Below are 54565 nucleotides of genomic sequence, written 5' to 3' on the forward strand. Positions count from 1 at the left end.
GGAGGATCCCGATCTCGCACCGGTGTTGGGTGTCCGCGAGGTCGGCGGCATGGTCGAGCAGCTCACCGCCCGACAGCTCGTCAACCTCCACCACATCCATGTGGTCACTCTGGCATGACCCACCGACAGACCGACCGCCCACAACCCCTTCTCCACAAGGGATCCGGTCACGAACAGGTCACGATCACGAGAGCGTCAGATCGGTCGCACGATGATGCGCGCGCCCGGGGTCTCGTCCGGCGCCGTGTGTCGCTTGCTCGCCAGGATCCGCTCGACGCGTACGTCGTCAGCCTCGACGCGGACACCGGTCCGCTGCCTTTCACCGAGAACGCCCTCGAGCGCGTCGATGGTCGACTTGATCAGGTTGTCGAGGTCTGGCTCGTTGCGGCCGAGTTGGTCGGGCGCCAGCCGGAAGTCGAGCTCTATGAAGACGCGCGGGTTCGCGGAAACCACCTGCCCAGAGAGCGCGACGCGCACCGCGTCCTTCCAGCGTCGCTCGTTCTCGGAGCCGCCGTAGCCGGTCGGACGACCGATGACTTCCGTCGTGATGCCGTCCGCCGCCACGGCGCGCTTGACCAAGCGCACCGCGTGCGTCGGCGGAGGCGGGGCGACGATGTAGCCCTCGGCCAGTGAGCCGTACGCCTGGAGCGCCCCCGACCGGTACTGCCACCGCCGTGCACCGCTCGTCGGTGGCCTCGGGGTAGAACACGGTCGCGGTGCCGAAGGACTGGGTGAAGTGCTGGACCCGGTCGGGGTGCTTGTGGAGCAGGAAGCCGAGGTCCCGTGCGGGGACGTGGGTGGTCGAGACGGTGAGCAGCACGCGGACAGTCTGCCTGCCAGGTTTCCCGCGCGCCGTCGGTTATCGGCAGCTGATTCCCAGGCAGTCCCCTGGCCGGGATGGCTCATCGACACCGGGGTCACGTGGTCCTTACGGTGTGGCCGTCCCTGGGGTTCCCGTCCGGGGGCGCGCGCCCCGCGGTCCTTTCGACGTGCCCGGACCGCGGGGCGCGCGAGTGCGTTCGGGCGAGCTCCTCGGACTCCGGACTAGGATCCGGTCATGGCGGGGTCGGTGAGGGTGACGCCCCGGCAGGACGTCAGGTTCTGCCGCTCTGTCGACGACGTCACGATCGCCTACGCCGTCCACGGCTCCGGGCCGCCGCTGGTCATCGACTCCTGCTGGCTCAGCCACCTGCAGTACGACTGGGAGAGCCCGGTCTGGCGGCACTACCTCACCGAGCTCGGGAAGATCGCCACCGTCATCCGGTTCGACGAGCGCGGCCACGGTCTGTCCGACCGCGACGTCACCGACCACTCCCTGGAGCTGCGGCTCGCCGACCTGGAGGCGGTCGTCGACGACGTGGGGGTCGAGCGCTTCGCGCTCCTCGCGATGGCACAGGGCGGTCCCGTCACCATCGAGTACGCCGCGCGTCACCCCGAGCGGGTCGCCCGGCTGATCTTCTACGGCAGCTACGCCGGGGTCGACTCGGTCCGGACCTCCAAGCAGGACCGCCTGCTCGACGAGACGTTCACCAACCTGATCCGCGTGGGGTGGGAGCAGCCGACCCCGGAGTTCCGCCGGGTCTTCACCTACCAGATGATCCCCGGCGCCACCGAGGAGCAGATGGGGTGGCTCGACGAGCTGCAACGGCGAGCCGTCAGCGCCGAGGTCGCCGTCGAGGCACGGCGGCAGCGTGGCCGGGCGAACGCCGCGCACCTGCTCGGCGCGCTCGACGTACCGACGCTGGTGCTGGCCTCGCTCGGTGACCGGATGAACCCGTTCATCTACTCGCGCTACCTGGCCAGCGAGATCCCCGGAGCCCGCCTGGTCGCCCTGGAGAGCGAGAACCACATCGTGCTCGAGGACGAGCTCGCCTGGCCGGTGTTCCTGCGCGAGGTCACCGACTTCCTGGCCGAGGACGAGGCCGCAGTCCCGTCGTTGCCCGGGGGGCGCGACCTCCGCGAGGTCCTCTCCGGGCGGGAGGTCGAGGTGCTCGCCCTCGCCGCCCAGGGGTACGACAACGCCGCCATCGCCGCCGAGCTCACGCTCAGTGTCCGCACGGTCGAGCGGCACCTCCAGAACACCTACGAGAAGCTCGGTCTCCGCGGCAAGTCCGCTCGCGCCGGCGCCGTCAGCCGCCTCCTCGCCGCCGGGTGAACTACCCAGTCGTACGCCGCGCGCCGTAGGCGATAGATGGGTGGATGTACCGATGTGACCCCCTCATCGCTCCTTCTAGCGTCTCGGATCGAGAGCGAGACCAACCGAGGGGGAACCTTGACCACCACGCAGCACAACACCGACACCGCCGACGCCGACACCGCCCTGAAGGCGCGCCATCGGGCGATGTGGGCGCTCGGCGACTACCACGCCGTCGCGACGGAGATCATCCCGGACCTGGGCCCGGTGCTCGTCGAGGCCGCACACCTGGGGCCGGGCGATCACGTGCTCGACGTCGCCGCCGGCTCCGGCAATGTCGCGATCCCGGCCGCCGCCGCCGGGGCGCACGTGATCGCGAGCGACCTCACGCCCGAGCTGCTCGACCAGGGTCGCGCCGACGCCGAGGCGGCCGGAGTGAACCTCGAGTGGCACGTGGGCGACGCCGAGCACCTGCCCTTCGAGGACAACAGCTTCGACGCCGTCACCTCCTGCGTCGGCGTGATGTTCGCACCGCACCACCAGCAGGCCGCCGACGAGCTGGTCCGGGTCTGCCGGCCGGGCGGCCGGATCGCGCTGATCGCGTGGACCCCGGCCGGGTTCATCGGGCAGCTGTTCGCCACCATGAAGCCGTTCGTGGCACCGCCGCCGCCCGGAGCCCAGCCCCCGCCGCTGTGGGGCGACCTCGCGCACGTGCGCGAGCTGCTCGGCAACCGGGTGACCGACCTCCAGGCGAGCCAGCAGCTGCTGCACGCCGAGAGCATGGCCGACCCGGTGGCGTTCCGGGAGTACTTCAAGACCAACTACGGCCCGACGATCGCGGCGTACCGCGGTCTGGCGGACGACCCCGCTCGCACGGCGGAGCTCGACCAGGCCCTGGTCGACCTCGTCGAGCGGTTCCGGACGCCGGACGGCGGGATCGGCTGGGAGTACCTCCTGCTCGTCGCCACCGTGGTCTGACCGCTCGGCACCATTCCGACACGCCGCATCAGGTCCGACGATCTCGTCGCCGCCCACGATCCAATGGTCATGGCCCGGCGACGTATGAGATCGCCGGGCCTGATGCGTCTTCAGGCCCGTGAGTAGATCTCGATCGCAGTGAGCAGTGCGACCTTGACCTCGGGATCTGCGAACGACGCGCGCACGGCCGTGGCCGCCAGGTCGGCGACGCCGGACGCGTCGAGGTCGAGCAGGCGGGCCGCGATCTGGTACTCCTGGTTGAGGCTGGTGCCGAACATCGACGGGTCGTCGGAGTTCACCGTGATCATCACGCCGGCGTCGCGGAACGCCCGGATCGGGTGCTCGTCCAGGTTCGCCACCGCCTTCGTCGCGACGTTGGACGAGGGGCAGACCTCCAGCGGCACCCCGCTCCTGGCGAGGTAGTCGAGGAGCTGGGGATCCAGGGCGGCCGAGGTGCCGTGCCCGATCCGTTCGGCGCCCAGCAGGCGCAGCGCGTCCCAGACGGTCTCCGGGCCCGTCGTCTCGCCCGCGTGCGGCACGCTGTGCAGGCCGACTCGCCGAGCCGCGTCGAAGTGCGGCTTGAACTGTGCGCGGGCGACCCCGATCTCCGGACCACCGAGCCCGAAGCCGACGAGGGCGTCGACACGGTGGTTGGTCGCGAACGACAGGGTCGCGTCGGCTGCGGGCATCCCGCTCTCGCCGGGGATGTCGTAGATCCAGCGCAGGACGATGCCGAAGTCGCGCTCGGCCGCGATCCGGGCATCCTCGATCGCCTCGGTGTACGCCTCGATCGGTATCCCGTGGTCAGGGTCGTCGGGCAGCACCGAGGTGTACGGCGTGCAGGTCAGCTCGGCGTACCGGACCTGCTGGCTCTCGGCCAGCTCCCGGGCCACCTCGTAGGTCAGGTAGCGGATGTCGTCGTCGGTGCGGATCAGCGAGACGACAGCAAGGTAGACGTCGACGAAGTGCGCGAAGTCCCGGAACTCGAAGAAGCGGCGCAGCTCGTCGGTGTCGACCGGGACGACGCCGGGGTGACGCATCGCGAGCTCCGAGACGATGGCGGGTGAGGCCGACCCGACATGGTGGACGTGGAGCTCGGCCTTGGGCAGTCCAGCGATGAACGACGACAGATCCACGGCCCGAGTCTGTCAGCCGCTCAGCCAGTAGATCGAACCGACCACGGCCGCCGGCAGGAACGCGAGCAGCAGCCACGGCGTCAGCACCGACTTCTGGTTGATCAACCGGACGCCGGCCATCGCCATCAGTCCGACGACGCAGGAGATGCCGAGCAGCCCAGGTCGTGCCCCCGCTCGGTCCACCGTCCCGGACAGGATCGCCATCCCGGTGGCGAACAGGGTGCAGACCGTCAGCACCAGCGCGGACGCCACCCAGCGTTGGACCCGCTCGACCTGCACCGTGAGCCCCCGGGTTCACTTGAGAGCGGCGAGGACGGCCTGGGTGGCGACCGCGGGGCTGGGCGGGCTCCCACCCTGGAGCTTGCCGTTGATGTAGATCGTCGGGGTCCCGTTGACGTGGTCCCTCGACATCTGGTCGGTCGCGTTGAGCACCCACTGGTGGTACACGTTCCCGTTGATCAGCGGCGTGACCTGCGCCTTGTTCGCGCCCGCCTGAACCGCCCAGTCGATCAGGGTCGAGTCCGGGACTCCGGCGCTCCCCTCCGCCGGCTGGTTGGCGTAGGCGAGGGTGTGGAACTTCAAGAAGGCGTCCGGGCCGGCGGTGCTGAGCACGGCCATGGCCGCGTTCAGGGCTCGGCTCGAGTAGTTCGTCGTCGAGGAGCGGTCGAGGAAGGCGACCATGTGGTAGTCCACCTTGGCCCTGCCGTCGGCAATGGCTTCCTGGACCTGCGAGCCGGCCACCTGCTCGAACGACTTGCAGATCGGGCACTGCAGGTCCTCGTAGAGCTTGATCGTGGTCGGCGCCGAGCTCTTCCCGATCACCACGTTGTAGGTGCCGGTCAGGTTGTTCGGGGTGCCGCCGGGGTCGATGGCCTCACCGGTCTTGTCCTTGTTGCTCTGCACCACGACCATCACGACCGCGATGATCGCGATCGCGACCACAACGGCCCCGACGACGAGCAGGTTCCGCAGGCGCTCTCGGCGCTGCTGCTCCCGCATCAGCGCCTGGGCGCGCTCAGACTTCGACTGCTGACTTGTCTTGTTCGCCATCGGCGAGCCTCTCGTGGTGCGGAAAAAGCAGGTTGTCCAGGGCAAGGCGGGTCCGTGGCCACACGATCAACCACGCGCAGCAGATCAGCAGCCCGACGTCGCGCGCGATGTCGATGGCGTACTGACGTTGCGGGTTCGCGGGAACACCGTGGCTGCCGAAGCAGCCGCAGTTGATCTCCAGGCCGCGCGCCCAGGCCGCGGAGATGCCGATGATGAACGCGATGAAGAACAGCGCGGCCAGGATCGCGAACGCGCGGGTGAGCAGCCCGAGGAGCAGCGCGGCACCGATGACCAGCTCCACGGTCGGAAGGGCGTGGCCGACGGTGGGCACGATCGACTCGGGGAGGATCTGGAACGCCCGGACCTGACGGACGTTCCCGGCGGGGTCGGGGAACTTCGACAGTGCGGCGACGATGTTGACGACGCCGACGATCAGGCGCGCGAGTACGCCGACCCATTGCCTCACGATGGTCCAGCCTACGAAATGGTCCTGAGTGAAGGCTGAGCGACTCACCCGCCGATTCGGCCGCTTCTGGGTAGGGTCATCTGCTGTGAACGACCGCCTTGTCTGGATCGACTGCGAGATGACGGGGCTGGACTATGTCTCCGACGCGCTGATCGAGATCGCGTGTGTCGTCACCGACTTCGACCTGAACCCCCTCGGCGAGGGCGTCGACCTGGTCATCAAGCCACCCGCCGAGGCCGTCGAGCAGATGGACGACTTCGTCCGTTCCATGCACGAGAAGTCCGGTCTGCTCACCCAGCTCGACAGCGGGATCACGTTGGAGGAGGCCGAGCAGCAGGTCCTCGCCTACGTGCGCGAGCACTGCGCCGACGGCACTCGGCCGCCCCTCGCCGGCAACACGGTCGCCACCGACCGCGCGTTCATCGCGCGCGACATGAAGGACCTCGACGCGTTCCTCCACTACCGGATCGTCGACGTGTCGTCGATCAAGGAGCTGTCGCGGCGGTGGTACCCGCGGGTGTACTTCGCCTCTCCGGCCAAGCGCGGGAACCATCGCGCCCTGGCCGACATCCTCGAGAGCATCGAGGAGCTGCGGTACTACCGAGCCGCGATCTTCGTGCCTGCACCGGGCCCCGAGAGCGCCGAGGCGAAGGCGCTCGCCGACGAGCACGGCGGCTCTCTCACCGGTCTCGCGGCCGACCGCCCCGATACCGGATCGGCGCCGTAGGTGCCCTACAATTCCTCACTGGCCCCGGCACAGCATCGACGCCGTCCGGGGCTCCATGGTGGGTGTAGCTCAGCTGGTAGAGCACCTGGTTGTGGTCCAGGTGGTCGCGGGTTCAAGTCCCGTCACTCACCCCATGTCTGGACGCCGGGGATCTCGGCGTTGGAGTAGTGCGGGTTGGTGAAGGGGAAGTCGCTGGTCACCCAGCGACCGAGCGCGTCGTACACCCGCGGGTAGAAGCCCTCGGCGTACGCATCCGGGGTGACCCACCAGCTGACGTCGACGTCGTGCTCCGCCAGCTCCGCGGACAGCGGCGTTCGAGCACCCACCGGATAGAGATAGCAACACCCGAGGTAGCGGCCGGCGTCGTCGGTGAGGACGAACGTGAACGACTTGCCGTCGCGGAACTCGCACTCGTGCCAGACCAGGTCGACGTAGTTGAAGTCCTCGGTGACGGGTTCGGTGGGCCAGCCACCGCCTCGGGTACGCCGGATGAGCTCGAGGCCGGCGTTGATCCCGGCTACGTCGTCCCGCAGATCGGCCCGGGTGATCGCATGCGCCCGGACACCCTCGTGGGCCAGCTCGGTGGGAGCCTCGAAGTCGTCGGGCAGCGGGAGTCGCCTGATCAGGTTGCGATAGTCCATCGGTCTCTCCTCCTCTCGACCGTAGCCGAGGAGGACGAGACACGAGCGTCAGCCGGGGATGTGGCCGAAGTTGCCCTTCTGGAAGTCCTCGTAGGCCTGGAGCACCTCGGACTTGGTGTTCATCACGAACGGGCCGGCCCAGGCGATCGACTGACCGATCGGCTTGCCGCCGACGACGATCACGTCCAGCTGGGGCGAGCGGCTCTCTTGGGTGCCATCCGCGGCGATCGTCAGGAAGTCGCCGGCGCCGAGCACCGCGGACTGGCCGGTGTGGATCGGCCGCGCGTCGGTGCCGACCGAGCCGTGGCCGTTGAGCACGTAGACCAGGGCGTTGAAGTCCTGGTTCCACGGCAGGTCGAACCGCGCCCCGGGCTCGATCGTCGCGTGCACGAGTGCCATCGGGGTGTGCGTCGAACCGGGGCCGGCCTGCGACCCCACGGTGCCGGCGATGACGCGGACCAGCGCCCCCGCGTCGTACGACGTGAGCAGCGCGACCTGGTTGGACCGGATGTCCTGGTACTTCGGCGCGACCATCTTCTCGTCGCGCGGGAGGTTCACCCAGAGCTGGATGCCGTGGAACAGCCCACCGGACTGCACCAACCACTCGGGCGGGGTCTCGATGTGGAGGATGCCGGAGCCGGCGGTCATCCACTGGGTGTCGCCGTTGGTGATCGAGCCGCCACCGCCGTGGGAGTCCTGGTGGTCGAAGACGCCGTCGATCATGTAGGTAACGGTCTCGAAGCCGCGGTGCGGGTGCCAGGGCGTGCCCTTGGGCTCACCGGGCGCGTACTCCACCTCACCCATCTGGTCCATCATCACGAAGGGGTCGAGCAGGCTGAGGTCGATGCCCGCGAACGCACGGCGTACCGGGAAGCCCTCTCCCTCGAAGCCCTGCGGCGCGGTCGTCACCTGCCAGACCGGGCGCGGCTGGTCGCCCAGACCGGGCTCCGGCAGACGGCTGAGGGTGGTCAGGTCGTCGACGGTCACTGCGGGCATCGGGCCCACCTCCATGCTTCTGGCACCTGTCTGGCGCTGTGCCCGGACCAACGGTAGTTGAATCTTGAATATTCCGCACCGCCCCCACCCGCCGGCCTCGCGAGGAGCTCGAAGCCGATTGGGAGGGTACGTCGCGCGCTGGTAACCTTGACCGCGCTTCCACGGCACGCGCCATTAGCTCAATTGGCAGAGCAGCTGACTCTTAATCAGCGGGTTCGGGGTTCGAGTCCCTGATGGCGTACTCATCGGCCAGACGGCTACCTCCTGGCGTCGGCGCGGGCGGCACGACCGCCGGCCACATGACCCGATGAGGCGACGCGCCGATCCAGCCATCCACCGCCTCACGCGCGACTTGCCGACCCCCAGCAATCCCTGCGGCTTCAAGTCAGCCGATCACACACCCGGACTCCGGAAGCAGAGTGCTGCATCGTGAAACCAGGTATGAGTCCCAGCCAGTCGCCACCGGGCGGGCTGGCCATTCAGCACGAAAGGCCGAGCCGATGAACACTCCAACCATCCGACACACGCCGGTCGCGACCAGTGTTCTGGAGCGAGTCCGCAGCGACTCCGCCTACGGCGCATTCGTGCTGCTGTACATCGGGTATGTCGTGCTCCCGTTGTGGATGGGAATCGACAAGTACGCCAAGGTTCTCACCGACGACTGGCCCGGCTACCTGGCTCCGTGGATCGTAGACCTGCTCCCGTTCTCCGCGCAGACCGCGATGTACGTCGTCGGAGCGGTGGAGATCCTGGCGGCTGTGCTGGTCGCGATCAAGCCGCGTTATGCCAGTTTCGTCGTTGCGGCTTGGCTCGCCGGCATCATCATCAACCTGCTGACCTACTCCGGCTTCTACGACGTGGCACTGCGCGACTTCGGACTGCTGATCGGCGCCCTCGCGTTGGCCGCCCTCGCGGCACGCTACGACTCGCCGTGGACCCGGCGCAGCCGCTCGCGCGCGGCCATCTGAGGACTTCAGTGGATGAGACCGTCCCGAGATTCGTCGGCTGCAGCCTTCGACCAGGGAGATGGCCTGATGCATGAACGGGACGCCAGAGCCCTGCCGGCTGAGCAGACGCAGCCTGCCTCGCTCGTGGACATGTGCCGCGCGATCCGCGACCGTCGAGTCAGCTCGGTCGAACTGGTGACGGAGGCAATTCGCTCGCTCCAGGATTGGCAATCGATCACCAACGCTGCCAGTCAGCTCTTCGCGGAGGAGGCATTGCGCGCCGCTCGCGCCCTTCCGGACCGGCCCGCTGGTCCACTGCATGGCATACCAGTGCTGGTCAAGGAACTCTTCGATGTGGCCGGGCACGAGACCACCGGTTGCAGCGAGGCCTTCCGTGGCAACGTCGCATCAGAGGACGCGTACATCGTGACGCAACTGCGCGCGGCCGGCGCGATCATCGTCGGCAAGGCCAACATGCACGAGTTGGCGGCGAGCGGGACGAACCACATCTCCGCCTGCGGCGCGACCCGTAACCCGTGGGCACCGGACCGGATGACCGGAGGATCGAGCGGAGGCTCAGCTGCTGCAGTGGCGACGAGGAGCGTCCCGTTCGCGCTTGGTACCGACACCGCCGGCTCGATCAGGGTCCCCTCCTCGTTTTGCGGGACGGTGGGCCTCAAGCCCACGCACGGCCGACTGCCGATGGCCGGATCGATGCCCCTGTCCCCCAGCCTGGGGTGCATCGGCCCGATGGCCGCGTCGGTCGAGGATGTCGCATGGGGCTATGCCGCGCTCGCGAACGAGCAGAATCAGTTGGCGACGCCGACGGCGGCGTCCGTCCACGGGCTAAGAATCGGCAGGGTCCGGAATGGCTACTTCTCCGCGCTCATCCACCCTGTGATTCGCGATGCTCTGGACCACGTCGGCGAAGTCCTCACCTCCGCAGGAGCGACACTCGTGGACACAGACCTTCCGGAGATGGAGGGCGCGCTGCACACCTGGGGCAATATCGCCTGGCCGGAGTTCGCGGTCGCATACCCCGACCTGGAGCTCGACCGGGTCGGTCAACAGATCGTCGGGCACTATCGTTACGGGCAGCAACTCGGTCCAAGAGACCGATGTCAGGCCAGGGAGCACGCAACCCGGATCCGCGCAACGTTCGCGACGGCCCTGCACGACGTCGACGCATTGCTTCTGCCGGCCACGGCCTACCCTGCCCCCCGGTTCGACGACGACGAGATCACCGTGGGTACGGCGGAGACCCTGAACGTATATCGTGGCGGACCCGTCTGGTTCACCTGCCCGATCGACATCGCCATGCTGCCGGCGCTCTCTCTGCCCGCCGGCTTCGATCCCCAGGGGTTACCCCTCGGCGTCCAGCTTGTCGGAGACTTCGCGGCGGAGTGGACGCTGCTGCGCCTCGGACTGGCATACCAGGAACGCACCACCCATCATCTGGCGATCCCGACTCGCCCCCTCCCGTCTGACGCCGGAGGCCGCCCCGATAGCTGAGACCTGCGACCTGGTCGGCGAGAACAGGGCTTGGCTTTAGGTCGTCTGGGCCCGCACCAGGTCAACGGGACGCCCGTCGCGCTGCCACTTCGCGGTACTGCACGGGCTAGCGGTTGCATCCTTGGATAGCGCGTCCAACTGGTCAGCCGCTCCAGTGACGGCGGTGGCTGCCTGGCATCGCCAGGATGATGAAGTGCTTGGCCTTCCAGGGAAGTCGCCGATAGATCGGCACGAAGAAGTGCTTCCAGAAGAGCACCTGTGGCGTCCGAGGCCCGACCGTGGGCGGCCGGCCGAGATACTGACGGGCCAAATTCGCCTGGACGTCTTCGAGCAGATACTTCTGGGAATTCGTTCGGAGCCACAAGAAGAAGCCGGTCATGACTGTCCCGCAGCCACGAGGCCGTTCTGCGCCGCCAGCGCCATGGGCTCGTTGAGCGCGCCCATGGCCGGTGAGTAGACGTTCTCCATCCAGGCGATGTCATGCAATGTCAGACCCTTGCGAGCTGCCATCGCGAGGAAGTCGCACCGTTCCTTCACTCCCTCGCCGCCAACGATCTGGGCGCCGATCAGCTTGAGCGAGCCCGGTTCGGCAAGGAGCTTCACACGGATCTTCTTGAAGTCCGGGTAGTAGCGGGCACGGGAGATGCCTTCCGCGACCCCCAACACGAATGGGAGCCCGAGCGCGCCAGCCAGCGCCTCGCCGAAGGACACGCCACCGATCATCCAGTTGCCACCGACCAGCCCCCACGGCACGTAGACCGGCGAGTAGCGCCGCAACTTTCCGGCCGCGCCGCTGCCGGCAACCTTCCCTTGGGCGTAGGCATGGCTACCCGACAGGCCTTGGACCGGCACCCCAGTGGTCCCCTGAGGAACCTCGACGCAGTCACCAGCGGCAAACACCCCGGGTGCGGAGGTCTGCATGTGATCGTCCACGATGATCCCACCGGTCGAGCCGAGCTTGATCCCCGCCTGCGCGGCCAGACGGTTGTTGGGGAGCTTCTTCGCGCCGATCACGACCATGTCGACAGGGATGTCACCGTCGGACGTCACGACGGCGTGAACTCGCTCCGTGCCCAGGAAGGCCTTGACCTCCGTGTTCAGATGCATGTGGACGCCGAGCTCGCGCCACGAGTCCTCGACCGGAGCCATGATGTCGGGGTCGGCGATCTCTGCCATGGCCCACGGGTGGGGGTCGACCAGATGTGTCTCAATGCCCCGATGCGCCAGCGCTGTCGCCATCTCGACACCGATCGGCTGGGCTCCCGCTATCACCGCGCGTTCGACGCTGTCGAGGGCCTCGTCCCAGCGTTGCGCCGCGCGTATGTCTCTCACGTAGTACAGGCCATTGAGATCGGCACCCGGGATGTCTGGTCGCTCGTACTCGAAGCCGGTGCCGAGGACAAGCCGGTCGAACCGGACGGCGGGCTGGCCGGGCACTTCCACGGTTCTGTCTTCGAGACTGATCGCGCTCACTACCGTCTCGTAGTGGATCTCGAACCCCTGCGCCTCGTAGTGGTCTTTACCCAGCAGGATCAGCCGGTCGAACGAGTCGATCTCCTTTCCATGCACGTACGGAATACCGCACGGGCTGTAGGCGACGTCCTGCAGCTCGGTGAAGACCACGACACGAGCGTCCGGGTCCACCTGCTTCGCGGCGCCAGCGGCGCCCATTCCGGCAGCGCTTCCGCCGATGACCACGATCGTGCTCGTCATCGCCCGTCCCTTCCTTGCACATCGGCCCCGCATCAACGTGGTGGCCGGGCCCGATACCGAAGCCAGACCGGTCACGCCTCTCCACAGTGTGTGTCCTGGCGCTACCAAGTACTATACGACACTTTTGTTCACTATTAAACACGGCCCTGACGACTCGCAGCGGGCCGAGACGTCGCCTTGGAACTCCAGGTAGAAGGAGAGCGTTGGGGCCGATCCACTCCGCGCTCTGCACCGCCCGTGCGTCTTGCCGAGCGGCAGCAACCTCCGCGGGTCCAACTCGGCCGATCAGGCACCGAGACGCCGCAGGCACCGTGCTGCATCGTGAGAGTGACATGGGTCCCAGCTGTCACCGCAGGTGCCGGGCCGGCTGGCCGCCTCGCACCGAAAGGCCGATGCCATGACCATCCGAGACAAGCCGCCGACGACCGCACGTGCGGCACTCGGGAGCAGGGTCACACCCCGTGGCGCGATCCGATGAAGGTGTACCGGGCCATGTGGTGGGCCGCCGTGGCCGGGATCCTCCTGCTCGGCCTGGGTGTCGGCCTGCGCTTGCCCCCGCCGGCGTTGCTGGCTGTGTTCCTCGGCTCCGGCGGCCTCTGTGCCGTCGCGATCCTCTGCCTCGCCTGTCGCCACGGCAGTCACACGGCCAGTCGCCGCATGCGGATCGTCGCGACCAGCGCTGTGCTCGGGGGCGCCACAGCGGTCAGCCTCGTCGGCTTCTGGGACCTTCTGGGTGCCGGCGTGCTCGCGTTGGTTCTCTTCTTCTCGCTCTGCTCCCCGGCTGCGCTACGTGCCTGTCGGCGTGGGTGGCGCTCGGTTCACCGTTCATCGGCAGCGCGTCTGGAGACGTTGGCCCTGACCGATGAACAGCTGTCCGGGGGCTGGCAGACGAGCTCCAGGGCCTTGCGTCGACGTACCTCGCCGGCACAGAAGGTGGCCGTCGTCGAAGAGCGGCAGACCTATCTGGAGGAGTTCGAACGACGGAACCCGAGTGGGTTCGCAGCCTGGCTCACGTCTGGTTCTGGAGTTTCGGACGACCTGATGCCCTACCTGGGCAAAGCCGGTGTCGAGCACGCCACGATCAACTGGGACGAGCTGACCCGGGGGCGAGATTGATACGCACGCGGTCTTGCCCGCGAAGGACCACCACCCATAGCGATACGCGAGGAGTTGCGTCATGTCCAGCAGCCAGAGACTCTCCATCCAGAAGGTCGACCCGTCGGCATACGAGGCGGTGCGTGGTCTGGAGCAGTACGTCCGAGCCGGGGACCTCGAGCCGGGACTTCTGGAGCTGGTCAGGATAAGAGCCTCGCAGCTCAATGGATGCGCCTATTGCCTCGACATGCACAACCGTGACGCCCGCGCGGCGGGCGAGAGCCAGCGCCGCCTTGACGTCCTCTCGGCGTGGCGGGAGGTGCCGGATCTGTTCAGTGAGCGGGAGGTGGCGGCGCTTGCGCTCACCGAAGCGGTCACCCGTATGTCCGAGGAGGGAGTCTCCGACCGATTGTGGGAGGACGTCGCCCGGCACTACGACGAGAAGCAGGTCGTTCGTCTGCTGGTAGCCATCGCCACCATCAATGTGTGGAACCGCCTCGCCGTGAGCGTCCACCAGGACCTGGCGGAGAGAGCCTAGTCGGGTCGGTGCGTTCGGGTCCGATCGGCGACCCGAGCCGCGGCGACGACGCCGACCGCCAGTGCGGTACCCGAGGTGTGGCCGACGTGAGTGAGATCGACGAGGGTGTCGTCCATTTGGCGGCTGGAGCCAGGAGGCGTTGGTCGCTCACAAGGGTTTCGAGGGGCCCCGCGCCCAGCACCACAGCAGAGCGCTCCTCGCCGCGGATCAGGTCCCGCACGGTGGTCGGGCTGGTCGCGAGGAGCTGGGGTCCCGGCACTGTGATCTCCGGCTCAGCCGACGCTGATGACGAGCTCGGGGCTGTGCCGCAACGTGTTCGAGACATAGCAGACTCGCTCGGCCTCGGAAAGGAGTCCCTGGAGTACCGCACGAGGGGTGCTGGAGCTGATCGAGGCCGCGATGCGCTCGAACTCGAGCCCGTGGTAGGTGCCGACGACGCTCACGTCCAGGTCTGGTAGTTCGACGCCACGCCTCCTGGCGACGAACGCCACGGAAAGGGCGATGCACGAGGCGACCGATGCCAGCAGCAGGTCGGTCGGCGCAGGGCCGGTGCCGGTGCCACCATGGGTCTCGGGCTCGTCGACGACGATCTCGAACCCGTCGATGTCGGTGACAGCCCGCATCCCGCCGCTCCAACGGGTGCGCACGGTGCGATCGTTCATGGCCCGCGCCTGATCAGCCGGAGACGTCGGATGCCAGGGCCCTGAGGGCTGCGCGAAAACACTCGACGGGAGCCGTGGCCACGCCAGCGCCGATCTGGCCGACGCCGGAGCTCGCGTGCAGAATTCCGGTCGTGACCTTGGGCGTCGTGTCCAGCTCGACCACGCGCCGTACGTCGACCCCGAGGGGCGTTCCCCGGTAGTTCCGGGTGGGGAGCTTGAACCGAGTGCTCTCCGCGGCGCAGATCGACGCCATCCGTTCGGTCATCTTGGCCGCGTCAGCCATCCCGCCCGGGAGAAAGCCGGCGACTGCCGGCGAGCCGGCAGCGGCCGCGCCTCCGAGGCCCACCAGCTCGAGGATCGCGCTGTCCCCGATGTCGGGGGCACTGGTCTCAGGACCGTAGTCGGGGTAGTACATCGCCTCCTCGACGGCCGGTGCTGCGCCGATGAAGACCTCGTCCGAGCCGCCGAGCCGAATACCGTACGACGTTCCGTTGCGGCACATCATCGTGACGATGCTCGAGCCATCGACCTGTTCGGCCCACAGCGCCGTCGACTTCGCGGCTGCCATGGCCAGGTTGAGGAAGAACAGGTGGTTCCCGGACAGGTACTGCGCCATCGGGACCCGTCCTGCGTCCGGAAGGGCCGCGAGCTGTGGCAGCAGGTTGCGGATCATCAACGTAGTCGTGCCCTGCGTACGCATGTGCACGTCGTCGCCGATCTGGACGCCCTGGGCGGCCAGGGCGAAGATGTCGATCGGGCCGGACGAGTCCAGGACCTGGCGCAGCATCGGGCCTGCGACGTCGTGCAGGAACTGCAACCTGGCGATGGCCGCCGGGGTCTCACGGCCGAACCACGCGGTCTCCCCCGGTCCCTGGTTGATCGGCGCGAAGGCCCGTGTCCCGCCGTCCCGGTTGTCGACCGCGAACACCGGTGCCGACGGGCCGATCGCGCTTGCCATCGGCATCACGGTGTCGTACCGGTACGCAGGCTGGAGTCGCACCTTGCCGTCGGAGAGGATCCGGTCCGCCTGCTCGATGGTCTCCGCCCAGCCTTCGGCGACGGTTGCGGCCCGCATCGAGCGTCGCAGCGGATCGCAGACCTGTGCCCATTCGATCTCTGGTCCGCAGTGCAGCAGCGTCCGGCCGGACACCTCCGGGATGAGGGACTCGGCCGAGGCGATGTCCACCAGGAGTGGGACGCTCTGGTCGAGGCGACGCACCGCTTCGGCGTTGGCCTTGTCGATGGCGGCGGCCCGCCGCCCGTAGAGCTGTTCCAGGTCGTCGACGAGGTCGAGCTGTCCGTCGGCCGGGATACGCCAGTCCACGTGTTGCACCGAGGTCGCCTGATCCCTGACGGCCTCGGCGAACAGCGAAAGGCCCATGTTCACCACCGATACCTCGTCCGGCAGCACGGTGACGCGGGTTGACTCAGTCATCAGTAGCCTCCACTTCTCGGGCGGTGAGCCTGGCCTGGTCGAGCAACCGGTGCTCGGCCTCGTCGAGCACCTGCCGTCGCCGCTGCACACCCGCAGCGAGATCGTCGGCCTTCTGCTCACACCGGCCGATCATCGACTCGACCGCCGTCGGGGCAGCCCCGCCGGTGCCCTTCCGACTCTCGATGATCGAGCGAGGATCGAGCGTCGACGTCAGGTCCATGGCCGCGAGTCCCCAAGGCTCTCCCGTCTCGGCGATCGCAGCCTCGTCGAGCATGGCTCCGGTGATGTGCCGGCCGGGTACGCCGTGCCGGCTTGCTTCGCGCACGGTCCGGCCCACCACGTTGTAGGAGCTTCGGTAGTCGACGCCGCACTGTTGGACGATGAACTCACTGAGGTCGGTCGCCTGTGTATAGCCCTCGTCGAGCCCGTGGGCCATCCGCCCGACGTTGACCTCCAGGGTGCGGACGACGCCGGTCATCAGCCGGGTGACCCGGATGGCGAGGTCCAGCGCCCGCGGCACCTCGCCGTAGGCAAAGATCAGGTTGTCGCTGCGCGCGGACGGACTCTTGGCGACGGCGAGGAAGCCGGTCACGCGGCCGATCAGCACCCCCGAGGCCCCGCGCACGATCGATAACGAGTACGGGTTGCGCTTCTGTGGCATCAATATGCTCGACCGGGTGTAGGCGTCCGCGAGGTCGACGAAGTCGAACTCGGTGCTGGACCAGATCTCGAGGTCCTCGGCGAGCTTGCTCTGCGTGGACAGCAAGCTGGACGCGCTGGCCAGCACGTGGATGAGTCCGTCGATCTGCCACATCGCATCTCGGGTGTGCTCGATGACCTCGGCGAAGCCCAACGCAGCGGCAACGAAGGTCCGGTCGTCGAGCAGTCGAGTTCCGTTGACGCAGCCGGCACCCGCGGGACTCCGGTTGATGTCGTCGAACTCGTCCAGCAGCCGGTGCGCGTCGCGCATGGCGGGGTAGGCGAACGACAGCACGTAGTGGCCGAACGTCGACGGCTGGGCCTGTTGCAGGTAGGTCTGGTCGGGCATGAGGGTGTCCACGTGACGGGCCGCCAGGGCCGTGGTCTCGCGGGCGAACCTCACCACTTCGTCGACCAGCGTGAGGAGCTGGTCTCGAACGTAGAGTCGTAACGCGATCCGGGCCGCCTCGCGCCGGGGTCGGCCGGCATGCAGCCACCCCGCCGTCTTGCCGAGGCGCTGGACGAAGAAGCGCTCCCGGGAGTTGTAGGGCTCACCGAACGCGGGGTCATAGGGGAAGTCCTCGACGGCCACCTGCTGCACCTCGAGCAGCAGGCGCAACAGGTCGCGGGCCGCCGCCGCCGGAACGATCTCGCGTCGCAGCAGGTCCAGCACGTGCGCGATATCGGCGAGGTTGAGGCCGTCGTGGAGGAAGGGCGCGTCGGCGTTCTCCAGGGCGAAACCGCTGTCGATCAGCTCTTGGGCGGGGCCGGCCTGAGGCGGGCCGCTGCGCCTCATCGATGGCGTCACGACGCTGCTCCCGTCAGGGCTGTGAGTGCGGCGGCCACTCCCCCGGTGTGCCAGAACACCGCCGGCGTCTCGGCACCCGCGGTCAACAGAGTCCGGAGCAGGGTCATCGCCTTGGCTCCGTAGTAGTCATCCAGCAACAGGCCCTCATGGGCCAGCGCCAGGCGCGCGCTGATCCGATCCTCGGCCGAAGCCACGCCGAAGCCGGCACCCCGGCAGTCGCGGACGTCGACATGGTCGGCGGTGGGTTCCTCGAGACCCAGAGCGGCGGCACCGGCGCGAGAGAGTCGGAGGATCCGGTCTGTCATGCCCTGGGCCGGCCGACTGACACTGGCGCCGACCAGTCGCCACCGGAGACCGCACCCGACCTGCCCGGCAACAAGCCCGGCCTGCGTACCGCCGGAGCCGGTGGCCACCACGACCGTCCGCGGAGCGACTTCGTGGGCGCGACACTGCTCGGCCAGCTCTCGCGCTGCATTGGCGTAGCCGAGTACCCCGGTTGTGGTCGCCCCGCCGCGTGGCACCGCGTAGGGTCGCCGCCCCTCCGCGCGAAGGCTCCTCGCATGCTCCACGACAGCGTCATCGAGCAGGTCGCGCGTCTCGACCACATCGAAGACCAGGTGGGCACCCGCGACGCGCGCCAGCTCGACGTTCGGTGACGGAGGCGAAGGCATCTCGCCCGGGAACAGAAGGTGACAGTCCAGGCCGACCACCCGCGCCGCCATCGCCGCAGCCGCACAGAAGTTCGAGGACGGGCTGCCGGCCGCGACGAAGACGTCGGCCTCTTCGGCGAGAGCCGCGCCGAGCAGGAACTCCAGGGGCCGCGCCTTGTTGCCGGAGATCCCGAAGCCGGTCAGGTCGTCACGTTTGAGGAAGATCGGACCGGCGCCGAGCGCGGTCTCGAGACGCCGGGCACGCACCAATGGAGTCGGCAGCAGCGCGAGCTCGACTCGAGGGAGGGTCATGTCCATGTGCTCTGCTCCACCGACCGCGCGCGCCGAGCTCGGGCGATGACGTCGTCGACCATCCTGCCGGCATCGCCGGGCTCCCAGGACGTCCACTGCTCGCGGTCCTGCTCGGTGACCACACCCTCGGCGACCAACACGTCGAACACCTCGTGGACGTCGCGACTACCCGGCGCGAGGACGTCGTGCATGAGCCGCTGCGCGGCATAGCGTCCCTGTCTCCTGGTCAGCCGGGCGAGCATCTGCTCGGACGCCGCCTGGTCGCCGAGACTGTCGAGGTTGGTCCGCATCGCCTCTGCCTCCACGACCAGACCGGACAGCAGGCGCAGGGTCGTCCCGAGCGCGACTCCGGACAGGAGACACACCTCGGGGAGCGCGACCCACTCGGCCTTCCAGGCACGCCCGTCGCGTTCGTGTCCACCGTCCATTCCCTCGAAGAGCACCGCCACGTTGGCCCGGACCAGGCGCCCCAGGGTGTCCAGGTGCTCGCTGCCCTCGGGATTGCGCTTGTGCGGCATGGTGATGCTGCCGACCGTGTCGCCGGTCGTCGGCTCGCGCAGCTCGCCTATTTCCGGCCGCTGCAGCTCGTAGACCTCGTTGCCGATCCGAGCCAGGGTGCCGCAGATCATCGCCAGCTGTGCCCCGAACTCCGCGAGCCGGTCCCGCGAGGTGAGCCACGAGATGCCGGGGTCGCCCAGCCCCAGCTCGGCACAGAACTCGGCCCGCAGCTCGGCACCGCGCGGCGCGAAGAACCCCAGGGTGCCCACGGCTCCGCCGAGCTGTCCGACCAGCCAGCGAGGACGTCCTTCGGACCACCGCTGAAGGTGGCGCCGGACCTCGTCGGCCCACGAGGCGGCCTTGAACCCGAACGTGATCGGAGACCCTGGTTGACCGTGCGTCCGACCGGCCATCACCGTGTCGCGATGGGTGACGGCCAGCGCGAGGAGCCTTTCCTCGATCGCGCGCAGGTCTCTCCACACCACCGATCCGACGTCACGCATGATCAGTGCGAACCACGTGTCAGTCACGTCCTGGACCGTGGCGCCGACGTACACGTGCCCCCTCGCCGACACGGGCAGGACCTGATGGAGCGCGTTGATCAATCCCAGCATCGAGTGTGAGGTACGCCGGGTCTCGACGGCCAGCAGGTCCAGGTCGAGCTCTTGGACGTGTGCATGAGCGGCGATCTGGGCGGCCGCTCCGTCGGGGATGATGCCGAGTCGCGCCTGGGCAACGGCCAGGGCGGTGATGATGTCCAGCCAGCTCTGCAACCGCGCGCGCTCGTCGAAGACCTCCGCCAGCTCGGGAGTGCCCCAGAGATGGGCGTACTGCTCGGAGTCGCTCAGGCGGGTGCCCACGACGGCTCCCATTCGTCGACCAGGGTCGTCAACGCCTCCGAGATCTGGGCCAGCGAAGCCCCCCACGGCACGATCACTCGACGGTCATCCACCTCGATGTGGCTCTCGAGCAGGCAACACTTGGCCAGGATCGCCCCGGTGCCACCCGTCCTCTTCCACGGACAGATGTCCACCTGCGGGGCACGCTCGCCGTAGAACCACTCGTGGATCTGCTCTGACCTCTCACAACCGATCAGCGTCCACTCGCGCCGGTCGGGATGTTCGTCCAGATAGTCGGTGGTCGCGCCCTCGACGGCCACACCCCCACCGCGGCACGGCAGGAGGTAGCTCTCCGACCGCCGGGACCGCGCCAGAGTGTCGAGCTCGACGACGTCTGGGACCAGCTCGATCGGCGGCAGGTGCTCGGCCAGGGCCAGCACCCGGCGTACCTGGTCGAGCAGCTTCGCCGGGTAGGGCGGCGTCACCTCGCGAACAGTGACCCGAAGCGGCGACGGGTCGATGATGAAGCTCACGTGGCCGTACCTGCCTTGCACCACCACGCCGCGCTTGTCCGGCGCGCCGCTCGCGGCCGCATGCGCGAGCGCGGTCGGGATCGCCGTGTCCACCTCTGGGTCCTCGAGGTAGACGCAGTCGGCGGGACCAACCAGGAGCTGCAGCCCGGTGATGGGTGAGAACAAGGGGTCTCCGGACACTTTGTGCACTGCGGCGACGGCCGTCTGCGAGCCGTTGCGGATGACGATGAACCGGGTTCGGCGATAGGCCTCACGGCCGATGAAGTGCCGCTCGAGCGACTCCTCATCGAGGTCGCACTCGACCGAGGTCACGGCCACGCCGCGATAGGCGCCCGGAACCACGTTGCGCGACGGGGCTCCAGCCAACTCGTTCACGCGGGCTGCCGTTGCAAGGTGAGGTCGCACGTGTCTGCGCGGAGCCCCAGGCGCAGCGTCTCGAGGGCCACCGCCTCCTGGGCCGGGATGTTCGCGAGGTTGACGTCGGGGCCGAAGGCGCGGATCAACCAGGCCTGCTGGTCCTTGTGGGGCGCCTCGAACAGGACCTTGGCAACGCCGCCGCCGCGGACCGCGGCGGTCACGACGTCCTCACGGATCGCTCCGTCCTCCTGATAGATCCCCACGGTCCCGCTCTCTCGACCTTCGGTGATGACCCAGTGGGCGCCGGCGGCGAGATCCGACGCCACCTCCCGAGTCCACTGCTCGGCGGTGAGGATCTCGTCGGGATCCTTGCTCCCCACCTCGGACAGCACGACGAATCGCTGTGCAGCCAGGCGCAGAAGGGCATGCTTGTCATCCAGACTCATGCGCGCGACCCCTCGGGAGACCTCGACGCTGTCGAATCCCACCGCGGCCGCCCACTCGAGACAGGCCTCAGCCCGCCCCTGGGACCAAGCGATTTCGAGGAGCGTTCCACCCAGGCAGGAGCGGACCCCGTGGGTCCTCAACAGCTGGAGCTTCTCGGCCAGCCCGACGTCGAGGTAGGCCGTGCCCCAGCCGAACTTCCACACATCCATATGGGGTGCGGCGGCCGTGAGCGCTGATCGAGTCGACTCAACGGTCAGCCCCTTGTCGAGCACGTGGGTCAGACCCACCGCCCTGGGCTTGGAACTCCGCGCTGGGAGGTTGAGGAACGTCGGTGCAGCCACGTTGCCTATGCTACATGTATCATTCACTTTCCGACAGGCGGGACGCACAGGCGACCTACCAGATGACGCGTGAGGGGCAGCCATGACCACCGGCATCGACGACCCGACCGAACTCGAGGAGCTGGCAGGGTTCCTGCGTTCCCACCCAGCGCTGAGGGCGAAGAACGAGATCAGGCTGGTCAGTGAAGTCCTGGGCGCCGGGAGCTGGGTCCATGGCCCGGGTGACGACGGGGCCGTCGTGGCCGCCGGACCCGGCTCGGGAATGGTCGCAGGGGCCGCCGACCAGGTCATCGCCTGCGGTGAGGCTCTGCTCCCGGCCTTCGTGGCCTCGGATCCCTACGGGGCGGGCGTCGCAGCAGTCTTGGCCAACGTCAACGACCTGGCCGCGATGGGTGCCGTCCCACTGGCCATCGTCGACACCATCGTCGGCAGTCCCGAGCTGGCACGCGAGGTCTTGCGCGGGATGAAGGAGGCCTGCGAGTGGTACGACGTGGCACTCGCCGGCGGACACCTGACCTTGCATGACGGCGCACCTGCAGTGTCCGCGTTCGGGGTCGGTCGCGCCGAGGCCGTGCTGTCCACCACGAACGTGGCCGCCGGCCAGTCACTGGTGGTCGCCGCGTGCACCATGGGGGCGATGCGTACCGACTTTCCGTTCTTCCGTTCATTCGCGGAGCGCGCCGACGAGATGGGCGACGATGTCCGCGTCCTCGCCTCCATTGCGGCCACGGGTGCCTGCGTCGCAGCCAAGGACGTCAGCATGGCCGGCCTCGTCGGTTCGCTGGCGATGCTGCTCGAGTGGAGCCGGCTCGGGGTGACGGTGGACCTGGAGCGACTCCCCCACCCGGTCGACGTTTCGATACACGCGTGGTTGACCTGCTTCCCGGCGTACGCGTTCTTGCTCTGTGCTCCCCCGGGCCGCGAGAACGAATGCATCTCGGCATTCCACGAACGCGGGCTCGAGGCCGCTGCGGTCGGCATCGTCGACGAGTCCGGGCTCGTGGCACTGCAGTCGGGAGGACGTCGGGCCGTCGTGGTCGACCTCGCCGTCACCGGGGTCACTGGCCTGGCCCGGTGACCCCGTCCTCGAGTCGTCGAACCGTCGCCAGCGCCTCGCTCCGGGGCGGTAGGTCGATGCACATGGGTTGGTGCGGGAGCCCCGCGTAGACCTCCGACTCGCCCGCTCTGACCCACCCCAGTCGCCGGAAGAACGCGACGTTGGCGGGCTGGATGTGCGCGACCATGGTCCGCCCGCCGTGAGCCCCCGCGGCAGCCACGGCGTACCTGACCAGCGGACCCCCCACCCCGTGGGTGCGGTACGCCGACAGTACGGCGAGGCGGTCGCCCTGCCATCTGCCGTCGACGAGGTCGAGCGGGAACAACCGAACAGTGCCCACGGCGATCCCGTCGCTGTAGCCCAGCACGGCGATCGTTGACTCCTCGCCGTCCCGGAAGTCCAGGTCGGACCCGGCGAACACCGCTTGCTCGTCGACGAAGACCTGGTGACGAATGGTCAGATGCTCCGTACGTTCGATCGCGGAACGCGCGGGCCGGCATGCGAGTCCGTGGCCGGCCGGCGGCACCGGGTGTCGACTCCGAGCCCGGGCAGCAGGTTCTCCGAGCCCCACCTCAGACCGCATGGGAGACCGGGATCGGACGAGGGCTGATCTGCAGGAGAGCCTGGACACTCTGAAGGCCCGAGCACGCCTGGCACCGGGCACATCCGGCCTTCGCGACATCGGCGGCCATTCCTCGCTCGCTCATGTAGCTGGCGACCTTGCGGTAGATGCGCTCGGTGTACTCCCGGGAGGGTGGCACCACGTCTTCCATGAGGCTGCCGGCCACCGGCCGGATCGGGACGACGAACGGGAAGACGCCGATGTCGATGGCCCGTCGGCAGCCCTCCACCGTGAGCTCCGGGTCCTCGCCCATGCCGAGGATCACATAGGTGGAGACCTGGCCTTCTCCGAAGCGTGCGACGGCGTACTCCCACGTGCGGAAGTACTGGTCGATACCGGTGCGGGCCTTCCCCGGGGCGACCCGCGCGAGGACGTCGGGGTCGAACGACTCGACGTGGATGCCCACGGAGTCGATGCCCAGGTCGGCGACCTCGTCGATGACCTCGAGCTTCATCGGTGGCTCGAACTGGACCTCGACCGGCAGGCCGGTGGCCTCCCGGACCGCATGGCCACAGCGCGCGACGTAACGAGCGCCGCGGTCGACGCCGTTCGAGCTACCGGTGGTGAGGGTTGCGTCGACCGCGCCGTCGAGCTCCTTGGCGGCCATCGCCACCTCGGCGAGCTGCTCCGGGCTCTTCTTGACGATCGTGCGACCGGAATCCAGCGACACCCCGATGCCACAGAACCCGCACTGGTCGTCGTTGCCCCAGTACGAGCAGGTCTGCACGACGGTGCTCGCAAACGAGTCCAGGTGCATCAGGCCGATCTTCCAGTAGGGCACCCCGTCGGCAGTGGTCAGGTCGTAGAAGCGCGGGCGTTGCTGGGTGGACGCGTCCGCGCGCCGTCGATCGCCCTCGAACACGGCGTACCCGTCGTCCTCGGCCCTCAGCACGTACGGCGAGTCGGCCGCCGCAGCGTTGTCGGTGGGGACCGTGACCGGGAACCCACCCACCCAGAGAAAACCGGAGTCCGACGGGCCGGCGCCGCCGGTGCGCCGCTCGAGCGGCACCTCGACCCTGAGTCCGCGAGCCTGCAGATCCACCACCAGGTCGGCCAGCTCCTCCGCTACCGCGGTCGGGTTCGGGGCTCGGCCCGGGTGCGAGCCGAGCGACGTCGCCCCGGAGGACCCATTACTCACGCTCATTGCACTCTCCTAATATCTACTTTCCGACATTTATCGTACTCTTTAGTAAACGTCATCTCGGACGACGATGTCAAGCGTTGGCGGGTCGCCCCCTGTGTCCGGTGCCGCCCAGCTCGCGGCACCGCACGGCCGAGGCGGCATCGACCACCGCATCGGCAGGGAGGGCATCACCGACAAGTCCCGCGCGCTCGGCGAGCTGCGGCACGAGCCTGATCAGTTCCGAGCGTTGCTCCAACACCGACGAGATGTCGGCAGTGGTGCCGCGCAGCTCCTCGGCGACCAGCCCGACGAGCGACGCGGCCAGCTCGAACCCGGCAGGGTCGGCGAGTGCCATCGGGTAAAGCCGTCCCTCGGCGGTGTGGAACCTCGCCAATGCCTCGACGGGGACCCTCTCGGCAGGACGCTCCATCTCTCACCTCCAGCAGCGGGCCGGCAGCCACGTGGCGGCTAGCGTTCACTATCGTCTATGATTGCGCAGCATACTGCATGTATGGAACCTACTGTCCACGGAAGCGAGGGTCATGGCCAGGACCGCTGTGGTGGCCGTCGGCGGCAACGCCCTCCTCGCCCAAGGTGAGAACGGCACCTACGAGCAGCAGCGCGCCAACGCCGGGGCGATGGCGGTGTCCATCTGCGCACTGCTCGATGCCGGCTGGCGGGTCGCAGTCGTGCACGGCAACGGGCCTCAGGTCGGCAATCTTGCGATCCAGCAGGAGCTGGGACGCACGGAGGTGCCGGCGATGCCGTTGTTCAGCCTCGGGGCGATGACCGAAGGACAGCTGGGGTCATTGATCGCGATCGCGCTGTACGGCGTGTGCGGGCCTCGGCACCGGATCGCGGCGCTGCTGAGCCATGTGATCGTCGATCTCGACGATCCTGCGTTCGCCCAGCCCACGAAGCCGATCGGCCCCTTCTTCTCCGAGAGGCGAGCCACAGCGTTGGCCGAGAGTCGCGGCTGGGACATCACCGAGGACGCCGGACGCGGGTTCCGTCGGGTTGTCCCGTCACCCGACCCGAAGGGATTCGTCGAGATCGAGGCGATCGGCTGTCTCCTCGACGCCGGTCATGTGGTGGTCACCGGGGGCGGTGGAGGGATCCCCGTTGGTCGTCGCGAGGGAGTCTGGGACGGCGTGGACGCTGTCATCGACAAGGACTACGCCGCGGCCGAACTCGCCCATCAGATCGGGGCCGACGCGCTCGTCCTCATCACGGCCGTCGACGCGGTCCAGCTCGACTTCGGGAAGAAGACCCAGCGCCGGCTGACGTGGATCGACACAGAGGAAGCGGAAAGGCACCTCATGGCGGGGCAGTTCCCGGCCGGGAGCATGGGACCGAAGGTGAGCGCAGCCGTTCGGTTCGTCGAGCGTGGTGGCGGCCGGGTGGCAGTGATCACGACGCCGACGCTGGTCGCAGACACTCTGAACAATCACGACCCCGCGAACGAATCGGTCGGAACCCGGATCGTCCCTGAGAACAGCCGACAAGGAGCGTTCGCATGAGCGTGGCCATCAAGCTTTTTCCCGACACGTACGTCGACTCCGTGGTGCAGCTTCGGGCGATGCGGGCGATGCGGGAGGTGGACGGCGTCGAGTGGGCGAGCGCCGCCATGGCCACACCGGCGAACGTCGAGGACCTACGGACCGAAGGCGTCGAAGCCACACAGGTGGCGGGGTCGAGCTCCAACGACTTCTTCCTGGTCGTTCGGGCCACGACGGACGCGACTGCCGTGGAGGCGTTGGCCACCGGTGAGTCCGCGGTCACGTCCTCGGATCCCCCTGGCGGCACATTCGACCAGACGGAGGTACCACACTCGTTGCGCGACGCCGTGCGAGCACAGCCGGCGTCCAACGTCGCGGTGATCTCCCTGCCCGGGGACTACGCCGCCTTGGCCGCCTACCAGGCCCTCTCCACGGACCTGCACGTCCTGTTGTTCAGCGACAACGTCCCGGTCGCCAAGGAGGTGGCGCTCAAGGACCACGCGCTCTCCCGGGGCCGGCTGTTGATGGGGCCGGGCGCCGGAACGGCCGTGCTCGGGGGCGTGGGCCTCGGATTCGCCAACGTGGTCACGCCCGGACCGGTTGGCGTGGTCGCTGCCGCGGGGACCGGCGCCCAGGAGGCCATGGCACTGCTGGACCGCTGGGGAGTGGGGGTCAGCCATGTCATCGGTGTCGGCGGACGTGACCTGTCAGCCGGAGTCGGCGGGCGTATGGCCTGCGCGGCGGTATCCGCGCTTCGCGAGGACGCGGCGACGGAGGTCATCCTCTTGGTCTCGAAACCGCCCGCGCCCGACGTGGTCACCAGGGTGCTCGCATCAGCCGGAGGGAAACCGCTCGTCGCTGCGCTGATCGGGCTGGACCCGCAATTCCCGGTTCCGGCCGGCGTCCTCTTCGCCGACACCCTCGAGACCGGGGTGACCGCGACGCTGGGCGCGTTGGGTATCGCCGCGCCCGACACGACCGCGACGATCGGCCCGACGTTGGCAGAGGTGCGGTCGAGACTGGCGCCTGGTCGCCGCCTGATCCGGGGGCTGTTCTCGGGAGGGACGCTGTGCTACGAGTCCCTGGTCATCCTGGGCCGGGTGATCGGCGAGGTTCACTCGAACACGCCGATCAACAAGGCATGGGGCTTGCCGGCTCCGGCCGACTCTCATCAGTGCCTGGACCTCGGCGAGGAGGAGTTCACGAGGGGTCGTCCGCACCCGATGATCGACCCCGAGGCGAGGCTCGAGGTGCTGGCCGCACATGCTGCGGACCCCAGCGTTGCGGCGATCATCCTCGATGTAGTCCTCGGTCATGGTTCGGACGACGACCCGGCCAGGACTCTCGCGCCGGCGTGCGAGTCCGCGATGGCCGACGGTGGTCCCCAGGTCGTCGCCTACGTCTTGGGCACCGACCAGGACCCCCAGGGCTACCAGTCACAGCGCGAACGCCTGATGCGAGCCGGGTGCATCGTGACCGAGACCGCGGCGCGAGCCTCGCTCGTCGCGGCCGCGATAGCCACCGGCGAACCGAGCCTGATGAGGAGGAGCGTGTGAGTGCCACCGACGGCCGACCCGACCAACCCCGAGTGGCTCTGGTCACCTATTCGACCAAGGCCAGGGGCGGCGTCGTGCACACCCTTTCGCTCGCGGGCGCCATGGCTGATCGAGCGGTGCCGGTGCGCATCATCGCGCTGGGCAATCCTGACCAGGACTTCTTCCGGCCGGTGCGCGCGCCGTACTCGCTGGTGCCAGCCTCCCCGCCGGCGGACACCTTGGAGAAGAGGGTCTTCAACTCCATCGACGATCTCGAGGCCGGGTTGTCGAAGGTCGCCGACGAGGTGGACATCTTCCATACCCAGGACTGCATCTCGGCGCGCGCTGCCGCGCGGGTGCGGGATGCCGGCGCTCACGTCCAGGTGGTGCGAACCGTGCACCACGTCGACGACTTCACTACCCAGGCACTGATCGACTGTCAGCGCAAGGCGATCGAGGAGCCCGACCGACTCGTGGTGGTGAGCGAGGACTGGCGCACCCGACTGCGGCAGGACAACGGCGTGGACGCGCTCGTGATCCACAACGGCGTCGACGCCGACCGCTTCGCTCCGATCAGCGCCGCAAGGTGCGCCGCCCTTCGGAAGCGGGCCGGGGTGGCAGAGCGCTTCGTGTTCTTGTCCGTGGGCGGCATCGAGCCCCGTAAGGGCAGCGTGTTCCTGATGGAGGCGATGTCGAAACTGGTGCGCGAACTCGATCCGCCCCCGGCCCTGGTGATCGTCGGCGGTCACTCGTTCCAGGACTACACGCGCTATCGCGACGACGTGCTCGCGACCCTGCCCGGCTTGGGACTCGAGCTAGGACGCGACATCATCCTGGCCGGTTCGCTCAGCGATGACGAGCTCCACGAGTGGTACCGCAGCGCGGACGCGCTGGTGTTCCCCTCCCTCAAGGAGGGCTGGGGTCTGGCGGTGCTGGAGGCGATGGCGGCCGACCTTCCCGTGGTGTCCAGCGACATCGCCGTACTGCAGGAGTACCTCACGCCCGACCAGACGGCGGTGATGACGCGGGCCGGGGATCCGGAGTCGTTGGCGGCCGGCATGCGCAAACTGGCCGCCGACCGTGGACTGCGCGAGACCTTGATCCGTGGCGGTCGTGAGCTCGTCCCGTCCTTCAGCTGGGCACGCGCCGCCGACGAGCACGCGCGGCTGTACGCCCAGATGTCCGGCTGAGGACGCCTCGGTGGAGGTGGTCGGGACCTGCACACTCATCTATCATCCGATACATTTCTGTTGTATAGTGGATATCATGGCGCCGACACGCGAGCAAGACGTACACCGCACCCTTCGGTGCCCTCACCAGCTGACCATGCCCCGCGAGAAGCACTCGGCCGTGGCGCTGCGAACCAACCTCATCAAACCAACCGCGTAACACCTCAGAGAGGAGCACCACATGGCCGACATCGTCGGTGAACGGGTCAGTGCAGGCGACGCCATCGTCGACTACGAGGACAAGGTCTTTCCGGACCATCAGGCGGAGCCGGGTCAGAAGGCGTTCGTCTTCTACCACTGCGTGCCGTTCGAGAGCTCGGCCTCGCTGGTCAACCTGCTGACTGCGACCCGGATTCTGCGTAAGGGGTTCGAGACCCACTTCGTGATGTTCGGTCCGGGGTCGCTGGCGGCAGCTGCGAGCCGCGGCTACCCCAAGGTGGGCGACGAGGGCTTCCCCGGCAACATGAACTACAACAACCTGTTGCAGCGGTACATGGACGAGGGTGGGCACGCCTACGCGTGCCGGTTCTCTGCAGCCGCCCTCTACGGCATGCGCGAGATCGACATGATGGAAGGCGTCAAGCCGATCAATCCGAAGGACATCCTCGACGCTGCCATCACGGCATGGAAGGAACGGGCCCTGGTGCTGAACACCTGGACCATGTGACCGATCCCTTCGCCTGCCTCCGACGCTCTTTGCGGGAGCCCCACCGCAGAGAGCGTCGGAGCAGACCGGGGCGTCGAACACCAGTTGCCTGTCCGCCCTCGTCGTGACCGACCCGCCCGGAGGCGCCGGTCAGGGCCAATCAGCCGGATCCGGCAAAGGCCGCTCGGGCCACCCCAGCACTCTGGCCCCGAGGACGGCTGTTTGGAGCGTGTACCGGTGCGCCGGGTCCAGTGGGTCGAACCCGGTCAGAGACTTGATCCGTTCCAGTCGGTACGTCACGGCCCGGACCGAGAGGTGGAGAGTGTTCGCCGCCGCCGTCGCGACGCACCCGCACTCGAAGTAGGTCGCCAGGGTCTGCACCAGCGGCGCGGCACCCCCACGAGCCTCGCCCAGAGGATTCAGGACCGAGTACACCAGCTCGACCAGCGCCGGCTGGTCTCGCGACAGCACGCGATAGGTCAAGAGATCCCGGGTCTCCACGATCGGCCGGTCCAGATTCATCCGGCTCGCCATGGTCAGGGCCTCGCGGGCCTCCTCATATGAGCGGGCGATCCCGTAGGCCCCGGGGTGGGCCCGTCCCACCGCCACCCGCCACGGTGAGCCTCGCCGCAGACGACTCAGCTCCCCGTGGAGGATCTTTCCGAGATCTCCGTCGGTCCCTGAGCTCCGCGAGCTGGTCGGTGCGCCTGGTGCAACCGCCAGGGCCAGCACCACGACCAAGCCCTCCTTGGTCGCCACCAGCACGTCTCGATCACCGAACCGATCCAGCACCACCCGCTCCAAGGCACTGGTCGCGGCCGCGATCGACGGGATCCGCTGTCCCGGTTGGGCAAGCGCCACCTGATGGGCACGGGTCAGGTCAAGGCCGAACGGCTCAGCTCGTTCCACGAGCTCGCTCAGATGTGCATCGCCACGCAGCAGGTCCTCGATCAGATCCCGCCGCAGTGTCTCCTCACGCCGGATCATCTCCCGACCAGCCTCGGCGTGTCCCTCCGCGAAGGACGCCACCGCATCGTCCACGACACGCAACACCGCCGCCGCAGCAGCACGCACTGCGGTGTTGTTCCGCCGGCGGATGACTGCGGGGAGTTCGCTCCAAACCCGTCGCGCCGCCGAGAGGTAGAGGTCGACTCCCTGACCGACCGACACACCCTGTTGTGCCGCGCGGTGACCTTGGTTCCGCACGGCCCTGATCTGAGCTCCCGAGGGGGACTGCCCACAGGTGGCGGCCGCGGCGAGCATCGGCAGGTACTCCCCCAAGTACTCACCCGACACACCACCGGCGTCCCGACTCGCAAGCTCCACGACCCGAACCAACCACCCCTCCCCCGCAGCCGCCGGGTCGGACCGCACCCCCGCGCCGGCGGCGTTCCTCGAATGCCTCTTCTTGATCACGCCGTGTTCCCCGCGGGCGACCGGTCCGATCAGATCGGCGTCGCCGATGATCCCCACCGGTCGCCCCTCTGTGTTCACGACGGGAAGGGACGTGACCACGTGCCGGTCCAGCAACTGGACCGCCTCCTGCGCCGCGACGTCCGGAAGGACGGTCACGGATGGGGAGGTCCTCTCTGATCTCCCGCCGGCAGTCAAGGCGAAGCCTTGGGGTAGCCACACCCAGGTCGAGGCACGCGACGCGCCGGCCTCGCGTCTTGGTCGCTCACGTCGGCCTCAGAAGTGCCCGCCCTGTCGATCGCCGGCGTCGCGTCCGAGATGCCGGTCTCCGCTCGCCACTGGCGGTGCCGGCAGCGCAAGCGGCGGACGACTGCGCGCTCGCGCGCGTAGAGCCTGAAAAGGGCGTCTGCGGTGACCTCATCGCCTCCGGGTGAGACCGGCCTGCGGCTTCGGCGGATGGCGGCCCTGATCCTGGTGAGTTCTGCCATCAGGTCGGGCACCGAGGGCGGCGGTTCGGGGGAAGGGTGGGTCATGTCCCCGGGGTCGGTGTCCGCAGATTCCAGAATGGGTGATTGACCGAGTGACATGGGTCGAGCATCCGGTCAGCGGGGGCGTTGGTCTATCCGTGCTGGACCCCATTTTCCTTGGCGGCAGGCCGGGGCGGGTGCCGTGTGCACCCGCGTCTCCTAGGGCTCGATGAGCCCGCTGCGGATCGCGTAGCGGGTCACCCCGACCCGGTCGCGCATGCCGAGCTTGCCGAGGATGTTCGCGCGGTGCCGCTCCACGGTCTTGGCGCTGATCGTGAGCAGATCGGCGATCTCGTGCGTGTTGTGGCCTTCCGCGATCAGCTTGACCACCTCGTTCTCGCGCTGGGTCAGCGGACCGCGCCCGGGCTGGTCGCCCCGCTTGAGCTGCTCGAGGTAGCGCCGCATCAGCGCGCCGAGTGCCGGGGGGTAGATGAACGGTTCGCCGCGTAGCACGGCACGGCAGGCTGCGATGATGTCGCGGTCGGCCTGCTGCTTGAGCACGTAGCCGGACGCGCCCGCGGCCACGGCTTGGAAGAAGTACTGCTCGTCGGCGTGCATCGACAACAACAGGATCGGTAGGTCCGGACGGCGGCGCGCGATCTCGCGCACTGCCTGCAGGCCTGTGAGCTTGGGCATCGCGATGTCCAGAATCACGAGGTCCACGTCGGCCGTGGTGGCCTTCTCTACCGCGTCCATGCCATCGACTGCGAAGACGGTCACGTGCAGGTCGGCTTGTCTTTCCAGCAGCGCCTTGACCCCTTCGCGCACGACGGCGAAGTCGTCGGCGACGAGGATGCGGATCGGTGACGGTGCCGGCACGCTCACCCGCCGAGGTGGCCGGTGGGGACCGTGAGTGCGACCCGCAGTCCACGGCCTGGATTCGCCTCTATGTTCAGCAGGCCTCCGATCAGCAGCGCACGTTCACGCATGCCGCGCAACCCGGGGCCATCAGCGCCGGCGTCGGGGAGCGCGTCTCCATCATCGGCGATCTGTAACACGAGCTCGGTCTCGTCGGATTGCATCCGGACGGTAATGGTGGTCGCACCGGAGTGGCGCACCGCATTGGTAAGAGCCTCCTGGGCGATGCGGTAGATGGCCAGTTCCGCCTCGTGGCCCATAGGGGGCAATCGGGGTGGCAGCATGGTCTCGATTCGCGCCGGCCCGTGGCCGCCGAGGGATTCGGTGAGCGCCGTCAAGGCGCTGACCAGACCGAGGTGGTCGAGGATCGCCGGGCGCATCCGCCATGCCAATGCCCCGATCTCGTCTATCACCGCACGGGCCTCGTCTTGGACCGCGACAATGCGGGGGCGTGCCGTCTCGGGCACCTCGTCGTGGATGGGGCCCAGATGCAGCAGTATGCCCGTCATTCGCTGCCCGATCTCGTCGTGCAGCTCTCGGCTGATGCGCTCGCGCTCGCCCTCGAGCGTCGCGACGCTACGGCGGGTGCTCGCCCGCCGCTCGGCCTCGAGTCGATCAAGCATGGTGTTGAAGCCGCCGATCAGCGCGCGCGTCTCAGCGCCGCCCATCTCCGGCAACCGGTCCCGGGGCCGCAGCAGATCCAACGTCTCCATCCGATTCACCAGTGCCACCAGCCCGGTGAAGCTGAACTTGAGCAACGCGGCGTCGGCGGCTCCCAGAACCATTGCTGCGGCGACGAGAACGATGGCCTGTCGCACCGAGACCGGGGCTGAAACCGTGACTGGACTCCACAACAGCAGCAACAGGCCCACCAGCAGAATCGCAGCATTCACCACCACGACCCGCACATACAACGACGACCGACGGGTGCGCGCGAACTCGCGATGGCTGGCTGGTCGCGGTTGCCTGCCCTCGAGGTCCGTCGTCCGCGCCGTGGTCATGACCGCAACCTTGCATCAGATGTTGACGCGGCGATAGACGTCGCCCGTAGCCGTGTCGCGGACACGGCAGATGATCGACATGACCTCCCGAAGCGAAATGCGCGCGGAGTGAGGGCGACGCCATCGGCCCGGAACTCGCGCAGACGTCCGGTCAGCGCGCACATCAAGCCGATCGGCAGCCCCGACCCGCCGTGCCCATGCCGGCTGCTTCGCCACCGACGACTACGATCTTGCGCGCCCTCCGCTCATACGCGGCCACCCAAAAATCACCCACCATGCTTGTCTTTCGTTTACCATATTGCATGCCCCAGGCGTCAAGGGTTAGAGGACATGACATGACGAATACCAAGGCCACCCCTTCGACCTCGCTCCCCAAGGAGGAGCACATCGAGGAGATCGTCAGCTCCATCGGCCCGAAGGTGAAAGAGCTTCGCCAAGAGCAGCGGCTCTCGCTGCAGCAGCTCGCGGTCAAGGCGGAGGTGTCGGCTGCGGCGATCCACAAGATCGAGCGAAACGACATGGTGCCGACGATCACCACCTTGCTGAAGGTCGCCAGGGCGCTCGATCGCCCGGTGACCTACTTCGTCGAGGGGGCGGGCGACCGGCCCGAACCGGTCGCGTTCACCCCGGCGTCGCAGCGCCCCGCCCTGTTCACCCCCCATGCGGGACTGACACTCGCCGGCATCTCCGGGCCCTATGCCCCCTTCCGCAGCGCGGTGGCACTCGCCACTGTCGATCCGGGCGCGAACAGTGGAGACAAGCCATTGCTCCACGCAGGAGAGGAGCTGGTCTTCGCACTCGAGGGCAAGCTGGTCTTCGACATCGCCGGCACACGACACGAGGTCAGGAAGGGGGACGCGCTCCACTTCATGGGGGACCAGCCCCATCACTGGGTCAACGAGGGCAAATCGAAGGCACGCGCCGTCTGGATCGCCCTACGCGACTCCTGAGCAGCCCGAGGAAACTCGCCGTTTACTATAGAGTATGAACCTGTAGTATAGTCGGGGACATGGCCTCCACACATGTCAACGACGCCCACCGTCACATCGGCCTCCTCCCGGCCTTCCCCTTCTACGGTGGCCCGCCGGTCCACCCCGACAGCTCGGCTCGTGGCACGGTCAAGGACTTCCTCGCCGACCTCGATGCCGAAGGCACTGAGCGAGCCCTGGTGATGCCGAACTACGGAGTCCCCGACGCCTCCGTGTCGTTCTCCTTCAACGAGCTTGCGCTGGAGGCCGCCGCGACCGACGACAGAGTCAGCTGTGGCTTGTGGGTGTCCCCCAGGCCCCAGGATGCAGAGCTCAATGCAGGTGCCCTCGCCCACGTCGGCGAGAAGGGCGTGAAGGTCCTCAAGACCAGTTTCCTGCTCGGCGGGCAGGTCGATGACCCGGCGTGCACCCCCCAGCTGGACCAGATCTTCGACACCGCACGCACGCATGGACTCGTCGTACACGTGCACACCTCATCCGGAGGCGCTTCCGACATCGACCAGATCGGCTTGCTCGTCGATCGCTACGCAGGCGACGTCAAGATCCACCTGGTCCACCTCGGAGGTGGGGTGAGCGCACACATCAAACTCATCGGGAGCCGGCTCTTCGACTGGATCGAGGCGGGCAAGCAGGTCTACACCGACACCAGTTGGGCGGTCGGCTTTGCCCCCCGTTGGCTGGTCCAGGAGATCGAACGGCGTGGGGTCGGCCACGACCGACTGCTCTTCGCGAGCGACGAGCCTTGGGGCGATCACACCGGCGAGCTCGCACGCCTCCAAGCCGCCGCCGGTGACGGCGAGCTCGGCCGGATGGTCCTGCGCGACAACTTCGCGGCCCTCTACGGCTGACCTGACGCGCTTCGACGGTGCCCCCCGCGCGCACCCGGGCCCTGTCCCGCACAAGCCGCGTGGGCTCGGAGTCGGATCTGTGACACACACGGCTCCAGCAGCAGCGTGACCAGCTTGCCTAGGACCGGCAAGGCGACACCCTGCAGGGCTGCCGTCGTACGCCATTTCCCCTCTCGTGGAGTCTGCCTACGCTCATGGCAAGTCGGCCGAAGGGCTCGCCGACGCCGCTCAGAGGGAGGGCGAACGTGTCAGTTGTCAAGCCTGTCAAGGCAGCTTCCTTGGTCCCGATTCTCGAGCCCGTCGCCCGAGAGCTCCAGGTGCGCAAACCTGGGTGTCGGGATACCTGTTCCTTCGACGCCGCCACGGAGTGGCACCACGCCAGGCTGAGAACATTGGAGAGTGACCAAGATGCGCTGCTGGAGTTCTTGGAGTTGGCGATTACCTGGCACGAGCTCGAATACTCCAAAGCCAACCTGATTCCCCCAGATCACTGGATGGCTTTCGTCGAACGTCATCGCTGGACGAATCCAGCTCGCGTCGAGCGGATCTTCAGCCTCGCGACCGATGTCGTGATGACGGCAGAGCGGGCGGCCGGGCACCGGCCTGAGCGGACGCACCGTCGCGACTCGGCGGCATGTCTCCAGCAGTGACACCGGGATTCTCTGTCCGGGCGGGGCGTGGACCTAGCTTCACCGGGGGGTGTGGCGCACAAGAGCTACATCACTTCCGCTCGTGCGCAATGGCGGCCATCGCCAGTGTCGAGTGGGCATAGGCGCCGCCCGCCCGCATCTCGGCGGCTACCCAGATGGCCTCCATGACCTCCTCGGGCTTCGCGCCCTTGCGGAGGGCGAGCTTCGTGTGGCCATCGATGCAGTAGGGGCACTGCGTCGTGTGCGCGACGGCCACCGCGATCAGCTGCTTGGTTCTTTCGTCGAGCGCCGCGTCGGCGAAGACGGCTTTGCTGAAAGCTGTGAACGCGTCGTGGATCCTGGGGGCGAGCTCCTTGCGGCGCGCGTGCTCCTCGGGGGTCGTCGGGTGGTAGATCTGCTCAGCCATCTGCTTCATCTCCGTCTCTTCGCTGGTGTCTCCTCAGCGCGGTTCCGAGCGTCGCATCGGGAGATGACGGCATGACGATCTCTCCCGAGACGACAGCGGATCTCGTCGAGGGCGTGGTGCTGCCTCGACCACTGGTGTGCTCGCTGGGTCGAAGGCCCGACCGCGCTTCTGCGACGAATGCAGTCCGGGCCGGTGCAGGCTCAAGGCCTCGGCCCCATGCTGCCAGGCTGGGCTGATCTCTTGACAGGGTCGCTCCCGGCGAGCCTTCGCATGGTGGAGTGCCGACCTCCAGCAACAAGCGCTCGTACACCACTACGTCGTGGTATCGCCGCGGACGAAGTCCGACGGCTTTCGCCGCGCGCTGCACACGATCTGAGCTCGACGTCCCCCGTCACGCTGCGCGCCGCCAGAACTTCCTGCTGCCGCCCCCGCGCGCACCGATCATGTCCCTTGGCCGAGCTGCTCTCGGCTACTGGGCCGTTGCGCAGACCCAGCCGTCCGGGAGGTTGCCCGAGCGCAAGAACGCGGCCAGTTCGACAGACGCCTCCTCGGTGAGGGCGCTGTCAGCACGGGGGTAGATGATCGGCTCTTCCTTGCTGTTGTGCTGCTCAAGCTTGGCGACGAACGCCTCGATGCCGTTGTCGATTTCGCGATGCTCACGTGTCAGTGCAGCTGACAGGCTCACGATCGACATCAGGGCACTCCTCTCCGTGATTCAGTGATGGGTGGGAAACGATGAGCACTCCTGTGGCCGGGCCATGCCCCATTGGGTGATGGTCAGGTGGCGAGGAAGGCGCCGAGCACCACCAGCGCAACAGTGAGCAGGCCGAGAAGGGCACGCAGACTGCCGGCGACTCGGCCGCCGCGCCGCACGTGCTCGCTCAACTTCTCGTCGTCAGGTGACTCGAGCAGGCGACGTCGCAGCACAGTCATCCGCCGGGCCTGAACCACCGCAACCGCGAAGGTGAACAGCAGCAAGGCCGCCACCACGCTCGTCGTGACGAGCATCCCTTCCGATTGCACGTCGCGAGCCAGGAAACCACCCGTAACCAAGGCCACCACCAGGGCCGGAAAACCGAGCCTGAAGTAGGAGCGACCGAGGGAACGGAAGAACTCGACCCGGCGACCCGGATCCAGAGCCGCAGAAGCGACTCTGGCGACCACGGCTATCGCAACATAGCCACCGATCCAGATACTGGTGGCCAAGACGAACACCGCCAGCACTGTGGCCTCGGCGGTATCAGACATCGTGATGTTCCTCCATCTGCTCAGCGCGGCCCGAAGGGATGAGCCGGTCGCTTGTGAGTGGTGCACACCGCACCGTGTTGCTCATGGTCTCCCTCCGGTCCGCGGGCCAGCCGCCCAAGTTCTTTTACACAAGTATGCCTTGTAAGAACGTCATCGACTTTTTGGGTTTCGCCGTGGCGCTCACCCGTCGCGGGTGATGCCCGCGTTCGGCGGGTGGTCCAGCATCGACGTGGCTGTCGTCGAAGCCGGTCGGAGGAGGTGGTCATGGCGGCGCTCGATGCGCGGACCGAACGGCCGACCGAAGGCGCAGCGCCCCATCAGGACATGATCTGGATCCCGGGCGGCACCTTCCAGATGGGCTCGAACGATCACTACCCGGAAGAGGCGCCCACACGTCAGGTGAGCGTGGACGGCTTCTGGATGGACGAGCACACGGTGACCAATGCGCAGTTCTCCCGGTTCGTGAAGAAGACCCGGTACGTGACGTCCGCCGAGCGGCCACCGGACCCGGCCGACTACCCGGGGGCTGCCCCGGAGCTGCTGGTCGCCGCGTCCGTCGTCTTCCAGCAGCCGACACGTCCGGTCTCGCTGGACAATGCCTACAACTGGTGGGCCTACGTGCCCGGAGCCAGCTGGCGCCAACCGCAGGGACCTGGGAGCTCGGTGAAGCGGCTGCCGGACCATCCCGTGGTCCAGGTCGCCTGGGAGGACGTGGCGGCCTACGCCGAGTGGGCCGGCAAGGAGCTGCCGACCGAGGCCGAGTGGGAGTACGCCGCCCGCGGAGGCCTCGCCGGCGCGACGTACGCCTGGGGCGACGAGCTCACGCCCGGAGGCCGATGGATGGCGAACACCTGGCAGGGCGAGTTCCCGCTCCACAACACCGGCGAGGACGGCCACAAGGGCACCGCACCCGTCGGGTCGTACCCACCCAACGGCTTCGGCCTGTTCGAGATGACGGGCAACGTCTGGGAGTGGACCAGCGACTGGTACGGCGCTCACGAACCGGCCGCACACGCCTGCTGCAGCATCGAGAACCCTCGTGGGGGCAAGCGCGACGGCAGTCACGACCCGGCCGTCTCGGGCATCGAGATCCCGCGCAAGGTGATGAAGGGCGGTTCGCACCTGTGTGCGCCGAACTACTGCCGGCGGTACCGGCCCGCGGCCCGGATGGCACAGCCCATCGACACCTCGACGTCCCACCTCGGGTTCCGCTGCATCAGCCGAGGGTGACGCCCTAGAAGGGAATGGACCGAGCGATGAGCGACCCGTTGTCGACCTGGCAGGAGGGTGCCGCCAAGGACGCCATCCTCGGTTACGTGGAGCAGACCTGCGCCGAGGGTTCCCCCGGCTGGGTGCCGGTCGAGGAACGGGTCGGGGTCTTCGACAACGACGGCACGCTGTGGTGCGAGAAGCCGATGCCGATCCAGCTCGACTTCGTCCTGCGTCGCCTCGCCGAGATGGCCGAGGGTGACCCGACGCTGCGCGACCGGCAACCGTGGAAGGCCGCCCACGAGCGCGACTTCGCCTGGCTGACACGTCTCGTGGAGGAGCACTACGCGGGAGACGACACCAACGTGAAGACGCTGGGAGCCGGCATCGTGGCGGCGTTCGCGAACATGACGGTCGACCAGTTCGAGGCAGATTCCGACGCCTTCCTGCACAACAATCGCCACCCGACGCTGGACCGCCCCTACCTGGCATGCGCATACGCACCCATGGTCGAGCTCCTCGCCCACCTGCGGGCGAACGGCTTCGCGACGTACATCGCCTCCGGCGGCGGTCGCGACTTCATGAGACCGATCAGCCAGGAGGTCTACGGCATCCCCCGGGAGGGCGTGATCGGAAGCGCCGTTGCACTCGCGTACACCCCCGACGAACAGGGAGGGGCCATCACCCGTCAGCTGGCCGCCGACTACATGGACGACGGCCCCGAGAAGCCGGTGCGCATCTGGACCCGTACGGGACGACGTCCGGTGCTGGCTGCCGGCAACTCCAACGGCGACATCGAGATGCTCGACTTCACCCAGCACCAGGACAAGCCGTCCCTGCGGCTCCTGGTGCTGCACGACGACCCCGAGCGCGAGTTCGACTACGTCGCAGGCGCGGAACGAGCGCTCGATCGCGCGGCCGACGCCGGCTGGACCGTGGTCAGCATCAAGAACGACTGGGCCCGGGTGTTCTGACGACACCGTCGGTCCGCCGGCATGCATCGCTTGCCGATCTTGCGAACCGTGACCCCGTCTGTGCCATCCGACCCAGTAGCGGGACCCCTACGGGAGCGAGGTCCCCGGGACCTGGGAGGTTCTCATGCGCACCTTCGCCACCACGGCCGCACTCGCGGTCTGCACGGCCACCCTGGCCGCCCCACTCGCGACGACCGACGCGGCCGCATCCGTCACGACCGACGCCGACGTCGCGACGACGACACCGATCCAGCACCTTGTCGTGATCTACCAGGAGAACGCGTCGTTCGACCACTACTTCGGCACCTACCCCGAGGCGGCCAACCCAGACGGTGACCCACCATTCCATGCGCGCTTGGGCACGCCGCCCGTCAACAACCTGCTGCCCACCTCCCTCAACGGCAACCGCGACCTCCGCGCCACCAACCCCAACCAGAGCAAGCCGTTCCGGCTCGACCGCACGCAGTTCGTGACCTGCAGCCAGAACCACGACTACAAGGCGGAGCAGCGGGCCGCGAACCAAGGACGGATGGATCGCTTCGTCCAGCAGACCGACAACTCCACGTGCAAGGACCTGCCGCGTGCCGTGCCGTCCCCGCAGACGATGGGCTACTTCGACGGCAACACGGTCACCGCGTTGTGGAACTACGCGCAGCACTTCGCGCTCAACGACAACGCCTTCGGCACGACGTACGGGCCATCGACGCCGGGTGCCCTCAACCTGGTTGCCGGACGCACGTCCGGGGCTTCCCCGGACAACGACAAGAACGTGACCGAGGGGGTCGTGTACGGCGATCCCGATCCGCAGTACGACGACTGCGCCGACGCTCCCACCCATGTGGAACTGAGCGGCACCAACGTCGGCGACCTGCTCACCGGGGCCGGCGTCAGCTGGGGCTGGTTCCAGGGTGGGTTCGCGCGCGCCAATCCCGTGGACGAGCCCACCGCCGTCTGCGACAGCATGAGCCCGAACCTGGCCGGCATCGCCGACGCGGACTACGAGGCACACCACGACCCCTTCCAGTACTTCGCCTCGACCGCGAACCCCCACCACCTGCCGCCGTCCTCGGAAGCGGCGATCGGCCACGACGACCAGGCCGACCACCAGTACGACCTCGGGGACTTCTGGACCGCGGGGCAAGCGGGTGATCTGCCGGCCGTCAGCTTCCTGAAGGCGCCGGGGTTCCAGGACGGCCACCCGGGGCCGAAGAACTCCAACCCGCTCGACGAGCAGGACTTCCTGGTCGAGACGCTCAACCGGATCCAACAACTGCCGCAGTGGTCCTCGACCGCCGTGGTGCTCGCCTGGGACGACTCCGACGGGTGGTACGACCACCAGTTCCCGCCGAACGTCCACCACTCGCACAACGCCACCCTCGACACGGTGTACGGCGTGAGCCCGGCCGGCGGCGACCCGACGACGCTGATGTGCATGGCGCCGCCAGGACAGCACCTGCCGGTCGACGACCCCAACGTGTTCGAGATGCGGTGCGGGTACGGCGAGCGACTGCCGTTCCTGGTGGTGTCGCCGTACGCGAAGGAGAACCACGTCGACCACACGCTGATCGACCAGACGTCGATCCTGAGGTTCATCGAGGACAACTGGGGCCTGCCGCGGCTCGGCAACGCGTCCTTCGACGCCGAGGCGGGCTTGCTGCGGAACATGTTCGACTTCACGCAGCGGCGCGACGACACCCTTCTCCTCAACCACTACACCGGCAACGTCAACCGACCGCCGTCGATCGGCGAGCCCACGGTCACTCCCGGGGATCCGAGGACCGGCGACACCCTCACGGCCTCCGCCATGACCGGTGACCCGGACCGCGACGTCACCGACCCCGGCCGCGCCGACGCCGACCATCTGCAACTCAGCTACGCGTGGTTCAACGGGTCGACCCGGCTCGCCGAGTCCGGGCCGACACTCGACCTCTCGGTCGCGGGCAACGGCGACCGGGGCGACCTGATCACGGTCCGGGCGACGGCCTCTGACGGTCTCGACGCCACGACGTCCGAGACATCGGTCGCGGTCAGCGACAGCGCTCCGACGATCGGCCTCGCCGCCGCGTCCGCCACCGTCGTCTACAGCGACGCCCTGACCCCGATCGAGGTCACGACGTCGGACCCGGACGGCGACGACGTCACCGTGGACGCGAACGGCCTGCCGGCCGGGCTCGCCGTGTCGCAGACTGCGAACGGCTGGCAGGTGGGGGGTGTCGACCAGGCGCCGGCCGGTGCGTACGACGCCGTCGTGCGCGTGTCGGACGGCGAGCTGGTGACCGAGACTCCGCTGCACATCGACGTGCGGCGCGAGAGTGCGCAGGTCGGCTACACCGGCGACCTGCTGTTCTCGACCGGGTCCGCCACCGCGTCGACGGCGGACGTCGTCCTGCGGGCGCACGTGCACCAGGATCCAGACGGTTCAGCGGGCGATCTGACCAGGGCCGCCGTCCTGTTCGACGTGTACGCGCCCGGCAACTCCACGGACGTCCCGGATGCGACGTACGCCGCCTCACCGACCGCCGGCGGCGACGCCAGCGTGGACATCGGGTCGCGCGCACTCGGAACGTGGAGCGTCGTCGTGCGGACAGATCCGTCCGCGGGCGACTTCGAGGCTCCGGCCTCCGACGTCGTCCCGGTCACCGTCTACGCGCCGAGGGCCGGCACTTTCGTCACCGGCGCGGGATGGGTCCACGATCCCGCGTCCGACGACCGCGCCACGTTCGGGCTGGAGGCGAGGCCGCGGAAGGACGGCTCACCCTCCGGCGTGGTGGCGTACGCATTCGCCGGCGCCGACGACAAGCTGTACGTCGTCCGGTCCACGGGCTGGCAGGGAGGCGGGCTCGCCATCAGTGGCAACCGCGCGACGATCGCCGGCACCTGCGAGGTGATCGTGCTGGATCCCGTGGGCCACGTGGTGACGAGGTCGACCGGCGACAGATTCCGGCTCGACGTCACCGACGTCCCGCGGTCCGACACGTTCGCGTTGAGCTTCTACACGTCCGACGGGACGCTCTACCACCGAGTCGGCACGCCCGCTGAGCCGCTCCCACTCGGCGGCGGGCAGGTGGTGGTGCACGGCTGAGCGCGCGTCCAGCACGCTGTCAGGAACCACCGCGCCGGCTCGTCAACCTCCCGTACCCACACATTCACGAGGAGGGAACCATCATGAGCTCAGCGCTGGCAGCGCTGCGTCGCGACTTCGGCGGCGACATCATCGAACCCAACGAGGCGGACTACGAGGCGGCCAGCCGGACCGTGCTGGCCGCCGGGAGTCCCGCCGTGGTCCTGAGGCCCAGCAGCGTCGGAGACGTGCAGGCGGCGGTCACGGTCGCGCGGGAGGCAGGAACCACGCTGTCGGTGCGCGGCGGCGGCCACGGCTTCGCGGGCTTCGGGACCAGCGACGGAGGGGTCGTGATCGACCTCGGCAGGCTGGCGAGCGTGGAGGTCGTCGACGAGGAGCGCCACATCGTGCGCGTCGGGGGAGGTGCCACCTGGGGTCAGGTCGCCGACGACCTGGCCGCACGAGGCCTGGCGATCTCGTCGGGCGACACCAGGAGCGTCGGCGTCGGCGGGCTGACGTTGACCGGCGGCATCGGATGGAAGGTCCGCAAGTACGGCCTGGCGCTGGACAACGTGGTCCGCGCAGAGGTGGTCACGGCCGACGGCGAGGTCGTGCTCGCGACCGCGGAGGAGAACCCGGAGCTGTTCTGGGCGCTGCGGGGTGGCGGGGGCAACTTCGGGATCGTCACCGCCTTCGACTTCGTCGCACATCCGACGACGGACGTCTTCTTCGGCAAGATCTCGTTCCCGGCCGCGGAGGCCGCCACGGTCCTCCAGGGCTGGTCGGACCAGTTCCGTACGGCGCCCGAGGAGCTCACCTCGAACATCGTCTTCGCCAACCCGTTCCTGGGCGGACCCGAAGCGCCCGTCGAGGTGCTGGTGGCCTTCGACAGCGACGACCCGGAGCGCGCCGCGCAGGCCATCGACCCGATCCGGAGCCTCGGCACCGTGCTCGACGACGACGTCGCGCTGACGCCGTACGCCGACATCCTCGAGGAGGGAATGATCCCGCCGCCCGGCATCCAGTTCCTGGCCCGGAGCGCCTTCGTCGATGCCGACTCGGCCCCCAAGGTCCTGCAGATCCTGGCCGAGGTCGGAGCGTCGGAGCGATCGCCGATCATCGCCCTTCGCAGCGTCGGTGGCGCCGTGTCGAGCGTTCCCGAGGACGCCACGGCGTACGCGCATCGCGCAGCTCACCTGATGTTCCTGACCACCACCGTGGGTCCCCGGCCCGTGATCGAGGCCGCTCGACCCGCGCTGGACGACATCTGGGAGACGCTGGCGCCACACGTCACCGGCGCCTACGCGAACTTCCTCACCGACGCCACCGAGAGGGAGGTCGCCGCGGTTTACCCCGCGGAGACCTACCAGCGACTCGCCGCGGTCAAACAGCGGTTCGACCCCGACAACCTGTTCGCCGGCAACCTCAACGTCCGGCCGTCGATCAGGTGACGGTGCGGATCAGCTTCTTGTTAACGAACTCCTCGATGCCGAAGCGACCCAGCTCCCGGCCGAAGCCGGACCGCTTCACGCCGCCGAACGGCAGCTCGACACCCTCGGCGCCGACCCCGTTGACGAAGACCATGCCGGCATCGATCTGGTCGGCGACGCGGGCGGCCTGCTCGGGGTCGTTGGTGTAGACGTAGGAGCCCAGGCCGTACGGCGTGTCGTTGGCGAGGCGGACGGCGTCCGCCTCGTCCTTCGCCCGGAACACCATGGCCACCGGCCCGAAGAGCTCCTGGTGGAAGGCCGCGCTGTCCTCGGCCACCCCGGTGAGCACGCCGCTGGGGTAGAAGGCGCCGTTGCGCTCGCCGTTCGTCTCGAGGTGCGCACCACCGGCGACCGCGCCCTTCACCTGCTCCTCGAGGCGGTCGGCCGCGAGCTGCGACGAGAGGGGGCCGGTCTCCTGGCCGAGCATCTTCTCGGTGAACTTCGCGACGAAGTCGTCATGCAGGCTGTCTGCCACGATGAATCGCTTGCCGGCGTTGCAGGCCTGGCCGGTGTTCTCCATGCGGGCCGAGATGGCTGCGTCGACGGTGGCGTCCAGGTCGTCGGACCCGAGCACGACGAACGGGTCGGAACCGCCGAGCTCGAGCACGACCTTCTTCAGGTGCCGGCCGGCGGTGGCGGCGACGGCCGACCCGGCGCGCTCCGAGCCGGTCAGCGAGACGCCCTGGATCCGCGGATCGCCGATGAGCTCCTCGATCTGCTCGTTCGAGGCGTACACGTTGACGTAGGCGCCCTTCGGGAAGCCGGCGGCGTCGAAGATCTCCTGCAGGATCCGCGCGGAGTCCGGGCACTGCGGCGCGTGCTTGAGCACCACCGAGTTGCCCGCCGCGAGGTTCGGCCCGGCGAAGCGCGCGACCTGGTAGGCCGGGTAGTTCCAGGGCATGATCCCGAGGATCACGCCGAGCGGGCGCTTCCGTACGACGGCGGTGCCGTCACCGTCCAGGAGCTCGATCGGCTCGTCGGCCAGGAACTCCTCTGCGTGGTCGGCGTAGTAGCCGTAGATGTCGGCGCTGAAGTCGACCTCGCCCAGCGCGTCGTCCATCGCCTTGCCCATCTCGCGGTTCATCGCGCTCGCGAGCTCCTCGCGACGCTCGGTGTGGAGCTCGGACACGCGGCGTACCAGCTTCGCCCGGTCCGCGACAGAACTCGTGCGACCCCAGCTGGTGAACGCGTCCTGGGCAGCCTCCACCGCCGCGAGCACCTGCTCGTCGGTGTCGGTGGGAACGTCGCTGATGCGCTCTCCGGTGTGGGGGTCGGTCACTGCGTACTGCGTCATCTCGGTCCTTTCGTCGTGCAGAAGTCGTCGGGGCCCGCTCAGACCACCGCGGGTCACTGCCCAAACTAGTCCGACGCGCGTGCGCTGCCGAGACCTCCCCGGTCGCGGCATCCCGGCGGGACCAAAGGCCCTGGCGCACCGCGCGTGCCCGGCGTTCGATGGTGCCACGACGGTGGGACCGCTTTCGCGCAGGGGGATTGACGAGCTGCCGGGCTCCGGCTTGGCGCGCAGGGTGCACGACCCGCGGTCCCGCCGTTCTTGCCATCGCGTCGCGCCTTCCCACCGCGGCGTACGTCGTGAGGTTCCTGGCGCGCATCGGTCCGGCAGCTGCCACCGGTCCCGGCGCTGCTCAATGCCGTCCCGGGACGGCACTACCGGAAGAACATCGCGACGGTCCGGGCCGACTGACCCATCCGTTCCGAGCCCCGCTACGTACGCCTTGTTGCAAGCGACTTGCAACAAGGAGCGAGATGCGACTAAATGGCGGTATGGCGCAGGCGGTGCACGCGGAGGTTTCCGGCGAGGAGTCGAACCTGACCCGGTTCCGTCGTAGTCTCAGCCGCTCCGACTGGCGCTCACTGACGGCGATGGGCTCGGTCATCGTGCTGCTGCACGTGGTCGGCTTCGGCCTACTGCTGGGGTTCGTGACGCCCGAGCACTTCACCCTCGGCGGTGACCACCCGGTCTTCACCGTCGGCGTCGGCGTCCTGGCCTACACGTTCGGTCTTCGACACGCCTTCGACGCCGACCACATCGCCGCGGTCGACAACACGACCCGGAAGCTGATGGCCGACTACGCCGACCGTGGCGAGGACCGCAAGCCGCTGTCCGTCGGCTTCTGGTTCTCGCTGGGCCACTCGACGATCGTGTTCGGCCTCGCGTTCCTGCTGTCAGTAGGTGTGAAGGCGCTCGCCAACCCGGTCGAGGACGACAACTCCACCCTGCACTCGCTGACCGGCGTGATCGGGGCATCGGTCTCCGGGGTGTTCCTCTGGATCCTCGGCATCCTCAACCTCGTGGTCCTGCTCGGGATCATGCGGGTCTTCCGCGAGATGCGGGAGGGGCGGTACGACGAGGCACAGCTCGAGGACCAGCTGAACAAGCGTGGCTTCATGAACCGCTTCCTCGGCGGCCTGACCAAGAGCGTCCGCAAGCCCTGGCACATCTACCCGATCGGGGTGCTCTTCGGGCTCGGCTTCGACACTGCGACCGAGGTCGGGCTGCTCGTGCTGGCCGGCGGCGCCGCCGCGCTGAACCTGCCCTTCTACGCGATCCTGGTGCTGCCGATCCTGTTCGCGGCCGGCATGTGCCTGATGGACACCATCGACGGTGTGTTCATGAACGCGGCCTACGGCTGGGCGTTCGCCAAGCCGGTGCGCAAGATCTTCTACAACATCACGATCACCAGCATCTCCGTCGCGGTCGCGCTGATCATCGGCACCGTGGAGCTGGTCGGCGTCCTGGCGGACCAGGCGAACATCACCTCCGGTCCGATCGCGGCCATCGCCGGCATCCCCCTCGACTACGCGGGCTACGGCATCGTCGGGCTGTTCGTGATCGCCTGGCTGCTCGCGCTGGCCGTGTGGCGGTTCGGCCGCATCGAGGAGCGCTGGTCATCCGACCTGGCCGGCTGAGCCCGCGTCAGAGGTAGAGCCCCGCCGTCTCGTCCCCGAGCCGGTCGGAGGCGACCGCGTGGATGTCGCGCTCGCGCATCACGACGTACGTGTCGCCCTGCACCTCGACCTCGGCCTTGTCCTCGGGATCGAAGAGCACCCGGTCGTCGACCTGCACCGAGCGCGCGTGCGGCCCGGCGGCGACGACCCGGGACCAGACCAGGCGCCGGGCACCCATCGCCGCGGTCGCGGGGATCACGATGCCGCCGGCGGACCGGCGCTCGCCGTTCTCCCGGTCGACCTCGACCAGGAGCCGGTCGTGGAGCATCTTGATCGGGAGCTTCTCGGACACGGCGGACCAGGCGCTCAGTCGGAGGCGAGCTTGCGGACCGCGGCGACCAGCACCACGACCCCCAGGACGCCGCCGGCGACCTTCAGGATGTTGTTCGTGCGTGGTTGCCCGGTCTTCAGGTCGACGAAGTAGCCCTTGATCGAGGTGATCTCGCGGCGCGCGATGGTCTTCGGACTCGAGCGATAGACCAGCAGGTCGATGGTGTCGGCCAGGCGCTCGCGCGTGGCCTCCATCTCGGCCTCGAGCGCTGCGGTCTCCTTGGTCACGCGGGCAGGCTATCAATGGCGACGTCGGCAGGCTGGACTAGGTTCGGACCATGACTCGCCTCTCGGCCGGTGACCCGGCACCCGACTTCACCCTGCCCACCGATGACGGCGCCACCGTGTCGCTCGCCGACTCCCGCGGACGCAAGACGATCGTCTACTTCTACCCCGCCGCGATGACCGCCGGATGCACGAAGCAGGCCTGCGACTTCACCGACTCCCTGTCGTCGCTCCAGGCGCACGGGTACGACGTCCTCGGCATCTCGCCCGACTCCCCCGCGAAGCTGGCGAAGTTCCGCGAGCGCGACGGTCTCACGATCACCCTGCTCTCCGACGCCGACAGGTCGGTGCTGAACGCCTACGGCGCGTTCGGAGAGAAGAAGCTGTACGGCAAGGCGGTCGAGGGCGTCCTCCGCTCGACGTTCGTGGTCGACGAGGACGGCAAGATCGCGCTCGCCCAGTACAACGTGAAGGCCACCGGTCACGTCGCCAAGCTGCGCCGCGACCTCGGCATCGACTGAGCCTGCTGTCGCCCTGACGGCAGGACGATGCCATTGCGACGTCACGATGATGTCGCTACGGTGTCGCCATGCCGTCAATTGACCTGGGCTCACCCGTCCGCCTGCTCCGCCGAACTCCCGACCTGAGGCTGCTGTTCGGCGCCGGCCTGGTCTCGCTGACCGGCGACTACGTGCTCTCGGTGGGCCTGGCCTACTCGGTCTATGCGTTGACCGGGTCAACGTTGGCGTCGGCGGCGGCCCTCCTCGCGGCGTTCATCCCTCAGGTGCTGGTCGGCAGCGTCGCCGGCGTCTTCGTGGACCGCTGGGACCGCAAGCGCACGATGGTGGTCACCAACCTGCTGCTCGCGGTGGGCCTGCTCCCCCTCCTGATCGTCCACGGCACCGACCAGATCTGGCTGGTCTACGTCATCTTGGCCGTCCAGTCCGGGATCGAGGTCTTCTTCTCGCCCGCTGAGCAGGCGTTCCTGCCCCGGGTCGTCGACGACGCCGATCTCGTCGCGGCCAACGGCCTCAACAGCCAGATCCGCAACCTCGCGCGCCTGGTCGGGTCCGGCGTCGGCGGCGTGGTCGCGGCGACCGGTGGGATCCGGGCGGTGGCCGTCGCCGACGCGATCACGTTCCTCGTGGCGGCGCTCCTGGTCGCCCGTATCCGGACCGCGGGGCGGGCCGTGGTGGAAGCCGCGGGTAAGGAGGCGGCCGACGTCGTGCGGGGCCGCGTCGCCGCGCTGGCCGACGAGTGGCGGGCCGGCCTCCGGACCGTCACGTCGAATCGGGTCCTCCGCACCCTGATGATCGCCATGCTGATCACCAGCACCGGCGAGGGGATCATGGGGACCCTGTTCGCGCCGTACGTCCGACACGTCCTCCACGGCAGCGGCCAGGTGTACGGCGTGATCACCGGCGTCCAGGCGATCGGCGGGGTCGTCGGCGGCTTCCTGGTGGCCGTCGTCGCGGAGCGCTGGTCGCCGGTGACGATGGTGTGGATCGGCTCGATCCTGTTCGGGCTGATCGACCTGGCGATCTTCCTCTACCCGCTGCTCTGGGTGACGCCGTGGCCGGCGGCCATCGGCATGATCGTGGTCGGCCTGCCGGGTGCCGTGGTGATCGCCGGGACGATGACGCTCTACCAGCGCAACACCACCGACGAACGACGCGGACGGGTCTTCAGCCTGATCTCGCTGGCGCAGGCGGTGAGCGTGGTCATCGGCGCCACGCTCGCCGGGTTCCTGGGCGGCCCGACCGGGATCATGCCGATCCTCGCCCTGCAGGGTGTCGGGTACGTCGTCGCGGGCCTCCTGGTACTCGCGCGTCTGGGAGACCGCGAGGCCTCCCTAGACTTGTCGCCCACGCGCTCGTAGCCCAACCGGCAGAGGCACCGCGTTTAGGTCGCGGCCAGTGAGAGTTCGAGTCTCTCCGAGCGCACCCACCAGGGTTGGCCGGTTGTGCCAGGGTGTGCCCATGCCGGGGTTTTCTGAGACAGAGGCACGCGCGTTCGCCGCATCGTTCCAGGGGTTCCTGGAGTGGGTTCATTCCGAGCACCTCCAGGACCGTCAGCGCAACGAGGTCGTGGCGCTGGTCCAGGACTTCCTCGGAGCACAGGGTGGGGCGCACTCGGTCGTCTCCCGCAACCTGGCGGCCTTCGAGCACGTGAACCTGCAGACCGCTCTCGACGCCTGGTCCCACGAGCCGGGGCGGTCCGTCGCCGTACACGGCATCTCCATCCCTCCGCACCACGGCACGGTGACCCTGCAGCAGCTCGTCGCCGGCGAGGGCGTGCCGCCGCTGCGGCTGTCGGCTCCCCCACTGATCGACCTGCCGAACGGGCCGGGCTCGACGTTGGCCTGCATCAACCTGGCCGCGCTGCTCGTGACCGACCCGCGCGGCGAGTACGTCGTGATGGTCGTGGGGCCGGTGGAGCACGAGCACGGGCTCCTGGTCGAGATCGCCGGACTCCCGGTCGACGCGGCACAGGCGGTCCACGCGGAGCTCGACGCGCTACGCCACCGGCTGAACGTGTACCGCGGACACGTGCTCGACATCGGGCTGGGCCCGATGGGGAACGTCGTCCTCACGTTCGCCGAGGTCCCGACCACGGAGCGGGAGCACGTCGTCCTCCCGGAGGTGGTCCTGGGCCGGGTAGAGCGCCACGCCCTCGAGGTCTCCACCCACCGCGAGGCGCTGATGGCGGCGGGTCAGCACCTGAAGCGCGGGCTGCTCCTCTTCGGTCCACCCGGCACCGGCAAGACGCACACCACCCGCTACCTGATCGGCCGGATGGACGGCTACACCCGCATGATGCTCACCGGCCGGGCACTCCACGTGATCGGGGCCACCGCCGACCTCGCTCGCGACCTGCAACCGGCGGTGATCGTGCTCGAGGACGTCGACCTGGTGGCGGAGGACCGCAGCCACGGTCCGGGATCGAGCCCGGTGCTGTTCGAGCTGTTGGACGCCATGGACGGCGCCGCACCCGATGCCGACCTGCTGTTCGTCCTCACCACCAACCGCGCGGACCTGCTGGAGCCGGCGCTCGCGGCCCGACCCGGCCGGGTCGACGTCGCGGTCGAGATCGACCTGCCCGACGCCGAGGCTCGCCGCAGGTTGTTCGCGCTGTACGCCCGCGACGTCCCGACGAGCCTCTCGGATGCCGAGCTCGACGACGTGGTCGAGCGCACCGAGGGGGTCACGGCCTCCTTCCTCAAGGAGCTGCTCCGTCGGTCCGTCCTCGAGTCCCTCGTCGAGCACACGCCTCTGGAGACCGTCACCGCCGCACACGTCTCGCGGGCACTCGACGACCTGCTGGACAGCAGCCAACAGGTCACGCGCAGCCTGCTGGGCGTCGGCAACGACCCCGAGGACCTCCCCGGCGGTGGCGGGGCAGGGACGCTCCCGCCGGGACACCAGGGTGGCTGGTACGGCTACGGCGCCATGCGGAGTCGGTCGCGCATCTACCGCGCCTAGGTCGGCTCATCCGGCGTCGGGCCGCAGGAGCTCCGCGATCCGTGGGGCGACCAGGCGCAGGGCCCGGCCACGGTGGGAGACGGCGTCCTTGTCGGGCGGGTCCAGCTCGGCGGTGGTGTGGCCGGGGAACTCCTCGGCCTCGAACAGCACGTCGTACCCGAACCCGCCGCTCCCCCGCGTCTCACGGATCACGCGGCCGTCCATCCGGCCCTCGACCACCAGGTCGTCGCCGTCAGGGACGCAGAACGCGACCGCGCAGGCGAAGTGCGCGCCACGTCGTTCGTCCGGCACGTCCGCGAGCTGCTGGAGCAGCAGGGAGTTGTTGCGCTCGTCGGACTTGGGCTGGCCCGACCAGCGGGCGGAGAGCACTCCCGGCATCCCGTTCAGTGCGTCGACACAGAGCCCGCTGTCGTCCGCGACCGACGGGAGGCCGGTCGCAGCCAGGCCGGCCCGCGCCTTGAGCAGGGCATTGCCCGCGAAGGTCGGCTGGTCCTCCACCGGCTCGTCGTACGCCGGCACGTCGTCGAGGCCGAGCACCTCGACGTCGTGCAGGTGCTCGGCCAGGATGCGTCGCATCTCCTCGAGCTTCTTGAGGTTGCGGGACGCGAGGAAGATCCGGGCCACGCTCAGCCCTCCAGGGCCTGTTGCTGGAGCCGGGTGAGCTCGGCACAGCCCTCCGCGGCCAGGGCCAGGAGGGTGTCGAGCTCGGTCCGGTCGAACGGCGCGCCCTCGGCCGTGCCCTGCACCTCGACGAACCTCCCGTCGCCGGTCATCACGACGTTCATGTCGGTCTCGGCACGCACGTCGTCGTCGTAGTGCAGGTCGAGACGCGGGGTGCCGTCGATGATGCCGACGCTGACCGCGGCGACCGACCCGGTCAGCGGCTCACCGGCCAGCGCCCCCTGGGACCGCAGGTGGCCGACCGCGTCGGCGAGCGCGACGTAGGCACCGGTGATGGCGGCCGTGCGGGTGCCGCCGTCCGCCTGGAGTACGTCGCAGTCGAGGACGATGGTGTTCTCCCCGAGCGCCTTGTAGTCGATGACCGCACGCAGGGACCGGCCGATCAGGCGAGAGATCTCGTGGGTGCGGCCGCCGATCCTGCCGCGCACGGACTCGCGGTCGGAGCGGGTGTTGGTCGAGGCCGGGAGCATGGCGTACTCCGCGGTCACCCAGCCGAGGCCCGAGCCCTTGCGCCAGCGCGGCACCCCTTGGGTGGCGGACGCCGCACAGAGCACGCGCGTGCGGCCGAACTCGACGAGCACGGAGCCGGCGGCGTGGTCGAGCCAGTGGCGGGTGATGGTGATGGGGCGAAGGGCGTCGTCGGCGCGACCGTCGCTGCGCGCGGGAACAGAGGATCCGGGGGTATCCATGGGCGAGACCCTAGCCAGGTGCGCCGACCGGGGACCTACTTGACCTCGGCCCGCTGGATCCGCCACAGCCCGATCAGCAGCGGGATGACCAGCCAGACGATGCCGCTCACCACGATGTGGGCCCACTGGGAGCCCGTCAACGGCATATCGTATAGCTCGTTCTGCGCGGTCTGGAAGTCGAGCCAGTCGACCACGTGGTCGAACCACGACATCAGCGCGGCTCCCAGGGCGAACAGCCCCGGAAGGACCCACTTGTAGACGAAGAACACCACGATCGCGGCCGGTGTGTTGAGCAACAGACAGGCCAGGGCGAAGCCACCCAGCATCGCGAACGTCTGGGTGATCAGGAAGCCGAGGAAGCCGGTCCAGCCGAAGGTCCAGTCGATCGGTCCCTGCATGACTCCGTAGAGGAGGTTGCACACCAGACCGACCACGAGCGCGAACACGATCACGAACCCGGTCAGCGCCATCCCGGCCAGCATCTTGGCCATCACGATCCGCATCCGCCGCGGCTCGAGGCTGAACGTCGTCATCGCGGTGCGTTGGCTCCACTCGCTGGTGACCAGCATGATGCCGAGCACCGGCAGCAGGATCGAGCAGACGAACGCCGAGGCGGCCACGAAGTCGCCGTACGACGCTGCCTCGTCCTGGGCGACCACGACCCATAGGAAGATCGTCTCGGCCACCAGGGCGAAGCCCACCGTGACGCCGACCAGCCAGCGGCCGGCCCGGGTGTCGACGGCCTTGCGCAGCTCGACCCGGAACAGCCGGGTGAACGGGATCCCTGCGGTGCCGGAGACGTCGAGGGTCACCGGCGCGACCGCACTCACTTGACCTCCGCTCGCCGGATCCGCCAGATCCCGATGGCCAGCGGCACCACCAGCCAGATCAGGCCGGCGACGATCAGGTGGGCCCAGCCTCTCCCGTGGATGGTCGCGTCGATGAGGTCGTTCTGGTCGTTGTTGAAGTCGATCCAGGGCTGGAGCTTGGCGAACCAGTCCATCAGGCTGGCGGCGATCTCAAACAGCCCAGGGAAGACGAACGAGTAGACGAAGTAGGCGACGATGCCCGCCGGCGAGTTCAGGAAGAGCGCGCCGAACGCGAAGCCCGTGGCCATCCCGAACACGTAGAGCAGCAGGTAGAAGGCGGCGTACTTGGCCGGGCTCCCCCACACCACGGTGTCGCCGGACAGGGCGCCGTACACGACGTTGGCGAGCGAGCCCAGGATGAGCCCGATCACGAGCGCGAGGACGGAGATGACCAGGATGCTGACGAACTTCGCGGCCACGACCCTGACCCGGGACGGCTCCAGGGTGAAGGTCACCATCGCCGTGCGCTGGCTCCACTCGCTGGTCACCGAGAGCACCCCGAGCACGGGCAGCAGGACGCCCATCGGGGTGTTCATGCCCTGGAGGAAGTCGAGGAACTTCGGGTGCAGGCCCTGACCGAGCACCACCGAGAGCTGGATGATCAGCACCAGCAGGGTCAGGGCGGCGATCGAGATGAGCAGCCAGCGGCCGGCGCGGGTGTCGGCCAGCTTGCGGAGCTCCACCCGCACGAGCCGTCCGAAGGGGACGGCCGGTGTGTTCGAGACGTCGAGCGTCGTGGGTGCGGTCGCGACGCTCATGCCGGCACCTCGCTCGTGGCCTCGTCCGGCAGGGTGTCGCGCTGGGTGTCGGCGGTGAGCTCGAGGAACAGGTCCTCGAGGCCTCCCTCGTTGCCCGCGCGCAGGTCGGTGAGCACGATCTGTCGCTCGGCGGCGACGCGGCCCACGTCGACCGGCTCGGCGTTGACCCGGAGGCCGGCGCCGGCCGGGTGGACGGGCAGCCCCTTCTCGGTCAGCGCCTCGGTGAGCTGGTGGTTGTCGAGGGCGGTGACCAGGGTCGTCGCCACACCGCCGGTCGCGTCGCGGAGCAGCTCCTCGCGGGTGCCCCGGGCCACGATCAGGCCGTTGCCGATCAGGATCATCTCGTCCGCGATCTGCTCGACCTCGTGGAGCAGGTGGCTCGACAGCAGCACGGTGCCGCCCTGGTCGGCGTACCCCTTGAGCAGGCCGCGCATCCAGCGGATGCCGGCAGGGTCGAGACCGTTCGCAGGCTCGTCGAGGATCAGCACGCTGGGGTCGCCGAGCAGCGCGTGCGCGATGCCGAGGCGCTGTCGCATGCCGAGCGAGTAGTTGCGCACGCGACGCTTGGCTTCGCGGGCGTCGAGCGAGACCAGGTCGAGCATCTCGTCGACCCGCTGGCCCGGCAGGCCCATGGTCTGGGCACCGATCTCGAGCACCTCACGGCC

At 68.6% G+C, this 54565-nt stretch carries 56 protein-coding genes, 3 tRNA genes and 1 pseudogene (1 of these 60 cut by a window edge); 26 read left to right on the forward strand and 34 right to left on the reverse strand.

Annotated elements, in window-relative coordinates; translation table 11 throughout:
* Positions 1-195: 195 nt before the first annotated feature.
* On the reverse strand, positions 196-579 hold the full coding sequence (locus VGJ24_RS07385) for a hypothetical protein (protein WP_331499993.1): 384 nt from the start codon (positions 577-579) through the stop codon (positions 196-198).
* Between the two features lie 100 nt (positions 580-679).
* Positions 680-820: pseudogene (locus tag VGJ24_RS07390) on the reverse strand (3' terminal RNA ribose 2'-O-methyltransferase Hen1); the annotation flags it as partial.
* A gap of 237 nt (positions 821-1057) precedes the next feature.
* On the opposite strand from VGJ24_RS07390, the gene VGJ24_RS07395 reads away from it, so the two are divergent.
* Positions 1058-2155 (forward strand): alpha/beta fold hydrolase, encoded by a 1098-nt coding sequence (locus tag VGJ24_RS07395; protein WP_331499875.1) that lies wholly within the window; start codon positions 1058-1060, stop codon positions 2153-2155.
* A gap of 117 nt (positions 2156-2272) precedes the next feature.
* Positions 2273-3112, forward strand: coding sequence for a class I SAM-dependent methyltransferase (locus tag VGJ24_RS07400; RefSeq protein ID WP_331499876.1), 840 nt, complete (start codon positions 2273-2275; stop codon positions 3110-3112).
* 110 nt (positions 3113-3222) lie between these two features.
* Here the strand turns inward: VGJ24_RS07400 and VGJ24_RS07405 are convergent, their stop codons facing one another.
* From VGJ24_RS07405 to VGJ24_RS07420, 4 genes are read right to left on the reverse strand one after another with little or no spacing between them, the layout of a single operon-like run.
* The gene (locus VGJ24_RS07405) at positions 3223-4248 is read right to left on the reverse strand and encodes an adenosine deaminase (protein ID WP_331499877.1); all 1026 of its coding nucleotides are present in this window, start codon (positions 4246-4248) and stop codon (positions 3223-3225) included.
* Positions 4249-4260: 12 nt separating this feature from the next.
* The gene (locus VGJ24_RS07410; protein WP_331499878.1) at positions 4261-4527 is read right to left on the reverse strand and encodes a transcriptional regulator; all 267 of its coding nucleotides are present in this window, start codon (positions 4525-4527) and stop codon (positions 4261-4263) included.
* Positions 4528-4542: 15 nt separating this feature from the next.
* Complete coding sequence (locus tag VGJ24_RS07415) at positions 4543-5298, reverse strand: DsbA family protein (RefSeq protein ID WP_331499879.1); 756 nt, start codon at positions 5296-5298, stop codon at positions 4543-4545.
* The gene (locus tag VGJ24_RS07420; protein WP_331499880.1) at positions 5264-5764 is read right to left on the reverse strand and encodes a MauE/DoxX family redox-associated membrane protein; all 501 of its coding nucleotides are present in this window, start codon (positions 5762-5764) and stop codon (positions 5264-5266) included. The genes VGJ24_RS07415 and VGJ24_RS07420 overlap by 35 nt, the downstream gene beginning before the upstream one ends.
* Positions 5765-5849: 85 nt before the next feature.
* Between VGJ24_RS07420 and orn the strand changes: the two genes are divergently transcribed.
* Together orn and VGJ24_RS07430 are read left to right on the forward strand one after the other, a co-directional pair.
* Positions 5850-6491 carry an oligoribonuclease gene (gene orn / locus VGJ24_RS07425; protein ID WP_331499881.1) on the forward strand — a complete coding sequence of 214 codons (642 nt, stop codon included), beginning with the start codon at positions 5850-5852 and terminating at the stop codon, positions 6489-6491.
* A gap of 58 nt (positions 6492-6549) precedes the next feature.
* Positions 6550-6625 (forward strand) — tRNA-His (locus tag VGJ24_RS07430).
* On the opposite strand, the gene VGJ24_RS07435 is transcribed toward VGJ24_RS07430, so the two are convergent.
* Positions 6614-7132 carry a GNAT family N-acetyltransferase gene (locus tag VGJ24_RS07435; RefSeq protein ID WP_331499882.1) on the reverse strand — a complete coding sequence of 173 codons (519 nt, stop codon included), beginning with the start codon at positions 7130-7132 and terminating at the stop codon, positions 6614-6616. The genes VGJ24_RS07430 and VGJ24_RS07435 overlap by 12 nt on opposite strands.
* Positions 7133-7180: 48 nt before the next feature.
* Positions 7181-8128: a pirin family protein gene (locus VGJ24_RS07440; protein ID WP_331499883.1), complete on the reverse strand. Its 948-nt coding sequence runs from the start codon at positions 8126-8128 to the stop codon at positions 7181-7183.
* 168 nt (positions 8129-8296) lie between these two features.
* Here VGJ24_RS07440 and VGJ24_RS07445 point away from each other — a divergent pair.
* The 3 genes from VGJ24_RS07445 (at position 8297) to VGJ24_RS07455 (ending at position 10587) form a co-directional block, all read left to right on the forward strand.
* Positions 8297-8369, forward strand: a tRNA-Lys gene (locus VGJ24_RS07445).
* A gap of 259 nt (positions 8370-8628) precedes the next feature.
* Positions 8629-9096 carry a hypothetical protein gene (locus VGJ24_RS07450; protein WP_331499884.1) on the forward strand — a complete coding sequence of 156 codons (468 nt, stop codon included), beginning with the start codon at positions 8629-8631 and terminating at the stop codon, positions 9094-9096.
* A 66-nt stretch (positions 9097-9162) separates the two neighbouring features.
* A complete protein-coding gene (locus VGJ24_RS07455; protein ID WP_331499885.1) occupies positions 9163-10587 on the forward strand; it encodes an amidase in 1425 nt (474 codons plus the stop codon).
* Between the two features lie 142 nt (positions 10588-10729).
* On the opposite strand, the gene VGJ24_RS07460 is transcribed toward VGJ24_RS07455, so the two are convergent.
* Positions 10730-10966, reverse strand: coding sequence for a hypothetical protein (locus VGJ24_RS07460; protein WP_331499887.1), 237 nt, complete (start codon positions 10964-10966; stop codon positions 10730-10732).
* Positions 10963-12300 carry an FAD-dependent oxidoreductase gene (locus VGJ24_RS07465; RefSeq protein WP_331499888.1) on the reverse strand — a complete coding sequence of 446 codons (1338 nt, stop codon included), beginning with the start codon at positions 12298-12300 and terminating at the stop codon, positions 10963-10965. Before VGJ24_RS07465 ends, VGJ24_RS07460 begins: the two co-directional genes overlap by 4 nt.
* Before the next feature lie 474 nt (positions 12301-12774).
* Between VGJ24_RS07465 and VGJ24_RS07470 the strand changes: the two genes are divergently transcribed.
* Both VGJ24_RS07470 and VGJ24_RS07475 read left to right on the forward strand, forming a co-directional pair.
* Positions 12775-13416, forward strand: a complete 642-nt coding sequence (locus VGJ24_RS07470; RefSeq protein ID WP_331499889.1) for a hypothetical protein — start codon at positions 12775-12777, stop codon at positions 13414-13416.
* A gap of 61 nt (positions 13417-13477) precedes the next feature.
* Positions 13478-13933 carry a carboxymuconolactone decarboxylase family protein gene (locus VGJ24_RS07475; RefSeq protein WP_331499890.1) on the forward strand — a complete coding sequence of 152 codons (456 nt, stop codon included), beginning with the start codon at positions 13478-13480 and terminating at the stop codon, positions 13931-13933.
* 272 nt (positions 13934-14205) lie between these two features.
* On the opposite strand, the gene VGJ24_RS07480 is transcribed toward VGJ24_RS07475, so the two are convergent.
* Genes VGJ24_RS07480 through VGJ24_RS07510 form a run of 7 tightly spaced genes read right to left on the reverse strand, consistent with a single transcriptional unit; the run spans position 14206 to position 21514 of the window.
* Entirely contained in the window at positions 14206-14595 is a 390-nt protein-coding gene (locus tag VGJ24_RS07480) for an OsmC family protein (protein WP_331499891.1), read from the reverse strand.
* A gap of 13 nt (positions 14596-14608) precedes the next feature.
* Positions 14609-16030, reverse strand: a complete 1422-nt coding sequence (locus VGJ24_RS07485; RefSeq protein ID WP_331499892.1) for a DUF1116 domain-containing protein — start codon at positions 16028-16030, stop codon at positions 14609-14611.
* Entirely contained in the window at positions 16023-17525 is a 1503-nt protein-coding gene (locus VGJ24_RS07490; protein ID WP_331499894.1) for an argininosuccinate lyase, read from the reverse strand. The genes VGJ24_RS07485 and VGJ24_RS07490 overlap by 8 nt, the downstream gene beginning before the upstream one ends.
* A gap of 8 nt (positions 17526-17533) precedes the next feature.
* Positions 17534-18499 (reverse strand): 1-aminocyclopropane-1-carboxylate deaminase/D-cysteine desulfhydrase, encoded by a 966-nt coding sequence (locus VGJ24_RS07495; protein ID WP_331499895.1) that lies wholly within the window; start codon positions 18497-18499, stop codon positions 17534-17536.
* Positions 18496-19857 carry an adenylosuccinate lyase family protein gene (locus VGJ24_RS07500; protein WP_331499896.1) on the reverse strand — a complete coding sequence of 454 codons (1362 nt, stop codon included), beginning with the start codon at positions 19855-19857 and terminating at the stop codon, positions 18496-18498. The genes VGJ24_RS07495 and VGJ24_RS07500 overlap by 4 nt, the downstream gene beginning before the upstream one ends.
* Complete coding sequence (locus VGJ24_RS07505) at positions 19842-20744, reverse strand: DUF7714 family protein (protein ID WP_331499897.1); 903 nt, start codon at positions 20742-20744, stop codon at positions 19842-19844. Before VGJ24_RS07505 ends, VGJ24_RS07500 begins: the two co-directional genes overlap by 16 nt.
* The gene (locus VGJ24_RS07510) at positions 20741-21514 is read right to left on the reverse strand and encodes a phosphosulfolactate synthase (protein WP_331499898.1); all 774 of its coding nucleotides are present in this window, start codon (positions 21512-21514) and stop codon (positions 20741-20743) included. The genes VGJ24_RS07505 and VGJ24_RS07510 overlap by 4 nt, the downstream gene beginning before the upstream one ends.
* 82 nt (positions 21515-21596) lie before the next feature.
* Between VGJ24_RS07510 and VGJ24_RS07515 the strand changes: the two genes are divergently transcribed.
* Positions 21597-22592, forward strand: coding sequence for an AIR synthase related protein (locus VGJ24_RS07515; protein ID WP_331499899.1), 996 nt, complete (start codon positions 21597-21599; stop codon positions 22590-22592).
* Here the strand turns inward: VGJ24_RS07515 and VGJ24_RS07520 are convergent.
* From VGJ24_RS07520 to VGJ24_RS07530, 3 genes are all read right to left on the reverse strand, one after another.
* Positions 22573-23253, reverse strand: a complete 681-nt coding sequence (locus tag VGJ24_RS07520) for an MSMEG_0567/Sll0786 family nitrogen starvation N-acetyltransferase (protein WP_331499900.1) — start codon at positions 23251-23253, stop codon at positions 22573-22575. The two genes, VGJ24_RS07515 and VGJ24_RS07520, sit on opposite strands and share 20 nt — an antisense overlap.
* Positions 23144-24337: an MSMEG_0568 family radical SAM protein gene (locus VGJ24_RS07525; RefSeq protein WP_331499901.1), complete on the reverse strand. Its 1194-nt coding sequence runs from the start codon at positions 24335-24337 to the stop codon at positions 23144-23146. The genes VGJ24_RS07520 and VGJ24_RS07525 overlap by 110 nt, the downstream gene beginning before the upstream one ends.
* 70 nt (positions 24338-24407) lie before the next feature.
* Positions 24408-24671, reverse strand: coding sequence for a hypothetical protein (locus tag VGJ24_RS07530; protein WP_331499902.1), 264 nt, complete (start codon positions 24669-24671; stop codon positions 24408-24410).
* A gap of 187 nt (positions 24672-24858) precedes the next feature.
* Here VGJ24_RS07530 and VGJ24_RS07535 point away from each other — a divergent pair, with 187 nt between their 5' ends.
* From VGJ24_RS07535 to VGJ24_RS07550, 4 genes are all read left to right on the forward strand, one after another.
* Positions 24859-25836 (forward strand): carbamate kinase, encoded by a 978-nt coding sequence (locus VGJ24_RS07535; RefSeq protein WP_331499903.1) that lies wholly within the window; start codon positions 24859-24861, stop codon positions 25834-25836.
* Positions 25833-27371, forward strand: a complete 1539-nt coding sequence (locus VGJ24_RS07540) for an FdrA family protein (RefSeq protein ID WP_331499904.1) — start codon at positions 25833-25835, stop codon at positions 27369-27371. The genes VGJ24_RS07535 and VGJ24_RS07540 overlap by 4 nt, the downstream gene beginning before the upstream one ends.
* Positions 27368-28540 carry an MSMEG_0565 family glycosyltransferase gene (locus VGJ24_RS07545; protein ID WP_331499905.1) on the forward strand — a complete coding sequence of 391 codons (1173 nt, stop codon included), beginning with the start codon at positions 27368-27370 and terminating at the stop codon, positions 28538-28540. Before VGJ24_RS07540 ends, VGJ24_RS07545 begins: the two co-directional genes overlap by 4 nt.
* Positions 28541-28760: 220 nt before the next feature.
* A complete protein-coding gene (locus tag VGJ24_RS07550; protein WP_331499906.1) occupies positions 28761-29246 on the forward strand; it encodes an MSMEG_0572/Sll0783 family nitrogen starvation response protein in 486 nt (161 codons plus the stop codon).
* 129 nt (positions 29247-29375) lie between these two features.
* On the opposite strand, the gene VGJ24_RS07555 is transcribed toward VGJ24_RS07550, so the two are convergent.
* The 3 genes from VGJ24_RS07555 to VGJ24_RS07565 all read right to left on the reverse strand — a co-directional run bounded on the left by VGJ24_RS07555 (position 29376) and on the right by VGJ24_RS07565 (position 33024).
* Entirely contained in the window at positions 29376-30797 is a 1422-nt protein-coding gene (locus VGJ24_RS07555; RefSeq protein WP_331499907.1) for a helix-turn-helix domain-containing protein, read from the reverse strand.
* Between the two features lie 527 nt (positions 30798-31324).
* On the reverse strand, positions 31325-31984 hold the full coding sequence (locus VGJ24_RS07560) for a response regulator transcription factor (protein WP_331499909.1): 660 nt from the start codon (positions 31982-31984) through the stop codon (positions 31325-31327).
* Positions 31985-31986: 2 nt separating this feature from the next.
* Positions 31987-33024 carry a sensor histidine kinase gene (locus VGJ24_RS07565; RefSeq protein WP_331499910.1) on the reverse strand — a complete coding sequence of 346 codons (1038 nt, stop codon included), beginning with the start codon at positions 33022-33024 and terminating at the stop codon, positions 31987-31989.
* A 335-nt stretch (positions 33025-33359) separates the two neighbouring features.
* Between VGJ24_RS07565 and VGJ24_RS07570 the strand changes: the two genes are divergently transcribed.
* From VGJ24_RS07570 to VGJ24_RS07580, 3 genes are all read left to right on the forward strand, one after another.
* Complete coding sequence (locus VGJ24_RS07570) at positions 33360-33974, forward strand: XRE family transcriptional regulator (RefSeq protein WP_331499911.1); 615 nt, start codon at positions 33360-33362, stop codon at positions 33972-33974.
* 59 nt (positions 33975-34033) lie between these two features.
* Entirely contained in the window at positions 34034-34861 is an 828-nt protein-coding gene (locus VGJ24_RS07575) for an amidohydrolase family protein (RefSeq protein ID WP_331499912.1), read from the forward strand.
* A gap of 392 nt (positions 34862-35253) precedes the next feature.
* Positions 35254-35511 (forward strand): hypothetical protein, encoded by a 258-nt coding sequence (locus VGJ24_RS07580; protein WP_331499913.1) that lies wholly within the window; start codon positions 35254-35256, stop codon positions 35509-35511.
* Between the two features lie 70 nt (positions 35512-35581).
* Here VGJ24_RS07580 and VGJ24_RS07585 read toward each other — a convergent pair whose 3' ends face one another.
* The 3 genes from VGJ24_RS07585 to VGJ24_RS07595 form a co-directional block, all read right to left on the reverse strand.
* Entirely contained in the window at positions 35582-35917 is a 336-nt protein-coding gene (locus tag VGJ24_RS07585) for a carboxymuconolactone decarboxylase family protein (RefSeq protein WP_331499914.1), read from the reverse strand.
* A 469-nt stretch (positions 35918-36386) separates the two neighbouring features.
* The gene (locus tag VGJ24_RS07590) at positions 36387-36611 is read right to left on the reverse strand and encodes a hypothetical protein (RefSeq protein ID WP_331499915.1); all 225 of its coding nucleotides are present in this window, start codon (positions 36609-36611) and stop codon (positions 36387-36389) included.
* Positions 36612-36694: 83 nt separating this feature from the next.
* Entirely contained in the window at positions 36695-37165 is a 471-nt protein-coding gene (locus tag VGJ24_RS07595) for a hypothetical protein (RefSeq protein ID WP_331499916.1), read from the reverse strand.
* A 264-nt stretch (positions 37166-37429) separates the two neighbouring features.
* On the opposite strand from VGJ24_RS07595, the gene VGJ24_RS07600 reads away from it, so the two are divergent.
* The 4 genes from VGJ24_RS07600 (at position 37430) to VGJ24_RS07615 (ending at position 43860) form a co-directional block, all read left to right on the forward strand.
* Positions 37430-38395, forward strand: a complete 966-nt coding sequence (locus VGJ24_RS07600; RefSeq protein ID WP_331499917.1) for a formylglycine-generating enzyme family protein — start codon at positions 37430-37432, stop codon at positions 38393-38395.
* A 26-nt stretch (positions 38396-38421) separates the two neighbouring features.
* Complete coding sequence (locus VGJ24_RS07605) at positions 38422-39348, forward strand: HAD family hydrolase (protein ID WP_331499918.1); 927 nt, start codon at positions 38422-38424, stop codon at positions 39346-39348.
* A 124-nt stretch (positions 39349-39472) separates the two neighbouring features.
* Entirely contained in the window at positions 39473-42430 is a 2958-nt protein-coding gene (locus VGJ24_RS07610) for an alkaline phosphatase family protein (RefSeq protein ID WP_331499919.1), read from the forward strand.
* An 83-nt stretch (positions 42431-42513) separates the two neighbouring features.
* The gene (locus VGJ24_RS07615; protein WP_331499920.1) at positions 42514-43860 is read left to right on the forward strand and encodes an FAD-binding oxidoreductase; all 1347 of its coding nucleotides are present in this window, start codon (positions 42514-42516) and stop codon (positions 43858-43860) included.
* On the opposite strand, the gene VGJ24_RS07620 is transcribed toward VGJ24_RS07615, so the two are convergent.
* Entirely contained in the window at positions 43853-45193 is a 1341-nt protein-coding gene (locus VGJ24_RS07620) for an NAD-dependent succinate-semialdehyde dehydrogenase (protein WP_331499922.1), read from the reverse strand. The genes VGJ24_RS07615 and VGJ24_RS07620 overlap by 8 nt on opposite strands.
* Positions 45194-45681: 488 nt before the next feature.
* On the opposite strand from VGJ24_RS07620, the gene VGJ24_RS07625 reads away from it, so the two are divergent.
* On the forward strand, positions 45682-46827 hold the full coding sequence (locus VGJ24_RS07625) for a HoxN/HupN/NixA family nickel/cobalt transporter (RefSeq protein ID WP_331499923.1): 1146 nt from the start codon (positions 45682-45684) through the stop codon (positions 46825-46827).
* Positions 46828-46834: 7 nt separating this feature from the next.
* Here the strand turns inward: VGJ24_RS07625 and VGJ24_RS07630 are convergent, their stop codons facing one another.
* Together VGJ24_RS07630 and VGJ24_RS07635 are read right to left on the reverse strand one after the other, a co-directional pair.
* Positions 46835-47134: a co-chaperone GroES gene (locus tag VGJ24_RS07630; RefSeq protein ID WP_331499990.1), complete on the reverse strand. Its 300-nt coding sequence runs from the start codon at positions 47132-47134 to the stop codon at positions 46835-46837.
* 38 nt (positions 47135-47172) lie between these two features.
* Complete coding sequence (locus tag VGJ24_RS07635; RefSeq protein ID WP_331499924.1) at positions 47173-47424, reverse strand: DUF3618 domain-containing protein; 252 nt, start codon at positions 47422-47424, stop codon at positions 47173-47175.
* Between the two features lie 50 nt (positions 47425-47474).
* Between VGJ24_RS07635 and bcp the strand changes: the two genes are divergently transcribed.
* From bcp to VGJ24_RS07655, 4 genes are all read left to right on the forward strand, one after another.
* Positions 47475-47942 (forward strand): thioredoxin-dependent thiol peroxidase, encoded by a 468-nt coding sequence (gene bcp, locus VGJ24_RS07640; protein ID WP_331499925.1) that lies wholly within the window; start codon positions 47475-47477, stop codon positions 47940-47942.
* A 68-nt stretch (positions 47943-48010) separates the two neighbouring features.
* Positions 48011-49300, forward strand: a complete 1290-nt coding sequence (locus VGJ24_RS07645; RefSeq protein WP_331499926.1) for an MFS transporter — start codon at positions 48011-48013, stop codon at positions 49298-49300.
* Positions 49291-49364: transfer RNA gene (locus tag VGJ24_RS07650), tRNA-Leu, on the forward strand. Before VGJ24_RS07645 ends, VGJ24_RS07650 begins: the two co-directional genes overlap by 10 nt.
* 36 nt (positions 49365-49400) lie before the next feature.
* Complete coding sequence (locus tag VGJ24_RS07655; RefSeq protein WP_331499927.1) at positions 49401-50903, forward strand: ATP-binding protein; 1503 nt, start codon at positions 49401-49403, stop codon at positions 50901-50903.
* Between the two features lie 6 nt (positions 50904-50909).
* On the opposite strand, the gene rdgB is transcribed toward VGJ24_RS07655, so the two are convergent.
* The 5 genes in view from rdgB to VGJ24_RS07680 are tightly spaced (at most 35 nt apart) and all read right to left on the reverse strand, a layout consistent with a single transcriptional unit that may run on beyond the window.
* Positions 50910-51527 (reverse strand): RdgB/HAM1 family non-canonical purine NTP pyrophosphatase, encoded by a 618-nt coding sequence (gene rdgB / locus VGJ24_RS07660; protein ID WP_331499928.1) that lies wholly within the window; start codon positions 51525-51527, stop codon positions 50910-50912.
* A 2-nt stretch (positions 51528-51529) separates the two neighbouring features.
* Positions 51530-52273 (reverse strand): ribonuclease PH, encoded by a 744-nt coding sequence (gene rph / locus VGJ24_RS07665; RefSeq protein WP_331499929.1) that lies wholly within the window; start codon positions 52271-52273, stop codon positions 51530-51532.
* Between the two features lie 35 nt (positions 52274-52308).
* Positions 52309-53103: an ABC transporter permease gene (locus tag VGJ24_RS07670; protein ID WP_331499930.1), complete on the reverse strand. Its 795-nt coding sequence runs from the start codon at positions 53101-53103 to the stop codon at positions 52309-52311.
* Entirely contained in the window at positions 53100-53900 is an 801-nt protein-coding gene (locus VGJ24_RS07675; RefSeq protein ID WP_331499931.1) for an ABC transporter permease, read from the reverse strand. Before VGJ24_RS07675 ends, VGJ24_RS07670 begins: the two co-directional genes overlap by 4 nt.
* Positions 53897-54565, reverse strand: partial view of an ABC transporter ATP-binding protein gene (locus tag VGJ24_RS07680; RefSeq protein WP_331499932.1) — the 3' portion only. Its footprint extends 267 nt past the window's final position; only the last 669 of its 936 coding nucleotides appear in the window; the start codon falls outside the window, past its right edge; its stop codon occupies positions 53897-53899. Before VGJ24_RS07680 ends, VGJ24_RS07675 begins: the two co-directional genes overlap by 4 nt.

Source organism: Nocardioides sp., from assembly GCF_036493135.1.
GTDB lineage: Bacteria > Actinomycetota > Actinomycetes > Propionibacteriales > Nocardioidaceae > Nocardioides.

What these genes read in the sequence shown, in the direction of transcription:
- VGJ24_RS07395 (WP_331499875.1), top strand. Translation starts at nt 1,058, where the DNA reads ATGGCGGGGTCGGTGAGGGTGACGCCCCGGCAGGACGTCAGGTTCTGC.
- VGJ24_RS07415 (WP_331499879.1), bottom strand. Translation starts at nt 5,298, where the DNA reads ATGGCGAACAAGACAAGTCAGCAGTCGAAGTCTGAGCGCGCCCAGGCG.
- VGJ24_RS07435 (WP_331499882.1), bottom strand. Translation starts at nt 7,132, where the DNA reads ATGGACTATCGCAACCTGATCAGGCGACTCCCGCTGCCCGACGACTTC.
- VGJ24_RS07440 (WP_331499883.1), bottom strand. Translation starts at nt 8,128, where the DNA reads ATGCCCGCAGTGACCGTCGACGACCTGACCACCCTCAGCCGTCTGCCG.
- VGJ24_RS07450 (WP_331499884.1), top strand. Translation starts at nt 8,629, where the DNA reads ATGAACACTCCAACCATCCGACACACGCCGGTCGCGACCAGTGTTCTG.
- VGJ24_RS07455 (WP_331499885.1), top strand. Translation starts at nt 9,163, where the DNA reads ATGCATGAACGGGACGCCAGAGCCCTGCCGGCTGAGCAGACGCAGCCT.
- VGJ24_RS07460 (WP_331499887.1), bottom strand. Translation starts at nt 10,966, where the DNA reads ATGACCGGCTTCTTCTTGTGGCTCCGAACGAATTCCCAGAAGTATCTG.
- VGJ24_RS07465 (WP_331499888.1), bottom strand. Translation starts at nt 12,300, where the DNA reads ATGACGAGCACGATCGTGGTCATCGGCGGAAGCGCTGCCGGAATGGGC.
- VGJ24_RS07470 (WP_331499889.1), top strand. Translation starts at nt 12,775, where the DNA reads ATGAAGGTGTACCGGGCCATGTGGTGGGCCGCCGTGGCCGGGATCCTC.
- VGJ24_RS07475 (WP_331499890.1), top strand. Translation starts at nt 13,478, where the DNA reads ATGTCCAGCAGCCAGAGACTCTCCATCCAGAAGGTCGACCCGTCGGCA.
- VGJ24_RS07480 (WP_331499891.1), bottom strand. Translation starts at nt 14,595, where the DNA reads ATGAACGATCGCACCGTGCGCACCCGTTGGAGCGGCGGGATGCGGGCT.
- VGJ24_RS07485 (WP_331499892.1), bottom strand. Translation starts at nt 16,030, where the DNA reads ATGACTGAGTCAACCCGCGTCACCGTGCTGCCGGACGAGGTATCGGTG.
- VGJ24_RS07490 (WP_331499894.1), bottom strand. Translation starts at nt 17,525, where the DNA reads ATGAGGCGCAGCGGCCCGCCTCAGGCCGGCCCCGCCCAAGAGCTGATC.
- VGJ24_RS07495 (WP_331499895.1), bottom strand. Translation starts at nt 18,499, where the DNA reads ATGACCCTCCCTCGAGTCGAGCTCGCGCTGCTGCCGACTCCATTGGTG.
- VGJ24_RS07515 (WP_331499899.1), top strand. Translation starts at nt 21,597, where the DNA reads ATGACCACCGGCATCGACGACCCGACCGAACTCGAGGAGCTGGCAGGG.
- VGJ24_RS07520 (WP_331499900.1), bottom strand. Translation starts at nt 23,253, where the DNA reads ATGTCGCGAAGGCCGGATGTGCCCGGTGCCAGGCGTGCTCGGGCCTTC.
- VGJ24_RS07525 (WP_331499901.1), bottom strand. Translation starts at nt 24,337, where the DNA reads ATGAGCGTGAGTAATGGGTCCTCCGGGGCGACGTCGCTCGGCTCGCAC.
- VGJ24_RS07530 (WP_331499902.1), bottom strand. Translation starts at nt 24,671, where the DNA reads ATGGCACTCGCCGACCCTGCCGGGTTCGAGCTGGCCGCGTCGCTCGTC.
- VGJ24_RS07535 (WP_331499903.1), top strand. Translation starts at nt 24,859, where the DNA reads ATGGCCAGGACCGCTGTGGTGGCCGTCGGCGGCAACGCCCTCCTCGCC.
- VGJ24_RS07540 (WP_331499904.1), top strand. Translation starts at nt 25,833, where the DNA reads ATGAGCGTGGCCATCAAGCTTTTTCCCGACACGTACGTCGACTCCGTG.
- VGJ24_RS07550 (WP_331499906.1), top strand. Translation starts at nt 28,761, where the DNA reads ATGGCCGACATCGTCGGTGAACGGGTCAGTGCAGGCGACGCCATCGTC.
- VGJ24_RS07565 (WP_331499910.1), bottom strand. Translation starts at nt 33,024, where the DNA reads ATGACCACGGCGCGGACGACGGACCTCGAGGGCAGGCAACCGCGACCA.
- VGJ24_RS07570 (WP_331499911.1), top strand. Translation starts at nt 33,360, where the DNA reads ATGACGAATACCAAGGCCACCCCTTCGACCTCGCTCCCCAAGGAGGAG.
- VGJ24_RS07575 (WP_331499912.1), top strand. Translation starts at nt 34,034, where the DNA reads ATGGCCTCCACACATGTCAACGACGCCCACCGTCACATCGGCCTCCTC.
- VGJ24_RS07585 (WP_331499914.1), bottom strand. Translation starts at nt 35,917, where the DNA reads ATGGCTGAGCAGATCTACCACCCGACGACCCCCGAGGAGCACGCGCGC.
- VGJ24_RS07590 (WP_331499915.1), bottom strand. Translation starts at nt 36,611, where the DNA reads ATGTCGATCGTGAGCCTGTCAGCTGCACTGACACGTGAGCATCGCGAA.
- VGJ24_RS07595 (WP_331499916.1), bottom strand. Translation starts at nt 37,165, where the DNA reads ATGTCTGATACCGCCGAGGCCACAGTGCTGGCGGTGTTCGTCTTGGCC.
- VGJ24_RS07600 (WP_331499917.1), top strand. Translation starts at nt 37,430, where the DNA reads ATGGCGGCGCTCGATGCGCGGACCGAACGGCCGACCGAAGGCGCAGCG.
- VGJ24_RS07605 (WP_331499918.1), top strand. Translation starts at nt 38,422, where the DNA reads ATGAGCGACCCGTTGTCGACCTGGCAGGAGGGTGCCGCCAAGGACGCC.
- VGJ24_RS07610 (WP_331499919.1), top strand. Translation starts at nt 39,473, where the DNA reads ATGCGCACCTTCGCCACCACGGCCGCACTCGCGGTCTGCACGGCCACC.
- VGJ24_RS07615 (WP_331499920.1), top strand. Translation starts at nt 42,514, where the DNA reads ATGAGCTCAGCGCTGGCAGCGCTGCGTCGCGACTTCGGCGGCGACATC.
- VGJ24_RS07620 (WP_331499922.1), bottom strand. Translation starts at nt 45,193, where the DNA reads ATGACGCAGTACGCAGTGACCGACCCCCACACCGGAGAGCGCATCAGC.
- VGJ24_RS07625 (WP_331499923.1), top strand. Translation starts at nt 45,682, where the DNA reads ATGGCGCAGGCGGTGCACGCGGAGGTTTCCGGCGAGGAGTCGAACCTG.
- VGJ24_RS07630 (WP_331499990.1), bottom strand. Translation starts at nt 47,134, where the DNA reads ATGCTCCACGACCGGCTCCTGGTCGAGGTCGACCGGGAGAACGGCGAG.
- bcp (WP_331499925.1), top strand. Translation starts at nt 47,475, where the DNA reads ATGACTCGCCTCTCGGCCGGTGACCCGGCACCCGACTTCACCCTGCCC.
- VGJ24_RS07645 (WP_331499926.1), top strand. Translation starts at nt 48,011, where the DNA reads ATGCCGTCAATTGACCTGGGCTCACCCGTCCGCCTGCTCCGCCGAACT.
- VGJ24_RS07655 (WP_331499927.1), top strand. Translation starts at nt 49,401, where the DNA reads ATGCCGGGGTTTTCTGAGACAGAGGCACGCGCGTTCGCCGCATCGTTC.
- rph (WP_331499929.1), bottom strand. Translation starts at nt 52,273, where the DNA reads ATGGATACCCCCGGATCCTCTGTTCCCGCGCGCAGCGACGGTCGCGCC.
- VGJ24_RS07675 (WP_331499931.1), bottom strand. Translation starts at nt 53,900, where the DNA reads ATGAGCGTCGCGACCGCACCCACGACGCTCGACGTCTCGAACACACCG.